50 protein-coding genes and 2 pseudogenes (2 of these 52 cut by a window edge) are annotated in these 57,671 nt (G+C 41.4%); 22 read left to right on the top strand and 30 right to left on the bottom strand.

The genetic code is table 11. The features are described from left to right. A protein-coding gene (locus tag FFF34_000555; GenBank protein ID TSD65921.1) for a UbiD family decarboxylase crosses the window boundary here: on the top strand, positions 1–305 show its 3' portion. It extends 1,534 nt beyond the left edge of the window; the window shows 305 of its 1,839 coding nt (coding positions 1,535–1,839); its start codon lies off the left edge, out of view; it ends in the stop codon at positions 303–305. 181 nt (positions 306–486) lie between these two features. Beyond that, positions 487–1,365, top strand: a complete 879-nt coding sequence (locus FFF34_000550; GenBank protein TSD65920.1) for a 4-hydroxy-tetrahydrodipicolinate synthase — start codon at positions 487–489, stop codon at positions 1,363–1,365. A gap of 198 nt (positions 1,366–1,563) precedes the next feature. On the opposite strand, the gene FFF34_000545 is transcribed toward FFF34_000550, so the two are convergent. The 16 genes and pseudogenes from FFF34_000545 to mraZ all read right to left on the bottom strand — a co-directional run bounded on the left by FFF34_000545 (position 1,564) and on the right by mraZ (position 23,952). Beyond that, positions 1,564–1,740, bottom strand: coding sequence for a histone H1 (locus FFF34_000545; GenBank protein ID TSD65919.1), 177 nt, complete (start codon positions 1,738–1,740; stop codon positions 1,564–1,566). Positions 1,741–2,053: 313 nt separating this feature from the next. After that, on the bottom strand, positions 2,054–6,229 hold the full coding sequence (locus FFF34_000540; protein ID TSD65918.1) for a hypothetical protein: 4,176 nt from the start codon (positions 6,227–6,229) through the stop codon (positions 2,054–2,056). A 220-nt stretch (positions 6,230–6,449) separates the two neighbouring features. Next, on the bottom strand, positions 6,450–7,694 hold the full coding sequence (locus tag FFF34_000535) for a pyridoxal phosphate-dependent aminotransferase family protein (GenBank protein TSD65917.1): 1,245 nt from the start codon (positions 7,692–7,694) through the stop codon (positions 6,450–6,452). Positions 7,695–7,831: 137 nt separating this feature from the next. Further along, complete coding sequence (gene ftsZ / locus FFF34_000530) at positions 7,832–9,433, bottom strand: cell division protein FtsZ (protein TSD65916.1); 1,602 nt, start codon at positions 9,431–9,433, stop codon at positions 7,832–7,834. 130 nt (positions 9,434–9,563) lie between these two features. Next, positions 9,564–10,916 carry a cell division protein FtsA gene (ftsA, locus tag FFF34_000525; protein TSD65915.1) on the bottom strand — a complete coding sequence of 451 codons (1,353 nt, stop codon included), beginning with the start codon at positions 10,914–10,916 and terminating at the stop codon, positions 9,564–9,566. Positions 10,917–10,984: 68 nt separating this feature from the next. Next, positions 10,985–11,833 (bottom strand): annotated as a pseudogene (locus FFF34_000520) (cell division protein FtsQ). Further along, positions 11,826–13,181, bottom strand: coding sequence for a UDP-N-acetylmuramate--L-alanine ligase (locus FFF34_000515; GenBank protein ID TSD65914.1), 1,356 nt, complete (start codon positions 13,179–13,181; stop codon positions 11,826–11,828). The pseudogene FFF34_000520 and the gene FFF34_000515 overlap by 8 nt, the downstream one beginning before the upstream one ends. Before the next feature lie 206 nt (positions 13,182–13,387). Next, the gene (gene murG / locus FFF34_000510) at positions 13,388–14,494 is read right to left on the bottom strand and encodes an undecaprenyldiphospho-muramoylpentapeptide beta-N-acetylglucosaminyltransferase (protein ID TSD65913.1); all 1,107 of its coding nucleotides are present in this window, start codon (positions 14,492–14,494) and stop codon (positions 13,388–13,390) included. 57 nt (positions 14,495–14,551) lie between these two features. After that, positions 14,552–15,700: a cell division protein FtsW gene (locus tag FFF34_000505; protein TSD65912.1), complete on the bottom strand. Its 1,149-nt coding sequence runs from the start codon at positions 15,698–15,700 to the stop codon at positions 14,552–14,554. 95 nt (positions 15,701–15,795) lie between these two features. Further along, a complete protein-coding gene (gene murD / locus FFF34_000500; protein ID TSD67926.1) occupies positions 15,796–17,184 on the bottom strand; it encodes a UDP-N-acetylmuramoyl-L-alanine--D-glutamate ligase in 1,389 nt (462 codons plus the stop codon). A 78-nt stretch (positions 17,185–17,262) separates the two neighbouring features. After that, complete coding sequence (locus FFF34_000495; GenBank protein ID TSD65911.1) at positions 17,263–18,504, bottom strand: phospho-N-acetylmuramoyl-pentapeptide-transferase; 1,242 nt, start codon at positions 18,502–18,504, stop codon at positions 17,263–17,265. A gap of 131 nt (positions 18,505–18,635) precedes the next feature. Then, positions 18,636–20,096: a UDP-N-acetylmuramoyl-L-alanyl-D-glutamate--2,6-diaminopimelate ligase gene (locus FFF34_000490; GenBank protein ID TSD65910.1), complete on the bottom strand. Its 1,461-nt coding sequence runs from the start codon at positions 20,094–20,096 to the stop codon at positions 18,636–18,638. Further along, positions 20,093–22,189: a PASTA domain-containing protein gene (locus FFF34_000485; GenBank protein TSD65909.1), complete on the bottom strand. Its 2,097-nt coding sequence runs from the start codon at positions 22,187–22,189 to the stop codon at positions 20,093–20,095. Before FFF34_000485 ends, FFF34_000490 begins: the two co-directional genes overlap by 4 nt. Next, positions 22,186–22,596, bottom strand: coding sequence for a hypothetical protein (locus FFF34_000480; protein ID TSD65908.1), 411 nt, complete (start codon positions 22,594–22,596; stop codon positions 22,186–22,188). The genes FFF34_000485 and FFF34_000480 overlap by 4 nt, the downstream gene beginning before the upstream one ends. Next, positions 22,593–23,495: a 16S rRNA (cytosine(1402)-N(4))-methyltransferase RsmH gene (gene rsmH / locus FFF34_000475; protein ID TSD65907.1), complete on the bottom strand. Its 903-nt coding sequence runs from the start codon at positions 23,493–23,495 to the stop codon at positions 22,593–22,595. Before rsmH ends, FFF34_000480 begins: the two co-directional genes overlap by 4 nt. Continuing rightward, complete coding sequence (gene mraZ / locus FFF34_000470) at positions 23,488–23,952, bottom strand: division/cell wall cluster transcriptional repressor MraZ (GenBank protein TSD65906.1); 465 nt, start codon at positions 23,950–23,952, stop codon at positions 23,488–23,490. The genes rsmH and mraZ overlap by 8 nt, the downstream gene beginning before the upstream one ends. Before the next feature lie 159 nt (positions 23,953–24,111). On the opposite strand from mraZ, the gene purU reads away from it, so the two are divergent. After that, positions 24,112–24,936, top strand: a complete 825-nt coding sequence (gene purU / locus FFF34_000465) for a formyltetrahydrofolate deformylase (GenBank protein TSD65905.1) — start codon at positions 24,112–24,114, stop codon at positions 24,934–24,936. 7 nt (positions 24,937–24,943) lie between these two features. Here the strand turns inward: purU and FFF34_000460 are convergent, their stop codons facing one another. The 14 genes and pseudogenes from FFF34_000460 to FFF34_000395 all read right to left on the bottom strand — a co-directional run bounded on the left by FFF34_000460 (position 24,944) and on the right by FFF34_000395 (position 38,640). Further along, positions 24,944–26,494, bottom strand: a complete 1,551-nt coding sequence (locus tag FFF34_000460; protein TSD65904.1) for a glycoside hydrolase family 32 protein — start codon at positions 26,492–26,494, stop codon at positions 24,944–24,946. Positions 26,495–26,564: 70 nt separating this feature from the next. Continuing rightward, positions 26,565–27,002 (bottom strand): hypothetical protein, encoded by a 438-nt coding sequence (locus FFF34_000455; GenBank protein ID TSD65903.1) that lies wholly within the window; start codon positions 27,000–27,002, stop codon positions 26,565–26,567. 57 nt (positions 27,003–27,059) lie between these two features. Further along, a complete protein-coding gene (locus FFF34_000450; protein ID TSD65902.1) occupies positions 27,060–27,485 on the bottom strand; it encodes a hypothetical protein in 426 nt (141 codons plus the stop codon). 40 nt (positions 27,486–27,525) lie between these two features. Continuing rightward, positions 27,526–27,945 carry a VOC family protein gene (locus FFF34_000445; protein TSD65901.1) on the bottom strand — a complete coding sequence of 140 codons (420 nt, stop codon included), beginning with the start codon at positions 27,943–27,945 and terminating at the stop codon, positions 27,526–27,528. Between the two features lie 162 nt (positions 27,946–28,107). Next, entirely contained in the window at positions 28,108–28,518 is a 411-nt protein-coding gene (locus tag FFF34_000440; protein ID TSD65900.1) for a hypothetical protein, read from the bottom strand. A gap of 549 nt (positions 28,519–29,067) precedes the next feature. Beyond that, the gene (locus FFF34_000435; GenBank protein TSD65899.1) at positions 29,068–29,391 is read right to left on the bottom strand and encodes a hypothetical protein; all 324 of its coding nucleotides are present in this window, start codon (positions 29,389–29,391) and stop codon (positions 29,068–29,070) included. Positions 29,392–29,465: 74 nt separating this feature from the next. After that, a pseudogene (locus FFF34_000430) lies at positions 29,466–31,319 on the bottom strand (CocE/NonD family hydrolase). Between the two features lie 197 nt (positions 31,320–31,516). Further along, the gene (locus tag FFF34_000425; GenBank protein ID TSD65898.1) at positions 31,517–33,235 is read right to left on the bottom strand and encodes a GMC family oxidoreductase; all 1,719 of its coding nucleotides are present in this window, start codon (positions 33,233–33,235) and stop codon (positions 31,517–31,519) included. Between the two features lie 273 nt (positions 33,236–33,508). Then, positions 33,509–33,931, bottom strand: coding sequence for a GNAT family N-acetyltransferase (locus FFF34_000420; GenBank protein ID TSD65897.1), 423 nt, complete (start codon positions 33,929–33,931; stop codon positions 33,509–33,511). 3 nt (positions 33,932–33,934) lie between these two features. After that, positions 33,935–35,125 (bottom strand): phosphoglycerate kinase, encoded by a 1,191-nt coding sequence (gene pgk, locus FFF34_000415; protein ID TSD65896.1) that lies wholly within the window; start codon positions 35,123–35,125, stop codon positions 33,935–33,937. A 96-nt stretch (positions 35,126–35,221) separates the two neighbouring features. Continuing rightward, entirely contained in the window at positions 35,222–35,656 is a 435-nt protein-coding gene (locus tag FFF34_000410; GenBank protein ID TSD65895.1) for a GNAT family N-acetyltransferase, read from the bottom strand. Then, positions 35,653–36,648 (bottom strand): type I glyceraldehyde-3-phosphate dehydrogenase, encoded by a 996-nt coding sequence (gene gap, locus FFF34_000405; GenBank protein TSD65894.1) that lies wholly within the window; start codon positions 36,646–36,648, stop codon positions 35,653–35,655. Before gap ends, FFF34_000410 begins: the two co-directional genes overlap by 4 nt. An 85-nt stretch (positions 36,649–36,733) precedes the next feature. Beyond that, positions 36,734–37,834 (bottom strand): undecaprenyl/decaprenyl-phosphate alpha-N-acetylglucosaminyl 1-phosphate transferase, encoded by a 1,101-nt coding sequence (locus tag FFF34_000400; protein TSD65893.1) that lies wholly within the window; start codon positions 37,832–37,834, stop codon positions 36,734–36,736. 59 nt (positions 37,835–37,893) lie between these two features. Further along, entirely contained in the window at positions 37,894–38,640 is a 747-nt protein-coding gene (locus FFF34_000395) for a glycosyltransferase (GenBank protein TSD65892.1), read from the bottom strand. Between the two features lie 89 nt (positions 38,641–38,729). Here FFF34_000395 and FFF34_000390 point away from each other — a divergent pair, with 89 nt between their 5' ends. The 19 genes from FFF34_000390 to FFF34_000300 all read left to right on the top strand — a co-directional run. Then, positions 38,730–39,503, top strand: coding sequence for a hypothetical protein (locus FFF34_000390; GenBank protein ID TSD65891.1), 774 nt, complete (start codon positions 38,730–38,732; stop codon positions 39,501–39,503). Then, positions 39,503–41,926, top strand: a complete 2,424-nt coding sequence (locus FFF34_000385; protein ID TSD65890.1) for a polysaccharide biosynthesis tyrosine autokinase — start codon at positions 39,503–39,505, stop codon at positions 41,924–41,926. The genes FFF34_000390 and FFF34_000385 overlap by 1 nt, the downstream gene beginning before the upstream one ends. 20 nt (positions 41,927–41,946) lie before the next feature. Beyond that, positions 41,947–42,462, top strand: coding sequence for a UpxY family transcription antiterminator (locus FFF34_000380; GenBank protein ID TSD65889.1), 516 nt, complete (start codon positions 41,947–41,949; stop codon positions 42,460–42,462). Between the two features lie 131 nt (positions 42,463–42,593). Continuing rightward, positions 42,594–44,375 (top strand): asparagine synthase (glutamine-hydrolyzing), encoded by a 1,782-nt coding sequence (asnB, locus tag FFF34_000375; GenBank protein ID TSD65888.1) that lies wholly within the window; start codon positions 42,594–42,596, stop codon positions 44,373–44,375. Then, positions 44,344–45,498 carry a glycosyltransferase family 4 protein gene (locus FFF34_000370; GenBank protein ID TSD65887.1) on the top strand — a complete coding sequence of 385 codons (1,155 nt, stop codon included), beginning with the start codon at positions 44,344–44,346 and terminating at the stop codon, positions 45,496–45,498. The genes asnB and FFF34_000370 overlap by 32 nt, the downstream gene beginning before the upstream one ends. Next, the gene (locus tag FFF34_000365; GenBank protein ID TSD65886.1) at positions 45,482–46,345 is read left to right on the top strand and encodes an ABC transporter permease; all 864 of its coding nucleotides are present in this window, start codon (positions 45,482–45,484) and stop codon (positions 46,343–46,345) included. The genes FFF34_000370 and FFF34_000365 overlap by 17 nt, the downstream gene beginning before the upstream one ends. Next, complete coding sequence (locus tag FFF34_000360; GenBank protein ID TSD65885.1) at positions 46,345–47,652, top strand: ABC transporter ATP-binding protein; 1,308 nt, start codon at positions 46,345–46,347, stop codon at positions 47,650–47,652. Before FFF34_000365 ends, FFF34_000360 begins: the two co-directional genes overlap by 1 nt. Positions 47,653–47,657: 5 nt before the next feature. Then, positions 47,658–48,311 (top strand): hypothetical protein, encoded by a 654-nt coding sequence (locus tag FFF34_000355; GenBank protein ID TSD65884.1) that lies wholly within the window; start codon positions 47,658–47,660, stop codon positions 48,309–48,311. Between the two features lie 12 nt (positions 48,312–48,323). Then, positions 48,324–48,941, top strand: a complete 618-nt coding sequence (locus tag FFF34_000350; GenBank protein TSD65883.1) for a CatB-related O-acetyltransferase — start codon at positions 48,324–48,326, stop codon at positions 48,939–48,941. 80 nt (positions 48,942–49,021) lie between these two features. Continuing rightward, positions 49,022–49,960 (top strand): acyltransferase, encoded by a 939-nt coding sequence (locus FFF34_000345; GenBank protein ID TSD65882.1) that lies wholly within the window; start codon positions 49,022–49,024, stop codon positions 49,958–49,960. Beyond that, the gene (locus tag FFF34_000340; protein ID TSD65881.1) at positions 49,957–50,823 is read left to right on the top strand and encodes an alpha-1,2-fucosyltransferase; all 867 of its coding nucleotides are present in this window, start codon (positions 49,957–49,959) and stop codon (positions 50,821–50,823) included. Before FFF34_000345 ends, FFF34_000340 begins: the two co-directional genes overlap by 4 nt. Then, positions 50,820–51,845 (top strand): glycosyltransferase, encoded by a 1,026-nt coding sequence (locus FFF34_000335; GenBank protein ID TSD65880.1) that lies wholly within the window; start codon positions 50,820–50,822, stop codon positions 51,843–51,845. Before FFF34_000340 ends, FFF34_000335 begins: the two co-directional genes overlap by 4 nt. Next, the gene (locus tag FFF34_000330) at positions 51,842–52,957 is read left to right on the top strand and encodes a glycosyltransferase (GenBank protein ID TSD65879.1); all 1,116 of its coding nucleotides are present in this window, start codon (positions 51,842–51,844) and stop codon (positions 52,955–52,957) included. Before FFF34_000335 ends, FFF34_000330 begins: the two co-directional genes overlap by 4 nt. Continuing rightward, positions 52,958–53,956, top strand: a complete 999-nt coding sequence (locus FFF34_000325; GenBank protein TSD65878.1) for a glycosyltransferase family 2 protein — start codon at positions 52,958–52,960, stop codon at positions 53,954–53,956. Continuing rightward, positions 53,949–54,887, top strand: a complete 939-nt coding sequence (locus FFF34_000320) for a nucleotide-diphospho-sugar transferase (protein ID TSD65877.1) — start codon at positions 53,949–53,951, stop codon at positions 54,885–54,887. Before FFF34_000325 ends, FFF34_000320 begins: the two co-directional genes overlap by 8 nt. Then, on the top strand, positions 54,884–55,672 hold the full coding sequence (locus FFF34_000315) for a hypothetical protein (GenBank protein ID TSD65876.1): 789 nt from the start codon (positions 54,884–54,886) through the stop codon (positions 55,670–55,672). Before FFF34_000320 ends, FFF34_000315 begins: the two co-directional genes overlap by 4 nt. Before the next feature lie 180 nt (positions 55,673–55,852). Next, positions 55,853–56,629: a glycosyltransferase gene (locus tag FFF34_000310; protein TSD67925.1), complete on the top strand. Its 777-nt coding sequence runs from the start codon at positions 55,853–55,855 to the stop codon at positions 56,627–56,629. A gap of 9 nt (positions 56,630–56,638) precedes the next feature. After that, on the top strand, positions 56,639–57,592 hold the full coding sequence (locus FFF34_000305) for an FkbM family methyltransferase (GenBank protein ID TSD65875.1): 954 nt from the start codon (positions 56,639–56,641) through the stop codon (positions 57,590–57,592). 1 nt (position 57,593) lies between these two features. Continuing rightward, on the top strand, positions 57,594–57,671 hold the 5' end (the start) of the coding sequence (locus tag FFF34_000300) for a glycosyltransferase family 2 protein (protein TSD65874.1). 840 nt of this gene lie beyond the right edge of the window; only the first 78 of its 918 coding nucleotides appear in the window; it begins with the start codon at positions 57,594–57,596; the stop codon falls past the right edge of the window.

Below are 57,671 nucleotides of genomic sequence, written 5' to 3'. Positions count from 1 at the left end.
AGGAGCACTTAGTCGAAGCAGAATTAGGCGGGTTGCCGCTGATGGTTTTATGCGACGATGCTGGCTTTACCGCGCAAACCTTAAATAACTTTGTATGGGTAACCTTTACCCGCAGTAACCCATCGCACGATATTTATGGCATTAACAGCTTTACCGAGCATAAACATTGGGGCTGCACAGGCCCGCTAATGATAGACGCGCGTATTAAACCGCACCACGCGCCGGTACTAGAGAAAGACCCCGCAACAGAGAAGCTGGTTGATGCTATGGGAACTAAAGGTGGCGAGTTGCATGGTGTAATATGATTTCACCGATTGGTTTTAATTACACCGATTAATGAAACTCGTCGAAAGGCCTTTGCGCACGTCCTTCGACGGGCTCAGGATGACCCGCGTTTTTACATCTGCAATCCGCACATCTGAAATCTGAAATCTGCACATCTAATATCTGCACATTTACTATCTTAGCATCCTTTTAATATTTAACATGAATAAATTTTATGGAACTGGAGTAGCAATGGTAACTCCTTTTCGGGCAGATGGACAGGTAGATTATGACGGTCTTCAAAAATTGATCGACTACCTTATTGACGGGGGCATTGATTACCTCGTATCGTTAGGTACAACCGGCGAAAGCGCCACGTTGAATAAAGGAGAAAAGAAGAAGGTTTGGGCGGTTACTGCTCAAATTGTAAATAAACGTGTGCCTTTGGTAGCAGGCATAGGTGGCAACAACACTTTAGATACCGTAGCCGAAATAAAGGCATTTGATTACGACGGCTATGATGCCATACTATCGGCAAGTCCGCATTATAACAAGCCCACCCAGGAGGGTATATACCAGCATTATAAAGCCATTGCGGCAGCCAGCCCTTTGCCGCTTATTTTATACAACGTACCCAGCCGCACAGGCAGCAGCGTTAGTGCCGAAACCACTGTACGCTTGGCTAATGATTGCGATAACATTATTGGTATTAAAGAAGCATCAGGTAATTTTGACCTGCTTAACCAACTGATGCGCGATAAACCCGAGGATTTCCTTGTCATATCCGGCGACGACCCTATTACATTGCAAATGGCGGCGATGGGTGCAGCAGGTGTAATATCAGTAATAGGCAATGCCTTACCAAAGCAATTATCGGCTATGGTTAATTTATTACTAAAAGGCGATTATATAGCTGCGCAGCCTATCCATTACAACCTTATCGAGTTTACCCGCCTTATGTTTGCCGAAGGCAGCCCCGCCGGCGTAAAATCGGCATTAAAAGAATTAGGCATTTGTGGCGATACCCTGCGTTTGCCACTGGTAAATGTAAGCGAAAACACTGTAGAGAAGATAAAAGAAGAGATCAGGAAGATAGGGTAGCCACCATAACGTCATAGCGTGTAGCGATAGCGACAAAGCGATATCCACACCATACATGACCACCCTGCATTAAGGGAGGTTGCTTCGTACCTCTTAATTACGCCTTATTAATATTTAACGGTTACACATTCATCAAATAAAAAATCCGGTCAGTACTACTAACCGGATTTTTTATTTTGGAGTAAAATACGCTACAAATTAGGCTTTGTTTTTTGCTTCCTGTACCTCAAGGCGGATAGATTGCGCCAGGTTTTTCAGGTCTTGCATGCCTTTACGAACGCGTGTACCAGCAGCGCTGTTACCTTTGTTATAAAATTTGTCGGCATCAGCTTCAAGGGATGCAACCAGCTCTTTTACTTCAGTAAATTTTTTCATTGTGAGACTCCTTTTAGTTTATGAGGTTTATTGTTTTAATTAAAGCTAAAGCTAAATGGATTTTTGATAATTTGAAACTTTTACAACATAAAAATAGTGCCTTTAAAGTGGTATTTTTCCACATTTTTCACCTTTTGAAGTTGAAAAAATATCCTTTTTGGTATTAAAAAGATATTATCCATTTGTTAACTTAAGTACTGTTTTACAATAGGTTAAAAATCGGAATTTTATTTAAACAAAGGTTAATTTATTATTTAATACCTTACAAACTCTGAATTTTAAGCATATCTGCAGCAGTTTTGCCTTTTGCCATTTAATTAGCCCCATTATCGCCATTTAACATTAGCTGTTTTACTAAAGTTTTTTCTAAACCACCTATTTGTATAAAATAGTTTGGCGCTTGCTTAGATCTGAATTTACGCAGATCAACAGGTATTACCGTATCGCCAATATTTACATTTTGCTTTTGCATGTATACAGTTTTGCCTAACACATTCACTAACCAAATAGTTATTGGCCGGGCAACCTTTGCATGCAGGTATATTTTCACATCTCCGTTTGACGGGTTTGGCGACACCTTGAAATCTGAGGGCTGGTCCTGGTCGGCTGTTGTGCCTTTTTTATCGGTGATGATACCGCTTCCTTTTATAATTTTCCGCTCGGCATAAGTATTGTCATAAGCCACACTCAAAGTAACGTCCGACGTAACCTTTATACCCTCGTTATCTAATAATGCCCCCGGCTTGCGGCGTAAAATTAGCTCAAATAATACGGTGCCGTCGCTTAATGTTTTGGCGTTATTACCAGGGTCGTTCCAAATGGCGGTTAATATGCCTTTGGCCTTATGAAAATCGGTAAACTCTATGCCAAGCGTATTTTTGCTAATGCCCTTATACTCCAGTTTACTTTTGTTCCAGCTTAAGGTATATTGCAGGGCAAGCAGCTGTTTAAAGTTTTTTACTTTTACAGGTATAACCACATCTGTTTTATTGTAAGCATTAACATCATTATGGTAAAGCTCAATATTTGTACTTGTTGCGTTTAGCCCTACATGGTTACTGCTTAGGTTGATCAGATTGGATTCATCGGGCTCGCCTATCATTATCTTAGGGTTCCAATCATACGTTACATCCCCTATTTTAACACCTATAAAATCCTGGCTATTAACCGATGAGTTTAACGACTCGTAAGTACGGTTTGATACGAACGGGAAGGGATTATAATAATAAGGCGTGTTATTAGAGTTTACAAAGGCCCACATCCTTTTACCGGGAAAGGTAGTATCTATACCCAATATCATACGGCGTATGTGTACCAGATCGAGCGCCGAAACAGTACCCGAATTATTTGCATCAGCCGCTATTAACTTATACGGCGAATCGAACAATGTTTTTTGTAACAAGTGCGCCTGTATAAAGGTGATATCTAAAGCAGTGATGCCATTGGTTTTTTGTTTATCGTTATCTTTTGCAGGGGTTAGTATAAAGTTGCCGCCTGTTGCCAGCGGAAACTTAAAATCGCCTTGCACACCTGTGCGCTTGGTAACATTGGTGGTACCGGCTAAGGTTACATATACGTAGGGCACCGGCTTATTTAACGGTGTATATATGCGGCCGCTAATAGCAAGTGTATTATTAACTATAATGTTGGCTGTTGCCGGTAAACTGTTACAACCATTCACCACTGCCACAACCGAATAAGGGCCACTCATGTATGAGTCGGCATTGGGTATAATAAGTTTTTGTCCGTAGTAAGTGTTTCCTGTCGGGGTTGTCCATATATAATTACTGGCATTGGCTACAGTGCTTGCAGTAGCTTTTAGGGTATCGCCCAGCAATAAAGGCGAATTGCTTGTAATTTTTGGCGCGGGCGGTATAGGGTTCACAACAACCTTAACCACATCCGACACTACCAAACACCCACCCGAGGTGGTAATTATAACCTTGTAATTGCCGCTTGCTTTGGCTGCATAGGTAGCCGATTTGGCTGTAGTTATAGCTACATCATTTTTATACCACTGATATTTGCCAGGCGCGTTTACAGTAAGGTTTACCGATTCGCCTGCACAAACATTTGTTGTAACAGGCTGTATAATGGCACCTGCCGGAACAGTCACCTGCCCATCATGCGTAACTACGGGTACCAGGTTAAGTACTTTATGCGATGCCTCAAAGGGCAGTGGATCCTGCAAAAACTGCACATTGGCTACACCTGCATTTTCGGTTAAAGCCGCTATACTGAACCGTATTTTAAACAATACTGTATTATCTGAAAGCGTAACCCCTTTAGTAGTTACATCGTGCCATACAAAGGTTAGGCGGTTTTCGCTTGTTTTATTAAAATTTGCCGCTGTAATACCCATTGATACCGGCCCATAGTTTACAATAGAGCTGTATTGCAGGATACTGTTGTCCCATCCAAAACTTCCCTGTAAAGATGCCAGGTCTTTAAAGTTTTTTACGGTAACGGTAACATCTACCGATGCCGGGTATTTTGTATTGACGGACGGGCAAAACGCCACATTATTCATACTCAGATCGAGCGGTTTTACATAGGTAAAGCCAGCCAATGTTGCTGTACCCCCAGGTGTGGTTACACTAATACTACCGCTTGCACCATAGGCCACCTCGGCAGATATTTTGGTAGGCGATAATACGGTAAATGATGTAGCTGCTGTGCCGCCAAAACTAACGGACTGCACATCGTCGAAACCAGTACCTGTAATGGTTATGGTGGCACCTGCGGCACCTGCGTTTGGTGTAAACGATTTTATAGTTGGCGGCGGTACATAGGTAAAAGTATCTATGCTTGATCCCGCGCCTTTTGGTACGGTTACTTTTACAAGCCCGGTTTTACCTGTGTTTACAACAGCTGTTATTTGGGCACTGCTTACAATCTTAAATGATTTTGCGGCTACCCCGCCAAAGCTTACCGCTGTTGCGCCTGTGAAATTCTTACCTGAGATGACTACTGTAGTACCGGTTTTTGCTTTACGTGGCTGAAAATCGGTGATGATGGCGCCCGTGTATGTAAAACCATTATATATAGCTGTACCGCCAGCATTAGTTAAAATAATTGCGCCCGAAGCACCTTCGCCTACAGTGGCTGTTACTGTAGTTGCCGATACGTACCTTACACTTGCTGCCGGCACGCCACCAAAGGTAACCTTAGCATCTGCAGAAAAATTAGTGCCTTTTATAGTAATAACGGTACCCTTAGGGCCTGTTTTTGTACTCAGAGAAGTAATTGTTGGCTGCGGTATGTAGGTAAAACCTGCTTTAGTTGCTGTGCCGCCATATGTAGTTACCTGTACATTGTTTGTTAAAGCCGATAGCACGGGAACCGTTGTGGTTATGGTTTTAAAATCTGCCCCTATGGTAAACGGGGTAGCATTATTACCACCAAAAGTTACACTGGTAGTGCCTTTAAAATTGGTGCCTGTAATTGTTATATTTTTACCATAGGCAGCTTTAGCAGGTGTAAAAGATGTTATGGTTGGGGCAGGTGGCGTGTAAATTTTGCGTATACGTTGGTTGCTAATATCGGCAACAAATAATTCTCCTTTTGAATTTAGGGCTAAGCCATAGGGGGAAAAGGTGTTGAACTGTGCTGCAGGTACGTCATCGCCAAAAACACCTGAGTTACCTTGATTAGTTATTAAAGTAGTGGCACCGTTTGCCAGTATTTTTACAATTCGACTGGCACCATAGTCTGATATGAAAACAGTACCTGCTGCATCAACTGCTAAGCCAAAAGCATTAGCACTAACATATGAAGATGCATTGGCAACAAAAAAGATATTGCCACCCGATACTATCTTTTGTACACCATTTTGCCCGGCTACATATATATTGCCATCGGCACCGGCCGCAAGCGCGGTAGGGTTTAACGCAGCTTGCGTTGCAGGTACATTCTCGAAAGTGGCACCGCCGCCGCCTGCAAATAAACTAATTATACCGGCCTTGGTAACTTTACGTATTATGTTGTAATCTTTATCGGCTATATACAGATTATCTGACTTGTCTATGGCTAATGCCTGCGGGTTTGCAAGCAATGCGCTAGTGGCATTTCCACCGTCGCCGGTTTTGCCATACGCACCCGTGCCCGCAACTGTTGTAATCACGCCCGCCGCTGTTATTTTTTTAACCATACGGCCCCCTGTAAGAGAAAAATAAACCGAACCTGAAGCATCTATGGCTAACCCACCAATTTGTTGATAGCCATTTTGCTGGGCCTGGGTTATGTTAAGCACCACAGATAATATGCCGCTTGTGTTAACCTTGTATATTAAATAGCTATTTGAAAAATACACGTTACCGGCGGCATCTGTTACTACTGCCTTAACATCCTGAAGTGATACATTAATAGCGGGTACGCCATTAGCCGCGTTACCTACTCCGCCGCCTGCGTAAGTAGTAATTAAAGGCGTTTGCGCTTTGGCATTAAAACATAGTATGGCTATAAAAAAGGCAAGTAAAATTTTATTCATATGTATAGGTTTAAGCAATAGTATCTCGGCAGGGGGAAACCGATATATTAAACAAGTCGTTACGTCATTTAATATATGCCGTGAAAATAATAACTTATAAATAAATAAGCAATACTTTAACCGCTATAAATTAAACGTATCAGGAATATCATTAACTGATATTCATAAAAAAAGCCCTGCTAAATATTTCAGGGCTTTCATTTAATAATATATAGCTTGCTTATGCTATAGCCATTTTATTTGTTTTGTAGTAACCTTTTTTTAGTTTTTGGGCTACCTCGCTAAATGCCTGTAGCGTACGTTCTACATCCTCAAGGGTGTGTATAGCTGTTGGTATCAGCCTAAGTTCTATTAAGCCCTTAGGGATAACCGGATATACCACGATAGAACAAAATATACTGTACTTTTCGCGCAGCTCCATGGTGAGGCTGGTGGCCTCGTTTAGGTCCCCTTTCAGGAAAACCGGGGTAACCATGGTATCGGTTATACCAATATCAAAACCATGCTCAACCAAGCCATTTTGCAGGGCTTTGGCAATTACCCATAACTGCTGGCGCAGCTCGGGCTTTGATCGTAATAGCTCAAAGCGCTTTTTTAAACCTAATACCATTGGCATAGGCAAGGCCTTTGCAAAGGTTTGCGACCGCATATTATAACGCAGGTAATTGATGATCTCGGTATCGGCAGCAACAAAAGCACCAATACCCGCCATTGATTTGGCAAAAGTACCAAAGTACACATCTAATCCTTCTATACAATTTTGCTCCTCGTGGGTGCCCGCACCTGTTGGGCCCATAGTACCAAAACCGTGTGCATCGTCTACCAATAACCTAAACTTATATTTATCTTTTAATTTGATGATCTCTTTTAGCTTACCCTGCGCACCCGACATACCAAATACACCTTCGGTTATCACCAGTATACCTCCACCGGTTTGCTCGGTTAAGCGTTCGGCGCGTTCCAGTTGCTTTTCGCAGCTTTCTATATCGTTATGTTTGTAAACAAAGCGTTTACCCATGTGCAGGCGCACCCCATCTACTATACAAGCATGCGATTCGGCATCATAAACGATAACATCATTACGGTCTACCAATGCATCAATAATTGATACCATACCCTGGTAACCATAGTTTAGTAAAAAAGCGGCATCCTTACCCACAAAATTGCCCAGAGCTTGCTCCAGCTCTTCGTGGTGTTTTGAGTTGCCCGACATCATACGCGCACCCATAGGGTAGGCCATTCCGTAATCGGCAGCAGCCTCTGCATCAGCTTTACGCACTTCGGGGTGGTTAGCCAGGCCTAAGTAATTATTAAGGCTCCATACCAAATGCTCTTTACCATTAAACATCATGTGGGGGGCTATCTCGCCTTCTAAACGGGGGAAAGAAAAATACCCGTGCGACCATTTTTGATGCTGCCCGATAGGGCCACCCATATTCTTTATAATCTTATCGAATAAATCCAAAACGCTTATTTTCTTAATTATCAATATTTTTGCAAATATAACCCTTAAAATGCCCTGTATCAAGCCTAAATTGCAGGCACTTAACAAAAAAGGCCCCGTGCGTTAGCAAAGGGCCTTATTGATAGGGTTTAGCTCAATTAGTCTACATTATCGTGAAGGAAGGAATTATTGTTCCTTATCTCTGTTTTGCCTTCGCTATCGGGCAGTAAGGAGAACCTTGATATCTGGCTTTCGTCAGATGCAGGTGTTTGCTGCAAAGCAATCTCTTTACGTTTATATGCCGGTACGTTTTCAAGTTCCTGTATGTTGCCGTTGCGCAGCTTCATGCTCAGGTCTTTTAGGCGCATAATGCGCTCGCGCGATTTACGTAACTGCTCTTCTATAGATTCATCCGTTTTATCATCGTCTGCATTGGCTATAGGCTCGGGTTCAGGTTCTTGCTGTACTTCGGCTTTGGCAGGTTCAAAGTTCATAACGGTTTCGGTAACCTTAAAAGTAAATTCCGACATTTCGGGTTCTTCACTTATTTGCGGCACTTCATCGGTAAGGTCATACTTTATCACCTCGTCTTTAGCATCCTGCTCTTCGGCTTTAGCAAACAGGTCAAATAAACCGGTTTGTTTTGGCTCGGCTTCTTTACCCTTCATGTAAGGCATAGCAGCGGTTTCACCGTCGGTTTTTACCGGGGTAATAAACTCGTTAACCGGCTTAACCAATGGTGCATTTTCGGGCACCAGCATCGATACTATTTTTTTGTTGCTGTTTTCTTTTTCGCGCTCATCCTTGGTTTGGAAACCGGTAGCGATGATGGTTACAGATAGTTTGTCGCCTAAATTCTCGTCCTTGCAGTTACCCCATATCAGGTCGGCGGCTAAACCGGCTTCTTCCTGTATATAGTCGGTAATAATGCTCACCTCATCCATGGTTACTTCTTTTTCGCCAGAGCTGATGTTAAGCAATATGTAACGTGCACCTTCTATCTCGTTATCTTTTAATAAAGGCGATGATAAAGCACCTTCAACCGCCTTTAATGCACGGTTTTCGCCTTCGGCAGCGCTGCTACCCATTATAGATACGCCACTGTCTTTCATTACGGTGCGCACATCTTTAAAATCAACATTGATATAGCCGGGCAGGGTGATGATCTCGGCAATGCCTTTGGCTGCAGTTGTTAAAATATCATCAGCCTGTGCAAATGCCGAACCAAGGGTTAAGTTACCAAATATCTGGCGAAGCCTGTCGTTTGATATTACCAGGAACGAATCGACATATTTTTTCAATTCTTCCATACCCTCTTCGGCCTGCATTTTACGGCGTTTGCCTTCAAAAGAGAACGGAGTGGTTATAATACCAACGGTTAATATATCAAGTTCGCGGGCTGCTTTAGCGATGATAGGGCTTGCGCCTGTACCTGTGCCACCACCCATACCTGCTGTAATAAATAGCATTTTGGTATTAACGCCAAGCATCTGCTTTATATCATCGATATTTTCGATAGCAGAGTTTTTGCCAACTTCGGGGATAGACCCAGCACCCATACCTTCGGTTAAGCTTGCGCCTAACTGTACCTTGTTTGGAATAGGGCTTAACTCAAGCGCCTGGGCATCGGTGTTACAAATTATAAAGTCGACACCCGTTATTCCTTGCCTGTACATATGGTTTACCGCGTTACCACCGCCGCCGCCAACACCAATTACTTTGATGATTGACGATTTTTCCTTTAACATCTCAAACTGCATAATCCTTGTTTTCAGCTATATGTATTCCGTTGATTAGATAGACTTCGTTATTGTAATATTAGCACTTTATCCACAAACTTTATCCACAATTGTCAGTAATGTGGAAAAGTAGTTTTCGTGTTAATAAATATTATTTCAGGAAGTCCTCGTCCTTAATATCGTCCTTAATAAACTTCTTTCCCGACTCCAATATCTTGCCCAGCAAGCCAAACTTTCTGTCGTCGGTATACTTGGTTTTTTCGGCCTTAATTGTTGTTGCCGGCGCGTGCGCCACATCGTTGTATTCCATTTTTTGGATACCTTTTATCAACAAGCCAATACCTGTTGCAAACGTTGGGCTCTGCAGCTCTTCGTAAGTGGTTTTAGGCAACACTTCGTTTTTGGCCAAATGCTCGTTAGGGTAGCCTACGCGGCAATCTAAACCGGTAACGTATTCAATTAATTGGGTTAAGTGCTTTAACTGCGCACCACCGCCTGTAACCACAATACCTGCTATCAGTTTTTTCTCGTAACCTGATGATTTGATCTCGTAGTACACATGTTCTACAATTTCTTCCATACGGGCCTGTATAACAAAGGCCAGATTTTTAACCGATATCTCTTTAGGTTCGCGGCCGCGTAATCCGGGCACACAAACTATCTCGTTCTCTTTATTTTCTTCAGCCAGTGCCGATCCAAACCTCACTTTTAACTGCTCGGCTATGTTACGCATTACCGAACAACCCTCGCGGATATCTTCGGTTACGCTATTACCACCAAACGGTATAACAGCCGTATGGCGTATAATACCTTCGTGGAAAATGGCCACGTCGGTAGTACCACCACCTATATCTACTAAAACCACACCGGCTTCTTTTTCCTCGTCGCTTAAAACCGACTCTGAAGATGCAAGTGGCTCCAGTATCAGTTCCTGGCTTTCCAGGTTGGCTTTGTTAACGCATTTTACTATGTTTTTTATAGCCGTTACCTGGCCAGATATGATGTGAAAATTGGCTTCTAAACGCACTCCGGCCATACCAATCGGGTCTTTTACGCCCGGTTCGTTATCTACCGTAAACTCTTGCGGTAATACGTGGATGATCTCCTCGCCCGGGGGCATTACCAGGTTGTACATATCCTCTACCAGTTTATCAATATCCTTGCGGCTTATTTCCGAGCTTAGGTCCTTACGGGTAATTAAGCCCCTATGTTGCAAACTTTTGATATGCTGGCCCGCTATACCTACATTCACAATGCGTATCTCTACGTTTGATTGTGTACCGGCTACATCTACCGCCAGTGTAATGCCTTGCACAGTTTTGTCGATGTTTGACACCATGCCGCGCGTAACACCCGCCGACTCGGCTTTGCCGATGCCCAAAACCTCAATTTTGCCGTTCTTGCTTCTGCGGCCAACAATTGCGCAAATTTTAGTGGTTCCTATATCAAGGCCTACTACAATTGGCGAACTTTTTTCTTGTGTTGAACTTTTGTCCATATAAATTAATTTTTAATAGATGTCTTTTTATCTGTGCTTTCCATTATAGGCATGTCGTCTGCCTTGTCCAGTGTATCTTTCTTAACCACTATGCGTTTTAACGAATCAGCTTTTAACGTTTCTATGCGTTTAAGCGAGTCCATTAGCGTTTCGTTCTTTATGCCTACAACCTGGTTGGCGTATTTTATATTGATGACCTTGTAAGCATCCCAGCCAACCATCGGCAATGCTTTTTTGTAAAATATTTTAAGGTTACTAAACTTAAGGCCAAGCGAATCGGCATTGCCCAGTAATATCCTTTGATTCCCTACCCGGGGTATTAACTCCAGTTCATGATCCTGGTTTACATATATCTGCGCTATTTGCGCATCCCACAACGAGTCTTTACGAATAAAATCCGCCGTTTTAAAAATGTCTTTCGCCAAAGCCGAGTGCAGCGAATCAACCTTATTGGCAAACAATTCGTCTATAAAACCATTGGCCACCAATACCCTTGCGGTGAAGTTTTGCGATAGCGGCATTTTTAACCCATGCTGGTCTACATAAAAATCCTGATCAAAGCGGTTCATTACCCGTAGTATAGGCTGGCGCTGGCTAACCTCAACCTGCAGGGTGCCGTCCATATCCATATATACCTTGGCAAACTCCACAAAGGGGTTGTTTTTTAATTTAGTTTCTAAAGCATGTATATCAATATTCTCCATTCGGCGGCCTATTAAGGTATGGCTGCTCATTTGCAAAATATTATCAACCTCCTGCCTGTCAATAAAATACTGGTTACCGGGTATATATACCTTTACCGCCTTGCAAACCACTTCAGCCTTTTTAACTTCGATAAAACTCATCAGCACCACCAGGCCGGTAAGGGTAGTTGCCCAACCCAAACCTATTAACAGTGGTTTCCATATGTTCTTTTTAAACATACTCCAGGGCTTGTTTTAAAGGTTTAACCAAAGTATCAATATCACCCGCACCTACTGTTAACAGCAATTCGGGTCTTTCATTCTTTATTATCTGTATGCTTTCGTCCTTACCCACAATGCGCTTGTTGGCCAATTGCATGCGGCTCAAAATCATGTTGCTGTCCACCCCCTCAATAGGTAATTCGCGGGCGGGGTAAATATCCAGCAGCAGCAGCTCATCGGCCATGTCCAATACCTCGGCAAATCCGTCCACAAAATCGCGTGTACGGGTAAACAAATGCGGCTGAAATATTACTGTCAGTTTTTTAGCCGGATACAGCTTCCTTACAGATGTTATCGCCGCCCGCAATTCTTCGGGGTGATGCGCGTAGTCATCAATATAAATATGTTCCTTAGTCCTCACGATGTATTCAAACCTGCGTTTAATCCCTTTAAACGAGCCTAATGCTTCGCGTATAGCCTCGGCAGGCACTTCTACGTGCAAGGCCGCCTCAATGGCTGCAGTAGCATTCTCTATATTGTGAAGGCCGGCAATACCCATACGTATGTTAGGTATACTAGTACTGCCATCATTAAAATCAAAATAAAAGCTGCCATCCTCTATACGCACATTTGTTGCCATAGCGCCAGCTTCCTGGTTCATGGCGTAAGTAAAGCCATCGCCCAATGGTAAACCTTTATGGTAGATAAGTACCCCGCCCGGCTTAATTTGCGACGCAAACAGGCGGAACGACTCTTCTAACTGCGAATGGTCGCCATATATGTCCAGGTGGTCGGCATCCATCGATGTAATGATAGCGATATCAGGGTTCAGGGTTAAAAACGAACGATCGTATTCGTCAGCCTCAACCACTACAATATCATTTTTACCATACAGCACGTTGGTTTGATAGTTGGATGATATACCACCTAAAAATGCCGAGCAATCTTTACCCGAATCTTTAAGGATATGCGCTATCATACCCGATGTAGTGGTTTTACCATGTGTACCGGCAACGGCTATAGTAAACATGCCCCTGCTGATAAGCCCTAAAACCTGCGAGCGCTTTTGCATTTCGAAGTCACGCTTTTGGAAATAGTTTAATATTACCGAGTCCTTAGGAATAGCCGGCGTGTAAATGATCAACGTACCGTCGCATGGTTGCTGAAAACTTAGCGGTATCCAATCTTGCCTATCTTCAAAAACTACCGGGATGCCCTCGTTATGCAACTCGTCTGTTAAGGCAGTATGGGTTTTATCATAGCCACATACAACGCAACCTAAATGGTGGAAATAGCGTGCAAGGCCGCTCATGCCTATGCCCCCTATGCCTACCAAATAAACCCGTTGTACGCTTTTTAATTCCATTGTCTTTAGTGAGTGGTTGATTATGTTGATTGGGTGAATGGTTACAAGCACCCCTTTCATCATATCAGCCTGCCTATATTTTTTTCTATTCTCTAATTACTACTCTCTGATCTATCTTATACTTAAAACTCTCTATTCATCCAATCAACCAATAACCAAACCCTTAAAAAAAGGCTATCCCCCGTGACAACGGGAGATTAGCCAGTTTAATTGTTGATTGTTATTTGGATAACCTCTTTGGCAATTACTTCATCAGCTTGTGGCAATGCCAGCTTAGCTATGTTATTGCTTAATTTTTTTTGTAAATCTTTATCTTTTAATAATTCTAATGCTTTATCTATCAGTTTTACTTCCGCATCCCTATCTGCAACAAATACAGCCGCTGTTTCCTGCACCAGGGCCAGCGCGTTTTTTGTTTGATGATCTTCGGACACGTTTGGCGATGGCACCAGTATCACCGGCTTTTTAACCACGCACAACTCGGCAATAGTACCCGCACCTGCCCGCGATATGATCACATCGGCAGCGGCATAGGCCAGGTCCATACGGTTTAAAAATTCCACTACGCATATATTGGGGTTAACATTGCTGCCCAATTGTTCTAATATGCTTTTATAATAAAACTTACCTGTTTGCCATATTACCTGTACATCAGCGGCAATTATTTTATCAAGCCCGGCCAGTATACTGTTGTTTAAAGTGCGCGCACCTAAACTTCCACCCGTTACCAGTATTGTTTTTTTAAACGACGAAAGCTTATATAATTCTAATGCCTGCATTTGCTTACCGGCAATATCTACCGATTCCTTGCGAATAGGGTTGCCTGTTTTGATGATCTTATTGGCCGGGAAAAATTTCTCCATCCCATCAAAAGCCACGCATATTTTTTTTGCCTTAGCACCTAACCATTTATTGGTGATGCCGGCATAAGAGTTTTGTTCCTGTATCAAAGTGGGTACACCACTTATTGATGCCGCGTATAACAACGGCCCCGATGCATAACCACCCACACCTACCGCCGCGTCGGGTTTAAAATCTTTTATAATTTTAACCGACCGGCGCACACTTCTTAATAATTTGATAGGGAACATTACATTTTTCCATACCGATTTACGCTGTATGCCCTGTATATCTAAACCTATAATTTTATATCCTGCAGCCGGCACTTTTTCCATCTCCATACGGCCGCTGGCACCTACAAACAATATCTCGGTAGCCGGATCAAGCTTTTTTAAGGCATTGGCAATAGCAATAGCCGGGAAGATATGCCCCCCTGTGCCGCCGCCGCTAATGATTATTCTTTTTGCTTTCACCGATTCTATATTTTTATCTTGTCTCTTGCTTCTTGAATCTTACTTCTTGATTCTCTTTTAAGCTACCTCTCTAATTTCTCCCACCACTACCTTTTTAGGCTCATCAATATCCCTACTTACCGATAGGATAATTCCGAACGCTATGCTGGTAAACAGTATAGATGTACCACCCATACTTACCAGTGGTAAAGGCACCCCTGTTACCGGGCCCAAACCTACCGCCACCGCCATATTGGCAAATGCCTGTATGGTTAAGCTAAAACTTAAACCTGCCGCTAATAAGGCGCCAAACGCTTTTGGTGCTTTGGTTACAATCTTAATACAACGGAACAGCAGGAAAAGGTATATGCCTACCAGGGTAAAACCGCCTATCAATCCGTATTCTTCTACTATCGTGGCATATATAAAATCCGAATAGGGGTGCGGCAGGTAGTTACGCTCGGTACTGTTGCCCGGGCCTTTACCTACTATACCACCTGTGGCTATCGCTATCTTAGAGTGGTCAGACTGGAAGGATTTATCCTTATCAGCTGCCTCGGGGTGCATGTAGGCATGTATACGCGATACATAAGTTGCACGGCGTGGCCCTAAAAACACCACACCCGATAATAATACCGCTCCTGCTAAACATACTACCGCTATTTGCTTAATACTGATACGCCCTATGATCAACAATAATATGCTCACTCCAAACAGCATCAGTGCGGTAGAAAGGTTGGCCAGCGCTATCAGTATAAACACAATGCAAACCGAACCCATAATAGGGATGAAGGAGTTTTTAACATCCTTAATATTTTCTTGCTTGCGCGATAAGGTACGGGCCAAATAAGTAATTAAAGCCAACTTCGCCAAATCGGATGTTTGGAAAGTAAGGCCGGTACCCGGTATAGATATCCACCTGCTGGCATCGTTTACGTGGTTACCAAACAATAGCGTATACAACAGCAACGGAATAGTAATGGCCATCAAAATTTTTGAGATACCGGCATAATACCTATAATCTAACCGGTGCGAAATATACATCAGCGCTATACCACCCACTACCATGGCCAGGTGTTTCATCAAAATAGATTCGGCACCAACGCCGCGCTTATAAGCCAGCGTACCGGTTGAGCTATATACCGCCAGCAATGATATCACTGATAATAATATGACGATAAGCCATATCCAGCGATCCCCTTTTACGTTACTGAGTATTTGATTCATTTTTTTTTGATTACACCGATTATATTTTGATTACACCGATTAAGGCGATTTTATCTTTTCATTTGCACATCTGCATATTCGCACATCTGCACATCTTATAATTCTTTTACCGCCTCTTTAAACTGCCTGCCCCTATCCTCATAGTTCTTAAACAGATCGAAACTGGCGCAAGCCGGCGATAGTAACACCGTGTCGCCCTTTTCGGCTAAATGGTACGCCACCTGGGCCGCCTCGGCCGCCGACGAGGTGTTTACAATTACCTCTACATCTTCTTCAAAAGCATCGTGTATGCGCTGGTTGTCTTTACCCAGGCAAACAATTGCCTTTACCTTTTGCTTCACCAGCGATTTAAGCATGCTATAGTCGTTGCCTTTATCTACACCGCCTAATATTAATACCACATCGCTGGTCATGCTTTCCAACGCGTACCAAGTAGAGTTTACATTGGTAGCTTTTGAATCGTTAATGAAGCTGATACCCGATATTTTACCCACCGACTCCAGTCTGTGTTCAATATTCCGGAAGTTACCCATGCTCTCCCTCATCGTCTCGTTGCGTAACTCAAGCACCTTGGCAACAATACCCGATGCCATTGAATTGTAAAGGTTGTGCTTGCCCTGCAGGGCCAGTTCGGTAATTGACATTGTAAAATGTTGTTGATGTATGTTTATGACAATATTGTCTTTATCGAGATATGCTCCCGTGGTAATCCTTTTTTCTATCGAAAAAGGCAGTTGCTGCGCCTCTATTTTCTTGCCTTGCAGCACCTTCAATGTTTCGGCATCGTCGGCGCAATAAATAAAATGGTCTTTCCCCGTCTGGTTTTGCGTTATCCTGTATTTAGATGCGGCATAATTTTCCATTTTATAATCGTACCTGTCTAAATGGTCGGGCGTAATGTTTAGCAACACGGCTATATCCGCCTTAAATTTGTACATGCTATCCAGCATAAAGCTGCTTATTTCCAGCACATAGTACTCGTACTTTTCTGTAGCTACCTGGTAAGCAAAGCTTTTGCCTATGTTACCTGCCAGGCCTACATTTAAACCGCCATTTTTAAGGATATGATAAGTAAGGCTGGCGGTTGTCGTTTTACCGTTTGAGCCTGTTATACATATCATTTTAGCATCGGTGTAGCGGCCTGCAAACTCTATCTCGGATATTACCGGGATAGCCTTTTCAACCAGCTTTTTCACTATCGGTGCCTTATCGGGTATACCGGGGCTTTTTACTACCTCTGCCGCCTTTAGTATCTCGGCTTCGGTATGGCCGTTCTCTTCAAACTTTACGTTCCAGTCCTGTAGTTGCTTTTTATAATGATCGGCCACGGGCCCAAAATCAGATACAAACACATCATAGCCCTTTTGCAAAGCAAGGTATGCCGCCCCAACACCACTTTCGCCGGCACCGAGTATAGCAAGGCGTACAGCCCCCTCCGCCCCCTGAAGGGGGAACTTACTATTAGCGGAATGGGTGTTTGTAATGGTCAATTTTCTTCTATCTTATTTTATTCTAATTTCTTTATTAGCATTCGCTCCCCTTTAGGGGGCCGGGGGCTTCTACTACCTCAGCTTCAATGTTATTACCGTTATAATGGCCAGCATAATACAAATGATCCAAAACCGGGTAACTATCTTCGACTCGTGGAAACCCTTTTTTTGGTAGTGGTGGTGCAGGGGTGCCATTAAAAATATTCTGCGGCCCTCGCCGTACTTACGCTTGGTGAACTTAAACCAACCCACCTGCATCATAACCGAAATATTCTCGACCAGGAAAATACCGCATAGTACCGGTATCAACAGTTCCTTACGTATTAATATGGCAAATACGGCTATTATACCACCTATGGCCAAACTACCTGTATCGCCCATAAAAACCTGTGCCGGGTACGAGTTATACCATAAAAAGCCTACACATGCCCCAACAAATGCACCGGCAAAAATTACCAGTTCGCCCGAGTTAGGTATATACATAATGTTCAGGTAATCGGCTATGAGCGTATTACCCGATACATAGGCTAGTATAGCCAGCGTAACCCCTATTATGGCCGAGGTTCCCGTAGCAAGGCCATCAATACCATCGGTAATATTGGCACCGTTTGATACTGCTGTTATGATGATGATAACAAACAGCATAAACACCAACAGTGCATATTGCTCGTACCCTTTACCTATAAATTTTAATACTTTGCTGTAATCAAACTCGTTGTTTTTATAGAACGGCATAGTGGTTTTGGTCGACTTAACATCCTGGGTGTATACCGGTGTTTGGCCGCGCATATGGAAATCAACCGGCACATCGTGCACAACCGGTAGCTTAACTTCCTGCCGTATAGTGATAGAGGGGTTAAAGTACATCATAAACCCAATTATCAACGCCAGGCCAACCTGCCCGGTTATTTTAAACTTCCCGGCTAAACCTTCTTTGTTCTTTTTAAATACTTTGATGTAATCGTCTAAAAAACCAATAAGCCCTAACCATACAGTGGTTATCAGCATCATGATGATGTATACATTATCAATTTTGGCAAACAACAAAGTAGGGATGAGTATACCCAACAGAATAATAATCCCCCCCATGGTTGGTGTACCCGATTTTTGCATTTGGCCTTCTAAACCCAGATTACGCACCGTTTCGCCAACTTGTTTAAAGCGCAAATAATCAATTAACCTGCGGCCATAAACCGTTGTAACCAACAGCGAAACTATTACCGCCATAGCCATACGGAACGTGATGTACTGAAACACCCCCAGTCCCGGGATATTATAATTTTTATTTAAATAGCTAAACAGGTAATATAGCATGGGCCTTTAAATGTGCAGATATGCAGATTTCAGATGTGCAGATGCAGCGATCTTTGATTTGCAGATTTGCGATTTATGTTTTGATTATCCTTTGTTTAATTAATTTATGTGCACATCTAAAATCTGCACATCTACCCCATCAACTTAAATTGTTCCTCTAATTCTTCCATATCGTCAAAATGGTTTTTTACGCCATTTATCTCCTGGTATTTTTCGTGACCTTTACCTGCAAGCAGGATAATATCGCCTGGTTTTGCCAGCATACAAGCCGTTTTTATAGCCTCGTGCCTGTCGCTTATGCTAACAGTGTGGCGTTTAAAGGCAGGGTCTATTCCCGCTTCCATATCCCTGATGATCTGCGCCGGATCTTCCGACCGTGGGTTATCCGACGTTAGTATCACTTTATCACTCCACTCGCTGGCTACCTTAGCCATAATAGGGCGTTTGGTGGTATCGCGGTCGCCTCCGCAGCCTATTACGGTTATTACCTTTTCGTCGCCTTTGCGTATATCGTGTATGGTGCTTAGCACATTTTGCACCGCATCAGGTGTGTGGGCGTAATCAACTATACCAATTACTTTATTTGGTGCCACTAAATATTCAAAGCGGCCTTCGGCACCTGTCAATTTGCTCAGGCTTACCAATACTTTGGCTTTATCCTGCTCCAACAACATGGCAGCGGCATATACCGCTAATAAATTGTAGGCGTTAAATGTACCCACCAGTTTAAACCAAACCTCCTGGCTATCTATATTTAGCAGCAAGCCGCCAAACTGGTTCTCAATAATGCGGGCCTTGTAGTCGGCCATGCTTTTTAAGCCGTACGATTTTTTGTGGGCCGCTGTATTTTGCAGCATTACGTTGCCGTTTTTATCGTCGGTATTGGTTAGGGCAAACGCGCTTTTTGGCAAACCATCAAAAAATGCCTTTTTAGCTTTTAGGTAACTATCAAAGGTTTTATGATAATCTAAATGATCGTGCGTTAGGTTTGAAAATATCCCTCCCGAAAATTTCAATCCCTCGATACGGTGTTGCGCTACTGCATGCGAGCTTACTTCCATAAAGCAGTAATCGCAGCCTTCGTCAACCATATCGCTCAATAGTTTGTTCAGCGCTACAGGGTCGGGTGTGGTATGGGTTGATGGGATGATCTTTCCGTTTACCTGGTTTTCCACCGTTGATAGCAAGCCGCATTTATAGCCCATATCTGTAAACAGCTTATAAAGCAATGTTGCTATGGTGGTTTTGCCGTTAGTACCTGTAACACCAACCAACTTTAGGTTGGTAGACGGGTTTTCGTAAAAGTTAGCGGCTATTGTACCCAGGGCCTTAGCCGAATTAGCTACCATTAAAAAATCAACCTCGCCGGTTACATGGGCGGGTAACTCCTCGCATATAATGGCGATGGCGCCATCTGCAACTGCTTTCTCAATATAATCGTGGCCATCTACCGCGGTACCTTTTATAGCTACAAATAAGCAACCCGGTACTACTTTACGCGAATCGAAAACCACTGCCGATATTTCTACATCCGCGCTTCCCTGTAACTCGGTAAAGGCTACCCCCTCAACTATATCGCTTAAATATCTCATTGCAGTTCTATGGTTATTTTTGATCCTTTTGGTATGCTGCTGCCACCGGTTACAGACTGTACTTTAACCGACCCACTACCCTTAACACTTACCTTATAGCCTGCATTGCCTAATGCATACAGCGCATCGCTTAGGCCCATACCGGTTACATTTGGCACCGTGCCCGCTTTATATTTATTATCCTCAAATGCTATACCGCTACTGGTATCAATACCGTTAAGCGTATTTGAGGCATACAATGGCTTTAAACCCAGGTTGGTGTACACCTGCTTAAGCGCCTTTAAATTACCTTGCTTATATTTTGGCAAAGTGGTATTACCCACTAAATGCAAAGGCGCACGCTCAACATTTAAATCGCTCGAGTAAACCTTGTCGGCTATCTCGCGAAAAACCGGGCCTGCTACCTGCGCACCGTAATAGCCATTCTTAGGGTCGTTAATTACCACTATTAATGAGTATTTTGGATGATCGGCCGGGAAGTAACCGCAAAACGATGCCTGGTATTGCTTTTTAGCCTTATAACCTTTGTTACCATCGGCCACCTGTGCGGTACCTGTTTTACCTGCTATTTTATATAACGGGTTACGGATGATGTTTTTACCTGTACCCTCGCTTACCACACCTTCCAGCATAGCCTGTATTTTTTTAAGTGTGACGTCCGAGCATATTTTCTCGTTTATGGTATGTGTTTGAAAACGCTCTACTGTGTTACCTAATCTTCTTATCTCCCTAACAAATATTGGCGATATGTATTTTCCATTGTTGGCTACAGCGTTATAAAACGACAGCATTTTTAACGGTGTCATTTGCATTTCATAACCATAGGCCATTTGCGGAAGCGTTATGTTTTTATTCCAGCTTGCGTTTTTGGGGTTTTTAACTACCGGCGTTGCCTCGCCCGGTATTTGCAGGCCCATTTTTTCATTCAGTTTCCAATCGTACAAATGATCTGTAAACTGCGCCTGGTTATCATGGTAATACCTGTTCACCAATGATGCCACCGCCGCGTTAGACGATTCTTCAAAAGCTCTTTTAACGGTAACTACACCTATACTACCGTGCGAATCTTTTATCACATGTGGGTTGTTAGGCACCTTATATTCGCCGGTGGCTACCATGGTGTTGGTATCTACTTTGTGATCCTCTAACAAGGCCATATAGGACGCCACTTTAAAAGTCGACCCCGGGTCCTGGTTACCAGCAATGGCGTAATTAAACTTTTCTTTAAACGAGCCATCGGGCATTTTGGTAAAGTTGGCCACCGCCCTTATCTCGCCGGTTGCTACTTCCATTAATATAACAGCACCATGGTCGGCATTGCTTTTTACCAATTGCTTTTCTAAAGCATTTTGCGCCAGATCCTGAAAGTTTACATCAATGGTTGATATGATATCCGCGCCCTCTTTAGGCTCAATCTCTTCTTCATCATTTACAGGCATCCACACACCACCGGCAATGCGCGTCTCTAAACGTTTACCGCTTTCGCCGCTAATGTAGCTGGCAAAAGCACCTTCAAGGCCTACTGCATTTTTAACGTTCTCGTTTTTGTAGCCAATGGTACGCGCCGCAAGCGATTGGAACGGAAGGATACGTTTATTTTGAGGGACGATGATCAACCCGCCTGTATTTTTACCCATAGCAAAAATCGGGAACTTGCGTATCTCTTTTAGTTCGCGGTAGGTTACCTTACGTTTTACCAAATGGTAGCGCGAACCATCCTTACGGGCTTCCCGGAATATCCTCGAATACTCGCGCGCCGATTTATCGCCAAAGAATTGCGACATTTTCATCGACAGCGAATCTATCTTCTCGTCAAACACCTTATCATCCTGTATGCCGCCGGCCATCATATCCATACGCAGCTCATACTCCGGTACCGATGTAGCCAGCAAGCTGCCATCAACAGAAAAAATATTACCCCTTGCCGCTTCCACATTTGTATAGCGTGTTGACAAGGTTTTGGCCATTGCCTGCCATTTTTTTCCCTGCGAAAACTGCACCCTGCATAACTGAAACACCACAGCCGATGCAAATAAAAGGATCAACCCAAAGGCAAGGTAAACCCTTAGCAATATGTTGGCTCTTATATTCATTCCTGTATGTCCTCCTGTACAGTAATTTTTTGTGGCGGTTCCTGCGGCTCGTGTATACCTAAGGTATCGGCACGCTTGGCAACCTCGGTTTGTGTACTTTTAAAAGCCAGTTCGGCTTTGCTGCTTTTATATTCCCAGCTTAGTTCTTTTACCTCTTTACCAATCTTATCAATATCGCGCAGGTTGTTTTCGCTTAGGTGGCGGTTACCTATATACAGCATGCCTAAAAAAGCTATGTATAATATAAATGGCAAAGCACGGGTAGCATCATCGGTAGTGATCACTCCGTTTTTTAAGAATTGCGTTAAAAAGTTATCCGGAATTTCTCTTGCGGTCTTTTCCTCAACGATCAACTTCTGTTCGCTTTCTTCCTCTTCCTGAATTTCTGTACGTAAACGATTGGTCATTTTTTTACAGCTATCCTTAATTTTGCGCTGCGCGCCCTATTATTATTTACTATCTCATCTGCCGATGCTGTTATGGCCCCGCGGCTTACAGCATCAAGCGGTTTATTATTATTTCCGTATAGATCTTTCTCTACCTCGCCGCTAAATTTACCTTTGGCAATAAAATTCTTTACCAAACGATCTTCCAGCGAATGGTACGACATTACTACCAACCTGCCGCCCACGGCCAAAACCTCGGCAGATTGTATTAAAAAGTCTTTAAGTGCTTCAAGTTCCTGGTTCACCTCAATTCGCAGCGCCTGAAAAACCTGGGCTAAATATTTATTCTCTTTACCGCGAGGGATCAAATTACCAATGGCGTTCTTCAGGTCGGCAACCGTAACTATCGGGCCGTTAAGCCTTGCGGTTACAATGGTTTTTGCCAGCGATTTTGCATTTTGTATTTCGCCGTACATACCAAATATTCGGTGCAAGTCGGCCTCGCTATAGGTGTTTACCACTTCTTTAGCGCTTAGATCTGATGCCTGGTTCATGCGCATATCCAGTTCTGCATCAAAACGGATAGAAAAACCGCGCTCGGCCTGGTCAAACTGGTAGGATGATACGCCAAGGTCGGCCAATATGCCATCAACCGGGACAGCGCCGTGTAAACGGCAAAAATTCTTCAGGTATCTAAAATTCTGGTCTATAAAAGTAAACCTGTCATCTTCTATTACATTTTGCTGGGCATCAGCATCCTGGTCAAAGGCCAATAAACGGCCATCTTTACCTAAATGCTTCATTATCGCGCGCGAGTGGCCGCCGCCGCCAAAGGTTACGTCAACATAAGTACCGTTGGGTTTAATATTTAAACCTTCAATACATTCTGCCAGCATAACAGGGGTATGGTAATTACTCATCGCGCCCCCTTCCTTTATTCGCCATTACTTCCTCGGCCAGTTCGGCAAAGTTTTCGGGCTCGTTGCTTATCATTTGCTGATGGGCCTTTTTATCCCAAACCTCAACCTTGTTTAACATGCAGGTTAAAACAACATCGCCGCTGATGCCTGCATAATCCAACAAATTTTTTGGCAAATTAACCCTACCGGCACTATCGGGTAGTAAAACAGTGGCACCACCGGTAAAATAACGCACAAACTTGATGGCCTTTCTGTCGTATTCGTTAAGTTTGCTCAGTTCGTCCAATTTTTTGTCCCATTCCTTTTTGGTGTAAATAACCAGGTAGTTCTCAAGGCCACGATTGATCACAAGACCCTCTCCTTCAGCTTCTGGAAGCTGTTTTTTGAGGCCCGCAGGGATCATCATCCGCCCTTTGGCATCCAGTTTACAATCAAATTCTCCGGTTAAATAGGACATTCTTATTGGTCAACAATTTTTGTAACGTAAAAGTATATTACTTTTACCACTTTTTACCACTTTTTACCACTTAAAAGTTTTCAACATTTTTTGTGGTGTTTTGTGTTTTATATTTTACTTAAATTATAGCTTTGGAAACCTTATTACTTTAAACGATAAATGATAATTGTTATACAATGTGCTGACCGTGTAGGACTTGTAGCTGCCATATCGGGCCTGCTTGCCCAAAAGCAATTTAATATTGTTAGCATGCACGAGCATGTAGACAATACCGAAAACATATTTTTTATGCGCCTGGAAGTAGACAAAGCCGACGGCGCCAACGAACTGGAAAGCGACCTGAAAAACCTGCTGCCTGAGGGGGCGACAGTTAAAATTAACCCCTTACCACAAAAAAAGGTTATTGTGCTGGTTACCAAAGAGTACCACTGCCTTGCCGATATATTGGTGCGTAATTACTTTAACACCCTTGGCGCGCAGGTGCAATGCGTTATTGGCAACCATAACACCCTGCAAAACATATGCGAGCGTTTTAATATACCTTTTTACTTGGTGGAATCTACCGGTGATAATGCCGCTTTCGAGGAAAAGATAATTACTATTACCGACAAGTACAGTTATGATTATTTGGTGCTGGCCAAATTTATGCGCATACTATCGCACAATTTTGTGAGCCGCTACCCTATGCAGATCATCAACATACACCACTCGTTTTTACCGGCATTTGCAGGTGCAAGCCCTTACCGCCAGGCTTACGAACGGGGTGTAAAACTAATAGGTGCAACAGCCCACTACGTTACCGATGAGTTAGACGAAGGCCCTATCATCGCGCAGCAAATAATACCCGCCAACCACTCACTTACCGTGGCCGATATGGTAAAAGCCGGCAAAGAAATAGAAACCGCGGTATTAGCAAAAGCTCTTAAACTGGTTTTTGACGACCGCGTATTTGTGTTTAAAAATAAAACAGTAGTGCTGGAGTAAGCTTTGCTTACTTCCAGATAGATTTTAAAGATCTTAACTCTACATCCTTAATTCCCGTCCCGGGTGCTGCTATCCTGATATTTGTATAGGGCTTTTTAGGGAAAAACACGGCGGTAAAGTTGGTTAACCCTCCATCGGCAAATACCTCAATAGATGATGCATCGACCAATACCTCCACAGCAGAAGAGGGCGTTGTTGCGATGCGTGGCGCTTTAGCTACCGTTGCAAAGTCCTTACTAAAATCGCTTAAGCCCGATTTTGTACGGTCGACATAATAATGGTTTGATTTTTTGTTGTAGCCCACAATTAAAGTATCGCCGGTACTATTTAATAAGCTAATAGTATAATCTTTCACCTCGTCCAGGTTAAATTTAACGTCGTATTGCTTATACGATTTCCCAATTATCCTGAACAGGTCATAGTCTTTAGCTAATATCTTGTCGTCGATGCTGTTGTTGGCGTTCACTATATCATCCAGTTCCTGTACCGGTGCCGATGCCAGGTATACGGTGTTACCAACCTGTTTTAACGATAGCTCGCGCGGAATGGTCATGGCGTTGCGCCATTTTACGGTAGGCACCTGGTTGGCATAAAGCCAGTTACCCATCCAGCCTAAAAATATCTTGCGGTCGCCGGTGTTGCCCCAGGTTACGCCAGCATAATCGTCGGGGCCGTAATCTATCCACTTGGTTTGGGTATCGGCAGGTGTAAATGCGTGGCCGTCAAATTCGCCCACAAAATATTGGGTTGCCGAGCCGCCGTTGGTACCGCCGGGGTTTATGCTCACCAGCAATACCCAATACTCCTTGCCATTTAATTTAAGCGGGAACATATCCGGGCATTCCCATACACCGCCATGTGCACCCAGTTTTTCGCCAAACTCGCTTTCCTTCGTCCAGCTCTTTAAATCGGCCGACGAGTAAAAGGTGATACGGTCTTTAGTGGCCAGGTTCATCACCCATTTGTTTTGCGGGGCGTACCAAAATACCTTGGGGTCCCTAAAATCTTTAATGCCGGGGTTTTTAAGTACCGGGTTAGCGGCATACTTCGTCCAGGTTTGGCCTTCATCAAGGCTATAGGCCAGGCTTTGGTTTTGGAATACCGATGTACCTGCCTTTTCGCCTTTAGGGTCGTGGTGGGTAAATATAGCCACCAGCGGCACCTTGCCATCCTTGCCAAAACCAGATGTGTTCTTTTCATCCACCACCACGCTTCCGCTAAATATATAGCCTAAACTATCCGGGTATAGGGCTATTGGCTGCTGTTTCCAGTGTACAAGGTCCGTACTAGTGGCGTGGCCCCAGTGCATTGGCCCCCAAACGGTCGAGTCGGGGAAATGCTGGTAAAACAAATGATAGGTGCCTTTATAATACACCATCCCGTTAGGGTCGTTTGTCCATTTGGCTTTTGGCGACCAGTGGGCCTGCAGGCGGTATGGCTCGTTATATGAAGTAGAATCTGTTTCGGTTGTAGCTGAGGAATCAGCCTTTTTCGCTTGCTTGCATGAAGCTATAGCTAAAAATGTAACACCAATTAATAATGCCGTTTTTATGCTCATTTTAAAATCAGGTTTATACAAAGCTACTATTAAGCCGCATACTTGCAACATCGTTTAAGGCAAAAAGGGCTTACTTATTATGCTGTGTAAAAACTATCTTTTCGGGGCCGGCAACTTTGGCCACATGGCAATTACAGCCACCCGAAATTTTATACATCGCCGATATAGTTTGGCCGGTAGCTACAGATGTAGCGGTTATCTTAACGTCGTCGCCCTGGGTAGAGAGTTCTTTTTTATTGCCATCGGTAACTATCACATACTGCCCGGCAAAATCTTCGGGCGTGTTGATGCCCGATGCTATTATAGCCGTATTGGTGCGTTGATTAACCACATTAACATCTTTAACTTTTACAGCCACACCCGCGCTATCGACAAACTCAACGCCAATGGTAGTAAATATCATGGTGCACATTTGCCCGGTTGGGCAGCCTGTGGTTTGCACTTTTTTACTGCATGCCGATAGGGCTGCTATGATCAGCAAAAATGGTAATAAACGTAAACGGCTCATAGGTAAGTGTTTTTAATATATACCCTCAACAGCATAACAGCCCATTTGTTGGCAGGCTTACTCGAATACTATTTTATCCGGCCCGGCAACTTTATCTACATGGCAATTGCAACCGCCCGATATTTTAAACATAGCTGTCGCGGTTTTATTGGTAACCACATCGGTAGCTACCACCCTTACATTGTCGCCCTCGGTTGAGAATTGCTGGCGGTTAGCATCGGTAGCAATAGTAATGATATGCGGAGAAATACTTGGCCCGGTAATATTATCTATTACAATTGCCGAGTCGGTGCGCAGGTTGGTAATAGTAACATTCTTCACATTAACAATTTGGCCGTCCTTATCAACAAAGGCTACGTTAACGGTAGCAAAAAGCGCGGTACAAACCTGGTTGGTTGGGCAGCCCGGTTTGTGGGTAGCTTTGTTGCAGGCAGCTAAGCAAATGGTTGCCAGTAAAACAAGGGGTAGTATTTTGCGCATCATTTTAGGGTTTAACAATATTACGCAGGTTTAAATAAAAACGCTACAATATCTGGTTAAACTCCAGCCGTTCACCATCAGGCCCTATAATGTTAAAGTACTTGCAGCCCCGCTCCCAAAATTGCAAAAAAAAAGGTTCGGGTTCTATTACATTAAAGCCGGCATTTTTAAGAGTGGTAAAAGCTTCGTCTATATCCGGTACATCAAAGGCTACATGGTCTATATGTCCATTTTTTCGGCTGCGTATTTCGGCCAGGCCATGTTGGGGTAGTTGGTAAAGCTCCATCACCATATCGCCGCGTTTCATCATTATACAAGCGCCGGGTTGCCCGCCATCGGTAAAGCCCGCCTGCATTACATTAGCAAAGCCCAAGCGGCTGTAAAATGCCTCGGATGCCTTTATATCCGTTACCGGGATGCCGATGTGCTGTATGGCGTTAATTTGGAGGTTGATGGGTTGCATAATGTTTACTTAATTTATTAACGTAATTAACCGCGCGTAATTGCTATAATGAGCATCTGCTGATAGACACGGCGGTTATGCATAGCTATGAGATTGCTTTGTCGCTATCACTCCGCGCAAAGTCGTTGTAGATACAAGCCTAAACGAACTAATGCATTTATTCTAAATCTGCATGATCATTTTGGCCAGAATTTGTAACTCTGTTTCTTCTATAGCACCGACACTAATTTTTGCTATCGTTTCATTTTGGCTTATTAGTAAATACCTGTCTTTAAGGTTGATAAGCTTAATGCTGTTTGTCGCAAGTGTTCTTGGGGGGATTTTGAAAAACATTTTATTAAAATAGATGATTGTTAACTGATCTATATCCAAATCAATGCGCTCGGGGTGCAATTGATTTAAATAAAAGACTATTAAAACACCTACAAAAAATATAAACATACTTAAACAATAGGCAAACTCCGTCTCCATATTAAACTTGAGGAATATAACCGCTGCAATCATAATCCCCAATACAATCAGTCGGGTTATTAATTTTGTTAGGTATACAGGCTTGAAATTTATACTTCTCATATTCTATCATTAAATCTTACCACTTGGTGGCGTAGAGAGTATGTTTCATAAAGTTACAAATAAGATATATATTCCGTCCCCTCAGGGTCTCTCGTAGAGTACCCTGAGGTTCACCAACACGCATGGTTTAACTGTTACTGTTATCGCTTTCGTCTTTCGACTTTCTAAATGCCAATAGCATAAAAAGTAACCCTAAGATTAAACAAATGTATATGACTATATTAGATACATTATTAGAATAATCCAAATAAGTGCCTACAAAAGTTAATATAGCACCAATATAGAAAAGTGGTTTATTATGGATATTCATTTTTCGAAAATTAGTTAATTATCTTTCCGTCCCCCTAGGTCACCAACACGCAGGGTCAACCCCTCAGGGTCCCGTACCGGAGACCCTGAGGGGACAAAACGGATCTCAATACCGTGGTGGTGTATCTTGTTAGTCACACACGGCACGCGTGCGCTAGTGAGAGTTTGATAAGATTACAAGGTAAGTAATTTTCTGTCCCCTCAAGGTCTCTCATTTAGGACCCTGAGGGGACAAAAATTTTATTTAAATAGACTATCCGCTAATTTCTTATAATCGAAAATATACTGTTGCCCATTTGTTTTAAAAACCTTGACTTTCAAAGAGCCCTTTGATTTGCTGAGAGAATCACCCAACTCAATTTTAAATATCAATTCTGTCCAAAGACCATACCGATATTTATCCGATAGAATAACCATTGTAGTGTTATGATTAGTTACATCATTATATATAGAATCTACTGTACCATTAAATGTCATTTCAGAAGCTCTTAATAAGAACGATCCCCTGGCAGTTGGTTCATTTCTTTCTACCCAAAACACAAAGCAGGCAAGTACAACAAACATCGGTATCAATATTTTAAAAATGATATTTCGGCTTTTTTCAAAATCAGGATTTGTTTCCTTATGCATCCACATTCTTACATCACCCTCACCTTTAAATAACTTGGATGCGCTTTTGAGCTATACACCCGGTGCATGGCTTTTTTAAAGTCATCGTCCTTAGCCTTCATAATATCCTGAAACTGCTGGGTGTTGCGGTCTATCAGCGGGAACCAGGTGCTTTGTACCTGCACCATTATGCGGTGGCCCTTTTTAAAGGTGTGCAGCACGTCCTGCAGCTCAAAATTTACCGGTGTTACCTTGCCGGGCACAAAGGGCTCGGGTTTGCTAAAGCTGTTGCGGTATTTGCCGCGCATGGCCTCGCTGCGTACCATTTGCTCGTAACCGGCCATCTTTACCTCTTTACCCGTAAACTGGTTATTGGCGGCGGTATCGGGGTATACATCCAGTATTTTTACTATCCAATCGGCATCGGTGCCGGTAGTGCTTACTTTTAGGTTGGCCCAAATATTACCGGCTATGGTAACATCTTTATCCAATACCTCGGTTTTGTAGGTTAATACATCCGGGCGTTTTTCGGCGAAGCGCTGGTCGGCTGTCATGTACTCGCGCTGCATATCATCGGTAATGCCATCCCAAAACGGTACGGGGTTAGCCGGGTCGCTTACAAACTCTTTATAATCATCCTTAGCTTTGGTTGGCGCGGTAAAGCTTAGCTTACCGCCCGGTAAAAAGTAAAGGTTTTTTTCTACCGCCTCTTTTGGCGGCCATGCGGCCGATGTTTTCCATTGGTTTACGCCGGTCTCAAAAGTGTTTACTTTGGCAATATCCAGCGGGGTGCCTTTTAAGTAATGACTAAAAAAGGCAAATTCCACCTTCTCGCGATATTGCGGACCTGTTGGCCCGCCAAAGCTGACATCGCCTAAATGGTCGCCGTTGCCGCGTGCCCAACCGCCATGTACCCATGGGCCCATAGCAAAGTAAACAGGCGTGGTTGGGTTGTTTTTAACCAATACTTTGTAGGTGTTTATTGCACCATACAAGTCTTCAGCATCGTACCATCCGCCGGTAACTAATACAGCGGTTTTAATATCGTGCAGGTGGGTTAATACGTTGCGGTCTTTCCAGTGTTGGTCGTAGTCCGGGTGGTCCATCATCTCGTTCCACAAGCGTATGGTGTCTTTATAATATTTTACATTAGAGTTGCGCATGCTGCCCATATCCAAAAAGAACTTATAACCGTCCTTTTCGCCCGGGTCGAAACCTTTGGCGCGGCGCTGGGTGGGTTTATCGTCCTGTCTGTTAGTAAAGCCGGGTTAAAAGCCGAAGTTGGCCACCAGCATAAAGGCGCCGTTATGAAAAGCGTCGTCGCGGTACAGGTCGGCAATGGGTGCCTGCGGTGATGCGGCAACCAGCGCCGGGTGGCGGCTAAGCAAGGCCGTGGTAGTATAAAAGCCGGGGTACGATATACCCCAAACCCCTACCTTACCATTGTTATTGGGCAGGTTTTTAAGCAGCCAGTCAATAGTGTCGTAGGTATCAGTGCCTTCGTCTACATCCTTATTGGTTTTGTGCACTTCCAGCTCGGGGGTCATTTCTTCGTAAATACCCTCGCTCATCCAGCGGCCACGTACATCCTGGTAAACAAATATAAAACCATCGTGCAGGTACTGCGCCGAGGGACCAAGGCTGCCCTTGTATTTATCCAAACCATAAGGGGCCACACTATAAGGCGTGCGGTCCATCATGATGGGGTATTTTTTGGTTTGATCTTTTGGTACGTAAACGGATGTAAACAGCTTTTTACCATCGCGCATGGGTACGTTGTACTCGTACTTGGTATAGTTTTCTTTCACATAAGCGGCATCGCCCTGCGCAAAGGTGTAAGCCGAAAGCAAAAGGCATAAAGCTGAAAGTATGGTTTTCTTCATGGGTGTTAGTTTAATAGTTTAAAAGTACTGAATAAAATAAAAAAGCCCCTATGAATTGGGGCTATAGCAAAATAGTTACGTGCGGTGATTTTTAAACACAGAGAATACAAAGGAGGCTCTGAGGCGCAAAGCTTTTGCCTCAATGGTCTTCGCGCCTTCTTAGTGCTCTTAGTGGTTAAATACAAAAATGCAATTCATTATACATTCCCTTTCTTCAATTGCTCCACCGCGTAGTTGGCCGCCCTGGCCGTTAGCGCCATAAACGTTAACGATGGATTTTGGGTACCGGTTGATGCCATACAGGCGCCATCGGTTACAAAAATATTGGGGCAGGCATGCAGCGCGTTATACTTGTTCAGTAATGATGTTTTGGCATCGTTACCCATGCGCGCACCGCCTACCTCGTGTATATCCAGCCCCGGTGCCTGTTTGGTATCGTTAGGTGTTATGTTCTTACAACCGGCTTTATCCAGCATTTCGGCACCCTGCTGTAAAAAGTCTTTCAGCATCTTTTCGTCGTTATCATCGTAGCTTACGTTAAATGATAACAGCGGCACTCCCCATTCATCCTTTTTATCTTTACTCAGGCTGATGTGGTTGCTTTCCTTCGGGATGGTTTCGCCCTGCATCATCATGTATATGCCCCAATTGCCCGGTTCCGATACCTCATCCTTAAACTGCGCGCCTATCTGCTCGCCCGTAGCCTGGTGACCCCATCCGGCGCGGGTAGCGGTATAAAAGGTCATGTAGCCGCGTAAAAAGTCGGTTTCCTGTTTGCGCACGTTCCTAAAGTTGGGCAGCATCACAGCGGTTGGGCGGCGGCCATAGTAGTAGGCATCCTGGTACCCATCCATAGTAGCCGTTAACGACCCGCGGTAGTTATGAAAGGCGATGTATTTGCCCAGCAAGCCGTTATCGTTACCTAATCCCTGCGGAAAACGCGACGAGGTAGAATTAAGCAATATAAGGTTACTGTTTAAGGTAGCCGCGTTAACAAATATGATCTTAGCAAAATACTCGGTGGCTGTTTTGGTATGCGCATCTATTACCCTTACCCCTGTGGCCTTGCCCAGCGTTTCATCGTAAATAATGGAGTGCACTACCGAATCGGGCCGCAGGGTTAAGTTACCCGTTTTAGCCGCCCATGGAAGGGTTGAGGAGTTGGAACTAAAGTAACCACCGAAGGGGCAGCCCCTGTCGCACAGGCTGCGGGCCTGGCACTGGCCCCTGCCCTGCTGTAAATGTATCTCTTTGGGCTGTGTTAAATGCGCGCAGCGGCCTATGATCACATCCCTATCTTTGTAGGCAGCCATTATGCGTTGCTGCATGGCTTTCTCTACCACGTTCATTTGCCAGGGTGGCAAAAACTCGCCATCAGGCAGGGTTTCTAAACCATCGTTATTGCCCGATATACCTGCAAAGCGTTCTACATGGCTATACCATGGGGCAATATCGTCGTAGCGTATAGGCCAGTCAACCGCGAAGCCATCGCGGGCAGGTCCCTCAAAGTCAAACTTGCTCCAGCGCTGGGTTTGCCTTGCCCACAGTAACGATTTACCACCCACCTGGTACCCGCGTATCCAATCGAACGGCTTTTTTTGCTCGTATGGGTGATCTTTATCTTTTACAAAAAAGTGCTCGGTGGCCTCGGTAAAGGCATAACACCTATCGGCAATGGGGTTCTCGGTCTTTACAGCCAGCGGCAACTCACCCCTATGCGGAAAGTCCCATGGGTTTTTAGTGGCGGTAGGGTAATCTTTTAAATGCCTTACATCGCGGCCTCGCTCCAGCACCAGCGTTTTTAAGCCTTTATCGCATAACTCTTTTGCGGCCCAGCCACCGCTAATACCCGACCCAATAACAATAGCGTCGTAGGTATGTTCGGCAGCACCATTCGTATTTATATTAACAGCCATTTATGATTGATTAGGAACATTAAATATAGGCCATATAGCATTACCCCGGCAAGTATTTTTTTGAGGCAGGAGTAAAAAGAAAAACGCGTCTTAAGGCTTTTACCCTCAAAACACTTTTTTATATGAAAATTTATGTTATATTAGTTAGCCCGGCCACAACAATTAAAACGAAAAATAACGAAAAAATCCCCCATTAACACGAAAAAAAGCGAAGAATAACGAAGGGTTTAAACAAAAAGCTCTCCGCATATTGCGGAGAGCTTTTTGTTTATTTTACCAGTTGGTTAGCAGGTAATATTCGCCATTAGTATCGGTACCTTCAGCCTGTATGCGCCAGCCGTTGGCCTTGTAAAAGCCTAAGGCATTCTCGTTCCGTTTGAGGCATTTTAGCTTTACCGGCAAGTCAAAAAGTGTTACTGCGGCACCTAATAAGGCTTTGCCTATGCCCTGCCTTTCTAAGCCGGGTATAATGTACAGGTGATGTATAAAGTTGTTTGCCAGGTATATAGATACAAAGCCCAACACCTCGTCCTTATCATTTACGGCTACTATAATACGCTCCTCTTCGGTATCTGCATCAAAGTCATCCGGCTTGTATGCCTTGGTATCTAACCAATGAAAAGTTGCCCGGCGGCTGTCAAGGTATATCCTGCGCAGCCTGTCTCGGTCGTTCTCACTAAAATCGCGAATGAGCATTAATTATTCATTAATCGCCTTAACACCAGGCAGTTCCTTACCTTCCATATATTCTAATAAGGCACCACCACCTGTAGATACGTAGCTTACATCCTCCGTCATGCCAAACTTAGCAACCGCAGCTGCAGAGTCGCCACCGCCTATTAACGAGAATGCCCCGTTATCGGTAGCTTTGGCAACCGCATCGGCAATTGCTTTTGTACCAACCAGGAATTTCTCCATCTCGAACACACCCATAGGGCCGTTCCAAAGTATGGTTTTTGATTCTTCAACCACCTTGCTAAATAACGTAACTGTTTCAGGACCAATATCTAAGCCCATCCATTTATCAGGTATCTGGCCGGTTTTGGCCACATCGGTATTGGCATCATTTGAGAAAGCATCCGCAATAACGTTGTCAACAGGTAATAACAATTGTACACCTTTCTCTTTCGCCTTTTTAACCAGGCTAAGGGCAAGGTCTAACTTATCAGCCTCAACTAAGGATGTACCTATGTTGCCGCCATCTGCCTTAGCAAAGGTGTAAGCCATACCGCCGCCAATGATCAGGTTATCAACCTTATCCAGCAGTTTTTCAATCAATTCTATCTTATCAGATACTTTTGAACCACCCATAATAGCTGTAAAAGGCTTAGGTGCATCGTTTAAAATCTTTTCGGCATTGGTAAGTTCGGCAGCCATCAGGTATCCAAAGTACTTAGCATCAGGGAAAAACTGCGCTATAACCGCTGTAGAGGCATGCGCACGGTGCGCAGTTCCAAAAGCATCGTTTACGTATATATCACCTAACTTTGATAGCTTCTCGGCGAAATCTTTATCTCCTTTTTCCTCCTCTTTATAAAAACGAAGGTTCTCTAACAAAAGCACTTCGCCTTTACCTAAAGCCTTTGCTTTTTCAATGGCATCTTCGCCAATGCAATCATCAGCAAATTGTACTTGCTGACCCAAAAGATCAGACAGGTGTTTTACAATATGTTCTAAAGAAAATTCCTGGGTAGGCCCATTTTTTGGCCTGCCCAAATGCGACATTAAAATAACGGCACCGCCATCCTTTAAAATCTTTTTGATGGTTGGCAAGGCCGCGGTCATCCGGTTATCGTCGGTAATGTTATAATCCTTATCCAGGGGAACGTTAAAGTCCACACGAATTAGGGCACGTTTACCGTTAAAACTGATCTGATCTATTGTTTTCATAAAGTATTATGTATGATTTCAAAGGCGGCAAATTGAACAATTTTATTTTAATACCCAACCCTAAAGTTAAAAAGGTGTTTAAAAAGGCTTAAAATTTCATTGTATCTTAACATACATTACATAATGCGGGCCAATGCCCGGCACATCAAATTCGGCAGATACAACTTCGAAACCAACACCTAAATAAAAGCCGAGCGCTTTTTTGCGGGCATTGCACCATAGGTAATTTACTTTTTGCCCCCGCAGATAGGTAATAGCAAAGTTAACAAGCATATTACCCAAGCCCGTACCACGATATTGCGCGATGGTTGCCATACCACGGAGTTGATAGGCTTTGCCCGTAAAATCTCCGTAGGCTTGTGGATGAAAGGATGCGATACAGGCCAATTCGCCGTTTTTGTAATAACCTAAATGAAAAGCATCCTCCGCATGGTCATTAGGGAAACGGCACTCATCAGGCGTTAATTTACCATCGCGCAATACCTCATTACGAATAGGCAGCACATCGTCGGCTGTTATAAATTTTATCATTGGGGTAACAGGCTTATTTTTTCAACCAAGTCCGCCAGGCGGCTGCTATAACCCATTTCGTTATCATACCAACCCACCACCTTAACCAAGCCACCAACTATTGAAGTAAGCTGAGCATCAAAAATGCAGCTATGGGTGTTGTCTAAAATGTCGGTAGATACAATTGGGTCTTCGGTGTACTCCAAAATATTTTTCATTGGCCCATCGGCTGCCGCTTTAAACGCGCTGTTAATTTGGGCCACGGTTGGATATTGTTTTAAGCTACAGGTAAAGTCTGTTAATGAGCCATTTAGTACCGGTACGCGTATGCCTGCACCACCTAAGTGCCCATCTAAATGCGGAAATATATTGGTAATTGCCTTTGCAGCGCCGGTGGTGGTAGGTATAATAGATGCCGATGCTGCCCTTGCCCTGCGCAAATCCTTATGAGGGGCATCGTGCAGGTTTTGGTCGCCGGTCATCGAGTGTACTGTAGTAATATAACCATCGGTTATGCCCCAGTTTTCGTCTAATATCTTAACCATAGCGGCCACATTGTTGGTGGTGCACGATGCGTTAGACAAAATAGGCGACCGCAGGTCTATATCACCATCATTTACTCCTAAAACTACTGTAGGAACCGTTTTATCGGCAGGGGCAGATATAATTACTTGCTTTGCCCCGGCTGCAATATGCTTAGCGCCACCAGCTTCAGTAGCAAATTTACCTGTCGACTCAATTACCAAGTCTATATCCAGCTCTTTCCATGGCAAAGTTGCAGGGTCGCTTTGGCCAAACACCTTTATCTTACGGTCCTTAATAAATAAGTGGTCGGTATCGTTATTTACAGTACCCTTAAATCCGCGATGAACAGAATCATACTTAAAAAGATGAGCCAGAGTGTTGGTATCGGCTAAATCGTTAATAGCCACTACCTCTATATTGGGTTTCGAAAGGATCGATCTTAAAAAAATACGGCCTATACGGCCAAAACCGTTTATAGCTATCCTCATTACTTTAAATTAAGGATGCAAAACTAAGTAAAATTATAAAGGGATAAGGTTTTGCTGAAAGCAGATACCAATTATTACAAACCGGTTAAACAAAAAGGTTACGCAATGCCGTGCTTTCGCGTTCTTTTGAACGCAGCGCAAAGGTGATACCCCAGTTAAACAGGGTAGCAATTGCAAGCACGGATATCATTAGAGTGAGGTTACCTAAACCGCTTAACAATACTACCATTACAATCATTATTACATTAAGGCCGCCCAATGTCAACGTGGTTTGCAAATGATTAAAACCAAGCCTAAGCATACGGTGATGTATGTGGTTACGGTCGGCTGAAAAAGGCGAACGACCTTTTGCTACACGTAAAATAAAGACACGGATGGTATCAAATATTGGCCCTATCAAAATAGTTAGCGCTATAGCAGGGGCCGAATATACTGCGGGGCTGCTATTAGGTGTAAACTTATTAAGCTCAACAAACCTGATAGCCATAATAGCCGATATTAAACCTATTAATAGCGAGCCGGCATCGCCCATAAATATTTTAGCAGGTGTTATATTATACCTTAAAAAACCAAAGATAGCGCCTACTATCGTAAGTGACACAGCCGCAAGTTCGTAATGTTTAATATAGATAAATAGCGCTGCAAATGTACCGTTAGCTATAATACCTGTAGTGGCGGCAAGGCCATCAATACCATCAATTAAATTAAAGGAGTTAATGATAAGTATAATAACTATAACAGATATAATACAACTGATTACATAAGGCAGATCATAAACGCCAAACATGCCATACATACTGGTAAGACGTATATTCCCTAAAACAACCAATATTGTAGCTACGCCAATTTGTATAAAAAACTTAGTGCTGGAATTTACGCCCGACAGGTCGTCTTTTAAACCCATTATAAAAAGCACAATACTTGAAGCAAGTAACGAGCTTACAGGTACTGTTTTATCGATAATACTAAATAATAATATGGTTATTGTAAAGCTAACAAATATGGCCACGCCACCTAAACGAGGTATACCATGATCGTGCTGTTTACGAAAATGGCCTACATCATCATATAAATGACGGGTGCGCGCTACGTGTAAAATAGAGGGTATTGAAAGCAATGTAATCAGGATTGAAAACATTACAATAAAAGCGTAATAAATGTAGTAAGTATTTAAATACTCTTGCATCAACACTATAATTAGGGGTAATTGCTTTGCGAAATTATAAAAAAATATTTAATTGCGAATTAAAAAAACTGCTTAATCTTTCTCAATGGTTTGAATAACAATGCCATAGGCGAAAATATAATATTATTATTATTCATAGCCTTAAAATCATAATACAATGCTTTAATTCGGCCTGTATAACTTTTATTGCTAACTCCTCCGGTACGCATTTTAACAAGTACCTTTTGCAGATAATAAACCGTGGGTTTATTAACATGTATAAACCTTAACATTAACTCATAATCTGCAGCAGTACCAAAATTAAGGCTATAGTTCCCCAACAAATCAAAAAGCTCCTTTTTGCAATAAAAAGTGGGATGAGGTGGCATCCAACCCATATTAAACATCCCTTTATTGTATTGGCCTGCACGCCATTTACGAATAATATTACCATCCGGTTTTACATAATCTAAATCACCATAAATAATATCTATATCATTAATTTTAAATGCGCCGGCAACACTGCTTAAAACTGTTTTATCGGCAAAATAATCATCCGCATTAAGCACCCCAATAACATCTCCTGTAGCCAGGGCAATACCTTTGTTCATGGCATCATAAATGCCCCTATCAGGTTCAGAAACAAGTACGCTTATATACGTTTTATACTCACTTATAATATCAAGCGTATTATCTGAAGACCCGCCATCAATAATAATATACTCTACGTTATTATAATCCTGGGCAATTACCGATTGTATGCACTGTTTAATAGTGCTTTGTGCATTGTAGGATACTGTAATTAAAGAAATTTTAGGATCATGCACTATTGAAAATACTTTAATTTAAATGCAAATTATGTAAATTTGGAATTACTGCCTAATTAATTAGTAATATTAGCGGTAAATTACTTGATATGCGCGCTATATATTTTACTTGTATTGTTAGTATAATGTTTATTGCCAGTTCTTGCTCTTACAAGCAAAATCAACTTCTTTTTCAAAGTAAGAGCCAAGCCACTGATACCTCGTCAACCGCAGCCAGCCGGGGTACAGTGGGTAGTTACCGCATTAAACCGCAGGACATGTTGCAAATACGTAACCTGCAAGGTATAAAGTATATAACAGATGAAATACCTACCAGTGGTTCTGGGGGTTCAGGTGGTTCAGCCTCCCAGGGGCAAACGTTCCAGGTTGAGGAAGATGGCCGTGTAGCTTTACCCGTTATCGGCCATGTTATGGTTGCCGGCCTTACACGTACCGAGGCCACCAAGCTTATTGAAAAGCTTTACCGTGATAATTTATTAAAAGACCCTATTATAGAACTAAAAGTGATGAACTTGAAAGTGATATTAATGGGAGAAGTAAAGTCGCCAGGCAACTACCCACTAATGAGGGATAACACTACCCTTGTTGAATTACTTGGCGAAGCGGGGGGGCTCAATGCCACTGCAAACGAAAAAAACATTAAAATTATACGTAATGGCAACCAGGTAACGCAAATAGATCTGAGCAATATCTCATCTATTAACGACCCCAGGGCCATTTTACAAAGCGGCGATATTGTTTACATATCGCAAAACAAGCGCGCAATACGTAATGATAATCTTCAAAATTTCTCGAGTATAGTGCAACCTGCGCTGCTGCTGTTTAATACGGCCTTAATTATTTATACCCTTAGCACCCGGTAATGGAAGAAACAGAAAAAGGTATAAAAAAATTACCTAATCAGGAAATTGACTATTTTAAAATAGGTAAAATTCTGATAAGCCGCTGGTATTGGATAGCCGGATCGCTGGCTGTTTTTATATTGGGCTCGTACATATACTTATGGTATACCCCGAAAACCTATGCTACAGCGGGCACCATAAAACTCGAAGAAAAAAGAGCCGAGATAACCGAGCTTGTAAATGTTGTGAGCACATCTGAAAGGGGTACCAGCAGGATACAAAGCGAAACATCGGTAATACAAAGCCATGGCGTAATTTTAAACGCGGTTAAGGATATTAACTACCCTATTAGCTTTTTTATAGAGGGCCGCGTTCGCACACGTGAACTTTATCCGCAAAAGCCACTTGATATTGAACAGCTGCAATTTGATAGTTTAAACTTTTATAGGGAATTAATAACTTTTAAACCTATTAACAAAAGCAGCTTTAATCTTACTTATCCCGAAGGTGGTAAAGAGGTCTCAAAAAATTTCGTTTACAATAATCCTGTAACAATAGGCACCACAACTTTCAGTATTAAATACCCTCAAAACAGCAGCCAGAACACAGTTTACCTGTTTAAATTTAACTCACCCGAAGAACTTGCAGGGCGTGCACGCGGCGGGCTATATATTGCCGAAACGATAAAAAATTCAAATATTCTTATCGTTTCAGAAACCGATGCAAATCCCGTTTTTGCATCAGACGTGTTAAACGCCATAATGAAGGAATATCTTGTTTACGATCGTAACCGTAAAACGCAGTCGGCTACTCAAATGATCAACTTTATTGATAGCCAGCTTAAATACCTATCCACCGAGGTAGAGGGCTCGGAGGGGTCGATACAGCGCTTCAAGCAGAAAAATAAGTTAATGGATGTTGGAAGCTCGGCCAATGGTGCGTTAGAAAAGGCCAAAGATCTCGAATCGCAACAATCTATTTTAAAACTGCAATTGCTGGCAATTGATCAGCTTAAACAGCAAATTGTTAAAGAAAAAAATAACTTAACGCTTAACCTTGATATTGGCCAGGGCCAAATTGATCCTACATTATCAGGCATCATAACCAGCCTTGATAATGCCCTTAGCCAGCGTAACGACCTGTTGAAAACCTTTACCCCTAATTCGCAGTTGGTGCAAGATGTTAACAATACCATTATACAATTAAAAAGCAGGGCAATAAATAACCTTAATATCTCTATAACAAGCATAAACAACAACTTAAAATATCTTAATTCGCAAATAAGCCAGCTAAACCAAAAGATAGCTACTTTCCCGGTAGCCGAGCGCGAACTTATATCGATACAGCGCGACTATGGAATAAGCGAAAAGGTATATTCCTTTTTATCTGAGAAAAAACTTGAAGCACAAATAAGCCGGTCGGGTATTTTACCGGGCGCAACCATTTTAGAGCAGTCGCAGCCTAATTACGCACCGGTATCACCTAATGAACATGATATCAGGCGATCTGCAATAATATTTGGCCTGGCTATTGGCTTAGGACTTATTGTATTAATAAGGATATTAAACCCTTATATATATGATAAGGAAACCATTGAGAGCCTTACAACCATACCAATTATTGGTGTAATAAGAAAATTCCCTGATGTGGTTGATGAAGATAATGCCCAGGTACTTGCTTTAAGCAAACCAAAATCCATATTTGCCGAATCCGTTCGCTCGGTGCGTACCAATTTAAATTTTATAGCTTCCGAAAAGCAAAGCAAAGTAATTTGCATTACATCAGAAGTAGCCGGCGAGGGCAAATCATTTGTTGCTGTTAATTTATCAAGCACGTTATCGCTTATAGATAAAAAGGTATTACTTATCGGGGCAGATTTAAGGCGCTCTAAACTGCATAAAACGTTTAAGGTACCTAACGATACGGGTTTAAGTACTTACTTATCTAACCAGTCTACATTAGACGATGTTATCCTTAAATCGAGTCAGGATAACCTCGATTTTATAATATCGGGGCCTGTGCCACCTAACCCATCTGAATTATTGCACAGTGCCCGTATGATAGATATGATAAATCTACTAAAGTTAAGGTATGATGTTATCATGATAGATACGGCACCCATCGGCCTGGTATCTGATGCTATCCCGCTTATACGCATGAGCGATATCAATATATTTGTTATCCGGTCAGGCAAATCCAAATTTTACTCCGCCATCATACCCGAACGTATAGCACAGGAATACCATTTAGACAATACAGTTATTGTGCTAAATGCTTATTCAGAAGATCTGCTGCACTCAAGGTATTACACAACCAAGTTTACGGGCGAAAATTACGGTACCCGTTATTATTATTATTCGGATTACAGTGGCTACGAAAGCTCGGGCTACTATGTTGATAATGATAAAAAGAAATGGTGGAGCTTAAAAAATTGGCTAAAATAATAAACGTGCTTTTTTAAAGTATGACTTTAAAACCAACCATAGGCACACCTAAATGGTATCCGGTGTATACAAATGCGCGTGCCGAAAAAAAAGCATATGCCGCCCTAATTAATAAGGGTATCGAAGCATATTTACCCTTGCAGCGTCGCATAAAGCAATGGAGCGACAGGAAAAAATGGGTTGAAGAACCTTTAATTAAATCATACTTATTTGTGCGTATTGTGGATAGTGCCCAGGCAGATGTATTAATGACCAGGGGCATAGCTCGCTTTATATACTTTTCGGGCAAAATTACGCCTATGCCCGACAGGCAGATAGAAGACCTGAAATTGTTAACGGCAAGCTCGTTAGACTTAGAGATTACTGAAGAGAATTTACAACCAGGAGAAAAAATAGAGATAAAGGCTGGCTTACTTAAAGGTATTATAGGCGAAATAATATCGTACAAATCGCAAAAACAATTATTATTAAGGCTTGATAACCTGGGTTGCTCGGTTATAGTTAATGTTGCTGCATCATTAATAAACAGGCTTTAATCTTTATATTTAATAAATTGGCTTAGGCCATAACATATAACCAGTTGCTGGTTTTTTTAATCGGCTAATAAATAATGAGTTACAAAAAACAATTGTGACTTACGGGGCGAAGCTATGAATAGAGGTGAACAATGTGCAGGATAGCCGGATTAATAAATAAGCGCTTAAGCGGGGAAGAAATAAAGCATAAGGTACAAGCCATGTGCGATAGCTTACAACATGGCGGGCCGGATGATGAAGGAGTTTATTATGATGCCGTAACTAATACAGCGTTAGGCAACCGCCGGCTATCTATCATAGACCTTAGTACAAACGGGCATATGCCAATGGCCGACGTTGATAAAAAAGCCTGGATAACCTTTAACGGCGAGATTTATAATTATAGAGAGTTAAAGAAAGAATTGATAGCGCTTGGCGCTAAATTTTCGTCAGATACCGATACGGAAGTAATTTTACAAGCCTACCTGTTTTGGGGCACTCAAGCCTTTACAAGGCTTAGGGGTATGTTTGCATTTGCTTTATATGATGCTGTTAAGCAACGCACCTTGCTGGTACGTGACACTAATGGCATTAAACAATTATATTATTATATAAATGATGGACAATTAGCATTTGCTTCGGAGATACGCGCACTAAAAAAGGCTGGTATAGCTACCACGCCAGACCCAAACTGGCCTATTTGGCTTTTGGCCTTAGGGAATATTCCTGAACCACACACTACACTAAAAGGGGTATTAAATTTACCCAAAGGCCATTTTTTAACCTGGCAAAATGATGGCACTTATAAAATAGAAAGTTACCTACAGGACAAGAAAAGCAATTACATAACTAATGAGAAAGATGCTACACAGCGAATTGCCGAACTATTAAAACAAGCTGTTAGTCGCCAGTTGATTGCCGACGCGCCTATCGGGGTATTTTTAAGCGGGGGTATTGACTCAAGCTTGCTCACTTTGTTAGCTGATAAACAAAAGAAAGACGGCCTTAAATCACTTTCGGTATTTTTTAACGAAGACAGGTATGACGAACGCATGTATCAAGACGTGGTATCTGACAAAACAGATTGTAAGAATTATAAATTCCTGGTTCAACAGCAAGATTTCGAAGATGTCTTTCCTGACATTTTAAAGGCAATGGATATGCCTACTACAGATGGCATCAATACATGGTTTATAAGCAAATATGCACATCAGGCAGGGTTAAAAGCTGTACTATCGGGCATTGGTGCCGATGAACTTTTTGGTGGCTATCCATCTTTTAACAGGATAAAATATTTGCCTTATTTAAGAAAACTTCCCACTTTGTTTTCATCGGTTATTAGCATTGCTAACAATCGTTTTAAAAAATTTGAATACCTTAAAAATAACCACCCCTTAGCTGATTATCTATTTCTAAGAGGCCTATACAATCCCACATTGGTTGCGCAAATTCTGGACACTACAGAACAGGATATAAATAACACCTTGTTTGGGTCTAACAACTTTCCTGATCTTGGCAATTATAATAAACAACACGCTGCCTGGTTTGAAAACAACTTGTACATGCAAAACCAATTGTTACGAGACACCGATGTAATGAGCATGAACCATAGTTTAGAAGTAAGGGTACCATTTTTAGATGAAGACTTTAAAGCCTTTATTGAGACCATACATCCGGATATACGGTTTAGCAGCAAGCAACCTAAAAAAATATTGATCGATAGTTTTAAAAACCTGTTACCTGAAACCGTATGGAACAGGCCTAAAATGGGCTTCACCTTTCCATTACAACAATGGATGATAAATAATGAGGCGATAAGGGATGAGAGTATTTATAAAACCACACAGGCAAAAAAACTAATTAGAAAATTCAAAACCGGGGAGTTGCATTGGTCGCGGGCATATGCGCTTTACCAGGTACAAACGTATGTATAAAAACATCGTTTTATTTTCGTTACAAACATTTAGTACTACCGGCGGCATCCAAAAAATGACCCGTACGCTTGCCCATTCCTTACAAAATATCTGTAAAAAAAACGGATGGGACTTTAAGCTATCGTCATTGTATGACAACTGCAGCGATGTGATGCCGCAATACGTCACCGGCAATAGTTTTAAAGGTTATAACAATAGTCGTTTGAAGTTCGTTTGCGGGTCACTTTATTCTGCCCGAAAGCCGGATATTATAATTTTAAGTCATATTAACTTAGCATTGATAGGATTGATCATTAGCTACATTAATCCTAAATGTCGAGTTTGGTTGATAGCACATGGCATCGAAATTTGGCGGCCACTACCCTATCATAAACGATTGCTACTTAAAAAATGCCATAAGGTAATATGTGTAAGCAAGTTTACTAAAGACCAGGTGATAGCCCGGCATCACATAAAGCCCGAAGTGTGTGAAATATTGAATAACGCGGTAGATCCGTTTATGAAGCTGCCCAAAACATTTACCAAGCCCGATTACCTGTTAAAACGATACGGTTTAACCCCTGCCAACCATGTTATATTTACCCTATCGCGTTTAGCCTACTCTGAACAGTATAAAGGGCATGATATGGTAATAAAGGCAATAAGCAGGCTTAAAGACCAATTTGCCGATATTAAATATGTGCTGGCAGGCCAGTACGACACAGTTGAAGAATTGCGTATAAAAAAACTGATAACCTACTATAAGGTGAGCGATCAGGTTATATTAACAGGCTTTATCAACGAGCAAGAATTTGTTGATCATTTTTTAATGGCCGATTTATTTGTTTTACCAAGTAAAAAAGAAGGCTTTGGAATTGTTTTTATTGAAGCACTCGCATGTGGCTTACCGGTAATATGCGGTAATGCCGATGGCAGTGTTGATGCTATACTAAACGGGAAATTGGGTACAGCCATTAATACCGATAACGAAGCGGAGTTAGAAAAAGCAATTATTGATAATTTAACCCTACCATTAACTATTAGCCGCAGGCAACATTTACAAGATAAATGCCTCCAAAATTTTAGCGAGCAAAATTATATTGATAAATTAACCCAATTACTAATTGATGAGCCAACCGGATAACGAAGATTGGGATATTGAAATTAAACCCGAAACAGGGTTGTTCGATCTGCATTTAAAAGATGTTTGGCATTACCGGGACCTACTGTTACTGTTTGTAAGGCGCGATTTTGTATCGTTTTATAAGCAAACCATATTGGGGCCTATATGGTTTTTTGTACAGCCGGTTATCACCATTATTTTTTACTCGTTTGTTTTTGGCACATTGGCGGCAATACCTACCGATGGTGTACCCCAACCCTTGTTTTATTTAGCTGGCACCATATTATGGAACTACTTTGCAGACTGCCTTAACAAAACATCAACTGTATTTAGAGATAGCGCGGGCTTAATGAGCAAAGTATATTTTCCACGCTTAATAATGCCGCTAAGTATAGTTGCCTCTAACCTGGTAAAATTTGGTGTGCAGATGGCTCTTTTTTTCGCGCTGCTTATATTTTATTATGTAAAGGGCACACACATAGCTATTAATGCTTATGCTCTTTTGCTACCGTTCCTTATCATATTGATTGCAGCACAGGGCCTGGGGTTGGGTATGATCATATCTGCTGTTACAACCAAATATCGCGATATTGCTTTTATAGTAAGCTTTGGTGTACCCTTATTAATGTACACCACAACGGTAGTTTACCCCCTATCTGTAGCCGAGGCGAAATTCCCGCAATACAGTTGGCTAATAAAGTTAAATCCCGTTACCGGCATTATAGAAACTTTTAGGTATGGCTTTTTAGGTAAAGGGAGTTTTAGCTTTGAGTTATTAGCTTATAGTAGTATAGTAACTGCCGCATTGCTTTTTGCAGGCATAATCATATTTAATAAGGTTGAAAAAACATTTGTTGATACCGTATAATGGCTAAAGCGATAAAAGTTGAAAACCTTTCAAAAGCCTATCAGTTAGGCGATTTTGGCACCGGAACTATATCCCGCGACCTGGAACGCTTTTGGGCACGTATGCGTGGTCAGGAAGATCCGTTTTTAAAAATAGGCGAGCTGAACGATCGCACCAAAAAAGGCACAAGCGATGTGGTTTGGAGCCTGAAAGACATTAACTTTGAAATTCAACAAGGCGATGCAGTAGGAATAATTGGCCGTAACGGTGCAGGCAAAAGCACATTACTTAAAATTTTAAGCAGGGTAACCTCTCCTACTACCGGTTCGGTAAAGGTAAAGGGGCGAATTGCCAGCCTGCTTGAAGTAGGTACGGGCTTTCATCCTGAACTAAGCGGCCGAGAAAATATATACTTAAACGGTGCTATACTTGGCATGCGTAAAGCCGAGATCAAGCGTAAGTTTGATGAAATTGTCGATTTTTCGGGGGTTGACAGGTACATTGATACACCTGTAAAACGCTATTCATCAGGCATGTATGTAAGGCTGGCTTTTGCCGTTGCCGCGCACCTGGAAAGTGAGATATTAATAGTTGATGAAGTACTTGCCGTAGGCGATGCCGAGTTTCAGAAAAAGTGCCTCGGTAAAATGGGCGATGTAAGCAAGGGCGAAGGGCGCACTATACTTTTTGTCAGTCATAACATGGCAGCTATTAATCAACTTTGTACAAGCGCCATCTCACTTAAGAATGGCGAAGTTGCCGGTATTGGCCCTACCAGTAAAATGGTAGATGATTATCTGAAATCTGACCGTACTGCCGAAACCTATATTAGCTTTGACCAAGGCGCGCCTTTACGTGTTGGCAACCAAAAAGTAAAATTTAAAGATGTGTATCTTTCAAAAACGGGAAGCATCGAGAATAACCGGGTATTCTCCATAGGCGATTCCATACACATCCTATTTAACCTGCAATTTGTTAACCCTAATCAAAAATTGGTCAGAACATCTGTCGAATTAAAAACAGTAGATGGCGTGCGGATAGCTAATATGATAGATGCTGATTCGGGTTTCCAGGTTACTGCAGCAGCAGATACAAACTTATACCAGATAATATTAAAAGATGTAAGGTTATATCCCGGCACTTATTACTTAAGCCTGTATGCCGGCGACACATCAAGTACGGAGATATACGATTACCTTGAAGATTGTATTTCGTTTGAAATAGTTGACGGGGGAAAATTAACCAACAGAGCCTTGCCAAAATCAGCAGGCTTACTTTTTCTGACACCAGAGTGGGGAGCAGTTAACAATATATCTAACAATCCATAATTATTATGCTATCAGCAATAAAGCGATTAATAAAAAAGACCTTTATTTATAACTGGTACAACAGCCAGAAACTTAAAAGAAAAGCTTTTATTGACAAAAAACTCATATTAGATAATTGGTATCAAAATGGTAAGCCTCTTCCGCCTCCACATCTATATAAAATTGATAATATCCGCCAATATGCTAACAAATTTAACACAAAGATATTTATTGAGACGGGTACTTACCTTGGCGAAACCCTCAACGCAAGTAAACAGATTTTTAAAAAATTAATATCAATCGAACTTGATAAAACGCTTTATAAAAATGCAGCCAATATGTTTGCAAACGATAAGCATATAAAAATTTATAACGGTGATAGCGGATTGGTTTTGGAAGAAATATTAATTGACGTTACTGAACCTTGTTTATTTTGGTTAGATGGGCACTACTCTGAAGGTATTACAGCCAAAGGTGAGTTAAATACCCCTATAATAAAAGAACTGAAACACATCTTTAATAATCCAATAAAAAACCATGTGGTTTTAATTGACGATGCGCGTTGTTTTAACGGAGAGCATGACTACCCTACAATAAACGAATTACAGAAAATTGTCAGAGAATATAACCCCAGTTATACTTTTTTGGTACAAGACGATATTATAAGAATACATGTTTAACAAAGGGAGTGTATGATAAAGCCATTGCTTAAGCGTCTTCTTATTCAACTTAAAAAAGTTACAAAGATAGCTTTGCCCGATCCGGCGAAAAAAGACAAAGAAATTTCAACTAATTTACCTACTGAATTTTTAATCAATACCACCATCGAAATAGGTGAAAACACATTTATTGATAACCATTGCAGTATTGGTAGCTACACTTATATTGGAAGTAATACATATATAACTAAAGCTATTATAGGGCGATACTGCAGTATAGGTAATAATGTAAGTATTGGCCCCGGAGAACATGACCTTAACAAAATATCAACCAGCGCATGGTTTTACCAATCACCTTATGATACACTAACTCAAAAGGAATGTGTAATAGGAAATGATGTCTGGATAGGTGTCGATTGTATTATTAAAAGAGGTGTAACAATTAGCGACGGAGCGGTAATAGGTGCCAATTCTGTAGTTACTAAAGATGTGCCCCCTTACGCGATTGTTGTCGGCAGTCCTGCGAAAGTATTAAAATATAGGTTTGATGACAAAGGTGTACATGTGTTAATGGCATCCGGTTGGTGGAATTATGATTTGGATGAGGCGAAAGAAGCGCACGAAAAATTAAGGTCAATAATTAACACTTAATTATTTTACTATTGATCTATTCGCCGATTACAAGCACAACAATTAACAACAAAATATTAAGCATTCAATACTTAAGGGGGATGGCTGCATTAGGTGTAGTTTTATGCCATTATTGCCAAGCTTTAAACATTAGCGCCACGCTTAAAAACATATTTACCTTTGGCCAAACCGGGGTATACGTTTTCTTTTTAGTTAGCGGCTTTATTATAATTTACTCGCTTATTAATTCGGGGTATAAAACTAATATGTTTTTTACCTTCTTGCTTAAGCGCTCATTACGAATAGATCCTGCATATTACATCACCCTGATTATAACCTTGCTCTTTTTTAAATACCTGGCTACCATATCACCGGTTAAAACAGCAAGTTTTAATTTTATTCCGCTGCAATTTTTGGCGCATGTAACTTATGTTTTGCCATTTACTAAATATCCCTTTTATGCACACGTCTTCTGGACGCTTTGTGTCGAGTTTCAGTTTTATTTAATTATCGGCTCTCTTTATTTCTTATCCGGCAACTTTATATTTAAAACAATATTCCTTCTTTTATTTAGTTTGTTAGGTTTTGCTAACTGGCCAAATGGTTATTACTTGGTTTTTAATTACGCTCCTATCTTTGCCGCAGGCATCGCATTGGTGTCATTGTATCAAGATAGAAATTGGCTTAACGCAAGCCTGGTGGTAATATTTTTACTATTTACCGAACGTAAATTTGGCATACCTGTTTTTGTGTTGTTAAGTACTGCTTGCCTTTTAATACTATTCTTAAAGCAGAAAATTAAACCTCTATCTTTTTTAGGCGACATATCTTATTCTTTATACTTAACGCATACTTTAATATTTGCCTTGCTTGCAATCATTCAAAATAAATTTCATTTAACAGTTAGTGATTATCCTTTATTGCTGCTTTTTCTTGAAACTATAATTGCCATATTTTTCGCCTATGTTTTTTATATGCTCATAGAGAGGCCTTCTTTATATTATTCAAAAAAGATATTCTATAAAAAGCAGCTTGCATGATCATTGTTAAACTGTTGGGTGGCTTAGGGAATCAGTTATTTCAATATGCCTTCGGCAAAAAAATGGCACTTAAGTATAATAGTACATTAAAATTCGACCTTGTATTTTATCAAAATAACCCTTCCCGGCGGTATGAATTAGATTGTTTTAACATTACTGCATCAATAGCCTCACAGCAAGAGATTGATGAGCTGCTTCAAAAAAATACTATTCAGTTAAACAAAAAATTTAAGCTCCCATTTACATCAAAACCCTATTATATACACGAAAAAAGCTTACAGTTTAACCCTGCTTATTTTAAAACCCAAAAAGAGGTGTATATAGATGGTTACTGGCAATCGGAGCAATATTTTATTGATCAGGAAAAAGAGATCAGAAAAGAACTCCAATTCAAAAATCATCCTTCCGAAGCTAATAAAGCCATCTTAAAAAATGTAGAAAGCTGTAATGCAGTAAGTATTCACATACGCCGCGGCGATTTTCAATCCGACGAGTTTGCAAATATACATGGCATTTGTTCGCTTAATTATTATCATCAAGCTATCGAAATAATTGTGTCTAAAATAACAGATATAGTTTTTTTCGTGTTTTCTGATGATATCATTTGGGCGAAAGAAAATTTAAAACCAATACAGCAAACTCATTATGCTGATGTAAATGATGAGACAAGCGGCTATGAAGACCTAAGGTTAATGGCAGCATGCAAACATCATATTATAGCTAACAGCAGTTTTAGCTGGTGGGGAGCATGGCTAAACCCCGATCCCCAAAAAATGGTTATTGCTCCCGAAAGGTGGTTCAAAGATGAGGAGCTGAATAAACAGGCGGCAAATATCACACCCGACGGCTGGATAAGGATATGACTAAGCCACTGGTTAGTATTATAATGCCCGTTTACAACTGCAAAGATTTTGTTGCTGCAGCTATTGATAGTATGCTAAGCCAAACGCTTACCGATTTCGAACTGCTTATTATAGATGACGCATCTACCGACAGTACTGTTGCTATTGTTAGCGGATATAATGATGCGCGTATTAAACTGATCATAAAACTGATTAACACCGGCCTTATTGAAAGCCTTAACATAGGAATTGACCTTGCAACAGGCACATACATCGCCCGTATGGATGGCGATGACATTAGCTACCCCGAACGTTTACAAAAGCAGGTTACTTTTTTAAATAACAACCCAGATGTAGCATTATGCGGCACATGGTATAAAATGCTTTCGTCGGGCGTAGTTGTAGAGCATCCGCAGCACAATGAGGATATAAAACTTGCCTTATTAGAATACTGTGCACTTGGGCACCCTACAGTTATGTTTAGGCGGCAATTTATTTTAGATAATAATTTAAAATACAACGAAGCCTTTGAAGCGGCAGAAGATTATGAATTATGGACAAGGATGGCTACCAAAGGCCGTATAGCAAATTTACCCGAAGTTTTGTTAACCTATCGCGACCACGATAGCCAGGTTTCAAAACAGAAAAAAGCCCTGCAATACCAAAATACTTTACGATGCCGAATTACGATGCTTTGCAACTGCCTTGGCCAGGTAAACCAACAAGATAAAGTTTACAGCAACATAGTAATTAACAATCAACCGGCTGAGAGTTTTCTGCAATTAAAAGACGTATTGAACTGGCTAAATGCGGTGTTGGCATCCAACCAACTATTGCTGAATTATAAAGCTTTCGAGCATTACATCAATTCAAAAAAAGGGAACCTGATAGCTGCGTTTTATATTAATGCCCCCGCTTTTCACCCGGGTATGCTATATGATTTTTTCAGGCTTAAAACGCAATATCAGTCACACTTATCAGCCAATCAAAATTTACGCGTTATTGCCAAGTGCTTAACTTTTTGGGCTAAAAGCACTGCATGAAAAAACATATTATTCTTACAGAGCTATTTGAAACAGGTGGCAGTAACTCTCATTTAAAAGTACTGATTCAATACTTTAAAAGCGGCTCGGTGATACTGGCATTAGCAGATAAAGATCAATTGCCTTATTTGCAAAATATTCATTCGGGCGATAATTTAAATCTTAAAATATTGCCGGGCTTGCATCAGTTTGCTTGTTTAACTTACCGGCTTTCTACCAATATAAGGGAGGGCATGTTAATAGCCTACTCTATTACGCGACTTTTATTTTTGAGCATCAAAAACGGCTTTGCTGATATTACAATTTCGGCAGTAGCACCCGAAAAGCACCTTTATCTTTTTTGGATCCCGTTTATTAAAGTTACCTATATATTGCATACGCTGCCCAGTGGTACAATATCACCTTTTACAACGTATACCTGTAATGTACGTTTAGGCAAGCAAAAAAAAATAATAGCAGTTTCTGATGCCATGAATAAGCTGCTTTGTAAAGAGTGGGCAATAGACACCGATAAACAAGCCTACGTTGTTACTATACATAATACCCTATTACACCAAGACGTTGGCGATGATAACGTATTAACCGATGCAAATAAAAAAACAGTATTAACCATTGGCCGGGTTGATGAAAATAAAAACCCTGCCATGTGGCTACAGGTAGCACAGGCAATAACTGCAACAAATAACGATGTCGATTTTATATGGCTGGGCAACGGGCCTGAATTTGAGCACTATCGAAACTTAACCGTTAACGAACCCAATATTACTTTTAAAGGCCTTATAAAAAATCCCGAAGCTTATTTGAAAAAAGCAGCGGTTTATTATCAGCCCAGTTTTAACGAATCGCATGGCATTGCTGTGTTAGAAGCTATGCGCAACAGTTTACCGTGTATTGTTGCAAATGTGGGTGGTTTGGTAGAGTCGGTTACTGATAACGTTAACGGGCTATTAGCTGACCCTTTAAATTTTGAGCAAAATATAAACGCGGTGCGTAATTTATTGAGCGATACAGAAAAGAGTAAAACTTACGGCGACAACTCCCTTAAAAAGTATAACGAGTTATTTGCCTACCCCATTTTTAAAGCAAAAATGGATAATATTTATTGCACATAATTGGATAATCAGGCCCCAGGTATCTCCGTAATCATCTGTTGTTACAACAGCGCATTAAGGTTACCCGAAACACTTAGGCACCTGGCAATGCAGGTTACGTCATCTAATACAGCATGGGAGGTTATTGTAGTAAATAACGCGTCAACTGATGATACCGCTGCGACATCCAAAACTGAGTGGGCTAAATACAATGTGCCTATAAACTTTAAATTAATTGAGCAACCCATAACAGGTAAAACACAGGCACTGTTAAAAGGCGTCACCAAGGCTAAATTCGACTATATTTTAACTTGCGATGATGATAATTGGCTTAATGAGAATTATATTGAAAACGCCTTTAAAATAATGCGATCAGACCCCAATATTGGCGTTTTAGGCGGTTGCGGTATATTTGAACCAGAGCAGCCTTTTAACATTGATATCGACAATTATAAAGCTAAATATGTTAACGGCCCGCAAATGCAGGCAGATACCGAACATTGGTTATATGGCGCAGGGTCTGTATATAAAAAAGCGGTTTTTAATGATATAGTTGATAACCGTTGGAACCTTATTACATCCGGACGTATAGGGAATAAACTTAATGGCGGTGAAGACGTTGAATTTTGCTTTGTTGCTTATTTAAAGGGTTATAAAATTATTGCAGACGATAACTTGCAATTCAAACACTTTGTGCCACTGCAAAGGCAAAACATTAAGTATTTACTTAACTTATATTATTGGCTTAGCTACTCAAATGTGCTCTTGAACAGCTATTTCAATATTTTGCATAACGAAGTAAAGCCGATTGAACAGGTGCTTAATGGCTGGCTGCTGGCTTCGGGGCGGTCGTATTTAAAACAGTCTATTACAATGCTGTTCAAAAAACAATCGTTAGACGAAAAATTAGCTTATAAAGCCATCTCAGGTACATTTTTTTCGTTGCTGTATAATCGTAAAAAGATAATTGCGCATAACAAACACCTAAGGTTGTTAATTAAGCGGGATGCAAATGGATAATAAAGGTGGCTTTAATACCCCGGTTTTGCTGCTGATGTTCAATCGACCGGATACAACTATGCTGGTGTTTGAAAGGATTAAAAACGTACAACCTAAATATTTATACATAGCGGCTGATGGCCCCCGCAAAAACAACACAAAGGATGCTGAGCTTTGTAAGCAGTGCAGAGAAATAACTACGCTAATAAATTGGGACTGCGAATTAAAAACCTTGTTTAGGGATGAAAATTTAGGTTGTGGGAAGGCGGTATCGGAGTCTATTAATTGGTTTTTCGAAAATGTTGACGAAGGTATAATTTTAGAGGACGACTGCCTACCTAATGATAGTTTTTTTAGTTATTGTGAAACACTTTTAAGCAAATACAGGGAGGTAGCTAAGGTAATGATGATTTGCGGAACAAGTTATCAACCTAAACCGTTAAATTCCGAGACTTACTATTTTTCAAAATATGCACATGTATGGGGTTGGGCTACATGGAAAAGAGCATGGCAAGGCTATAATTTAAAACTTGAAGGGGAAAGTGAATTAACAATAAAGGATGTTATTAACTATAATTTTTCAAATACCCGTGAACGTAGCGTATGGAAATACAATTTAGGTATTGTTATAGACGGCCTGGATACATGGGATTATCAACTAATGTATTGGATATGGAAAAACAATGGCCTATGTATAATACCATGGAAAAACATGGTATCTAATATTGGTTTTGATGATAATGCAACGCACACATTTGATGCTAAATCAATTCAGTCTAAAATGGCACAGTACGAAATAACAAATATTACCCACCCACAAAAGATAAGTTGTAATAAAAAAGCGGATATATACGAACGAAACAACTTATTTATCGAGTCAAACACAAAATATTTGATTAGAAAATTAAAAGGTGCTAAAAATAGGGTCTTGAGATTCTGCAAAATAAAATGAATAATAAATTAGCTGTAATAGTAATTCCAATTCATAAAGCCACCTTGAATGCTAATGAGGTAATTTCGTTAAAACAATGTCTCAAAATTTTAAAGGATTACCCTATTGTTTTTGCATGCTCAAAAAATTTAAATACCACGCATTATCAAAAAATAATGGCCGATAATGCCGTTTTATTTAAAACAGAACATTTTAATGATATATACTTTAAATCTTCAGTGGGTTACAATAAACTAATGCTTACACCAGATTTTTATAAGGCTTTTTTAGATTATCAGTATTTACTTATCTATCAACTTGATGTTTACGTGTTTAAGGATGACCTTAAGTATTGGTGCAAGCAAAATTACGATTATATAGGTGCACCTCTTCTCCCTCACGAAAACCGAGAAAATGAGATGCAATTTTTAAAAGGATACTCAAAAATTTTAAACTTTATTAACAGAACTATTGGAACAAATTTTAAAATTAAAAATGTTGGTAACGGCGGTTTTTCCTTGCGCAAAGTCAAAAAATGCTATTGGTTATTAACGCTATCAAAATCAAAAGTTGCTGCATGGGGTACCAACCACGAAGATGGTTTTTTTAGATACTGGGGTAATATATTTTCCCCCATTTTTAAACTACCGACTGACGAAGTAGCCTTGCACTTTTCAATAGAGCATTCGCCCAAACAATCATTAAAAATTCTTGGTGGCGAAATGCCGTTTGGTTGCCATGCATTTGAAAAGTTTGAACCACATACATGGAAACTGTATATAAAAGATGAGAACTTCATTCCTTAAATTATTTAATTGAATATTAACCTACCTGATCTAAAAAAATATGGCTCAAGTTTTATAAGTAATGGTGTACACGTTCCTTTGCCTACCGTAGCTTTAAGTAAAACCGGCTTACTTAATGTATTACCCAAACCTGGTAATAACAAAACAGGCTGGCCATGGACAGAGGAAACCGAAGCTAATATTTACATCCCAGGCATCAACTGGCCAAAACTAACCATTGTAACACCATCGTATAATCAGGGTGCTTTTTTAGAGCAGACGATACGGTCGGTACTTTTACAAAACTACCCTAACCTGGAGTATATAATTATTGATGGCGGCAGTACCGATAATACCACGCAAATATTAAAACAATACGCCCCATGGATAAGTTATAAGCAAAGCCAAAAAGATGAAGGCCAGGGGCAGGCCATTAACATGGGTTTTAGTCTGGCATCCGGTGATTACTATGCCTGGATAAACAGCGATGATTATTATTTACCCGGTGTATTCCAAACAGTTATCAGCAGCTTTGTAAAAACTAAAGCAAACTTTATATACGGTTATGGCTATAACTACCACCTAAAACAACAGCGTTTAGAATTAGTTACAACCCTACCCCTGTACGACTACTTCCTTAGGATACCCTCGCTTATACAACCGGCTTGCTTTTGGAGTGCAAGCATTCATCAGCCTATTTGGGAGCAGTTGCAATGCTCGTTAGATTATGAGCTTTGGCTGCGTATAGTAAAGGGCAACAGCCGCAAATTAATAAAGCAGCCATTAGCCGTAGCTAATGTGCACGATGACGCCAAAACCTACGACCCAAAAATGAAAGCAGCCTGGGAAGCCGACCACCAATTAATTTGCGCTGCTGATGCCCACGGCGATGTACCTAATTGGAACAAAATGATATTTTGGAAAAAGATATTATCAGCGTTATACAAAATATCAGGTAGTTTACTAACCAAACTCTAAATAACAATATTGAAAAAACTCATTAAAAAACTACTGGCCCTGGCATCAGTAAAAATATCTGTTGTTAACAGAAAAAACCAACTGTTGCAATTAGGTATAAATGAGGGTAATTCGGCAACGCAGGATAATTATGAAAACATCCTGTTAAAAGATTTTGGCTTTACCGTTAACTATCACCGCCACCGATACATTATTGATGGCTTAAGAAAGATGTATACCTTAAAAGACCACTATCAGGCAGTATTCACCTTTGATGATGAGGCTTTGATCATAAAAATTGATGGCCTCACCTACCATGTTCAAACTTTTGAAGAGCTTTTTATACTGAACGAGATATTTATTGCCGGGGTGTATAACATATATATAAATCAGCCATTCCACTTAATTGATATTGGAATGAATGTGGCCTATACTTCGCTTTATTTTGCTCAAAAGCCAAATTGTATATCTGTAAATTCATTCGAGCCTTTTAAGCCAACTTATTTGCAGGCACTGGCAAATATTAATTTAAACCCGGCGGTAAAAAGCAAGATTGTTACTCATCAATATGGTTTAGGTAATAAAAACGAACTGGTTACGGTTACCTACGATAACTCCCTTAAAGGCAACATGGGTATTAATGGCGTACCCGATTATTTGTCGCACCAAATTCAACAAGTAGTTAGCGAGGAGATCACCATAAAAAACGCCGCAGAGTTTCTTACACCTATAGTAGACGAACTTATACAAACAGGGGCAAACATTATATTAAAGGTAGACTGCGAAGGTTCGGAATACGATATATTCAAATCATTTGCTACCACAAACATATTGCAAAGTTTTACAGCTATTATTTTGGAATGGCACTTTAAAGGGCCTGATGAGATCATCAATACACTAAAAGACAATGGCTATACCTTCTTATCGTTCGCGCCAAATGATGCCACAGCGGGCATGATATACGCGTTTAAAAACACCTTATAAATTGACTACGGCTTCAACTTATTCGCTTTTAGTACCCTGCTATAACGCCGAAAGTTATTTAGATAAGTTTTTAGCCAAC

This window comes from Inquilinus sp. KBS0705 (assembly GCA_005938025.2).
Classification (GTDB): Bacteria; Bacteroidota; Bacteroidia; order Sphingobacteriales; family Sphingobacteriaceae; genus Mucilaginibacter.
This window is presented reverse-complemented; position numbering and strand designations above follow the sequence as displayed.

Bases quoted from the DNA above. Each gene is read 5' to 3' on its own strand.
- FFF34_000550 (TSD65920.1), top strand. From the start codon at position 487: ATGAATAAATTTTATGGAACTGGAGTAGCAATGGTAACTCCTTTTCGG.
- FFF34_000545 (TSD65919.1), bottom strand. From the start codon at position 1,740: ATGAAAAAATTTACTGAAGTAAAAGAGCTGGTTGCATCCCTTGAAGCT.
- FFF34_000540 (TSD65918.1), bottom strand. From the start codon at position 6,229: ATGAATAAAATTTTACTTGCCTTTTTTATAGCCATACTATGTTTTAAT.
- ftsZ (TSD65916.1), bottom strand. From the start codon at position 9,433: ATGCAGTTTGAGATGTTAAAGGAAAAATCGTCAATCATCAAAGTAATT.
- FFF34_000515 (TSD65914.1), bottom strand. From the start codon at position 13,181: ATGGAATTAAAAAGCGTACAACGGGTTTATTTGGTAGGCATAGGGGGC.
- FFF34_000505 (TSD65912.1), bottom strand. From the start codon at position 15,700: ATGAATCAAATACTCAGTAACGTAAAAGGGGATCGCTGGATATGGCTT.
- FFF34_000495 (TSD65911.1), bottom strand. From the start codon at position 18,504: ATGCTATATTACCTGTTTAGCTATTTAAATAAAAATTATAATATCCCG.
- FFF34_000490 (TSD65910.1), bottom strand. From the start codon at position 20,096: ATGAGATATTTAAGCGATATAGTTGAGGGGGTAGCCTTTACCGAGTTA.
- FFF34_000485 (TSD65909.1), bottom strand. From the start codon at position 22,189: ATGAATATAAGAGCCAACATATTGCTAAGGGTTTACCTTGCCTTTGGG.
- FFF34_000480 (TSD65908.1), bottom strand. From the start codon at position 22,596: ATGACCAATCGTTTACGTACAGAAATTCAGGAAGAGGAAGAAAGCGAA.
- rsmH (TSD65907.1), bottom strand. From the start codon at position 23,495: ATGAGTAATTACCATACCCCTGTTATGCTGGCAGAATGTATTGAAGGT.
- mraZ (TSD65906.1), bottom strand. From the start codon at position 23,952: ATGTCCTATTTAACCGGAGAATTTGATTGTAAACTGGATGCCAAAGGG.
- purU (TSD65905.1), top strand. From the start codon at position 24,112: ATGATAATTGTTATACAATGTGCTGACCGTGTAGGACTTGTAGCTGCC.
- FFF34_000460 (TSD65904.1), bottom strand. From the start codon at position 26,494: ATGAGCATAAAAACGGCATTATTAATTGGTGTTACATTTTTAGCTATA.
- FFF34_000455 (TSD65903.1), bottom strand. From the start codon at position 27,002: ATGAGCCGTTTACGTTTATTACCATTTTTGCTGATCATAGCAGCCCTA.
- FFF34_000450 (TSD65902.1), bottom strand. From the start codon at position 27,485: ATGATGCGCAAAATACTACCCCTTGTTTTACTGGCAACCATTTGCTTA.
- FFF34_000445 (TSD65901.1), bottom strand. From the start codon at position 27,945: ATGCAACCCATCAACCTCCAAATTAACGCCATACAGCACATCGGCATC.
- FFF34_000440 (TSD65900.1), bottom strand. From the start codon at position 28,518: ATGAGAAGTATAAATTTCAAGCCTGTATACCTAACAAAATTAATAACC.
- FFF34_000435 (TSD65899.1), bottom strand. From the start codon at position 29,391: ATGTTTGTTGTACTTGCCTGCTTTGTGTTTTGGGTAGAAAGAAATGAA.
- FFF34_000425 (TSD65898.1), bottom strand. From the start codon at position 33,235: ATGGCTGTTAATATAAATACGAATGGTGCTGCCGAACATACCTACGAC.
- FFF34_000420 (TSD65897.1), bottom strand. From the start codon at position 33,931: ATGCTCATTCGCGATTTTAGTGAGAACGACCGAGACAGGCTGCGCAGG.
- pgk (TSD65896.1), bottom strand. From the start codon at position 35,125: ATGAAAACAATAGATCAGATCAGTTTTAACGGTAAACGTGCCCTAATT.
- FFF34_000410 (TSD65895.1), bottom strand. From the start codon at position 35,656: ATGATAAAATTTATAACAGCCGACGATGTGCTGCCTATTCGTAATGAG.
- gap (TSD65894.1), bottom strand. From the start codon at position 36,648: ATGAGGATAGCTATAAACGGTTTTGGCCGTATAGGCCGTATTTTTTTA.
- FFF34_000400 (TSD65893.1), bottom strand. From the start codon at position 37,834: ATGCAAGAGTATTTAAATACTTACTACATTTATTACGCTTTTATTGTA.
- FFF34_000390 (TSD65891.1), top strand. From the start codon at position 38,730: ATGCGCGCTATATATTTTACTTGTATTGTTAGTATAATGTTTATTGCC.
- FFF34_000385 (TSD65890.1), top strand. From the start codon at position 39,503: ATGGAAGAAACAGAAAAAGGTATAAAAAAATTACCTAATCAGGAAATT.
- FFF34_000380 (TSD65889.1), top strand. From the start codon at position 41,947: ATGACTTTAAAACCAACCATAGGCACACCTAAATGGTATCCGGTGTAT.
- asnB (TSD65888.1), top strand. From the start codon at position 42,594: ATGTGCAGGATAGCCGGATTAATAAATAAGCGCTTAAGCGGGGAAGAA.
- FFF34_000370 (TSD65887.1), top strand. From the start codon at position 44,344: ATGCGCTTTACCAGGTACAAACGTATGTATAAAAACATCGTTTTATTT.
- FFF34_000365 (TSD65886.1), top strand. From the start codon at position 45,482: ATGAGCCAACCGGATAACGAAGATTGGGATATTGAAATTAAACCCGAA.
- FFF34_000360 (TSD65885.1), top strand. From the start codon at position 46,345: ATGGCTAAAGCGATAAAAGTTGAAAACCTTTCAAAAGCCTATCAGTTA.
- FFF34_000355 (TSD65884.1), top strand. From the start codon at position 47,658: ATGCTATCAGCAATAAAGCGATTAATAAAAAAGACCTTTATTTATAAC.
- FFF34_000350 (TSD65883.1), top strand. From the start codon at position 48,324: ATGATAAAGCCATTGCTTAAGCGTCTTCTTATTCAACTTAAAAAAGTT.
- FFF34_000345 (TSD65882.1), top strand. From the start codon at position 49,022: ATGGCTGCATTAGGTGTAGTTTTATGCCATTATTGCCAAGCTTTAAAC.
- FFF34_000340 (TSD65881.1), top strand. From the start codon at position 49,957: ATGATCATTGTTAAACTGTTGGGTGGCTTAGGGAATCAGTTATTTCAA.
- FFF34_000335 (TSD65880.1), top strand. From the start codon at position 50,820: ATGACTAAGCCACTGGTTAGTATTATAATGCCCGTTTACAACTGCAAA.
- FFF34_000330 (TSD65879.1), top strand. From the start codon at position 51,842: ATGAAAAAACATATTATTCTTACAGAGCTATTTGAAACAGGTGGCAGT.
- FFF34_000320 (TSD65877.1), top strand. From the start codon at position 53,949: ATGGATAATAAAGGTGGCTTTAATACCCCGGTTTTGCTGCTGATGTTC.
- FFF34_000315 (TSD65876.1), top strand. From the start codon at position 54,884: ATGAATAATAAATTAGCTGTAATAGTAATTCCAATTCATAAAGCCACC.